The sequence below is a fragment of the Amycolatopsis sp. NPDC104775 genome (assembly GCF_055583325.1).
In genome coordinates this window covers 306,317-357,653 of record NZ_JBVJOE010000004.1, presented here as the reverse complement: position 1 = coordinate 357,653, position 51,337 = coordinate 306,317, and the positions used below count along the sequence as shown (strand labels likewise).

Here is a 51,337-nt window from a genome sequence, read left to right as displayed (position 1 = left end):
CACCTGCCGCCGCCCGCGCCGCACACCACGGCAGAGACGTCAACGCAACCAGGCACACCGCTTCACCGCCTCTGCCACCACCCGCGCCGCACACCACAGCGGAGATGTCAACGCAACCGGTCGAGCCGTTCCGCCGCTGCCTTCGCTTCGGTGCGCAGCCGGGCCATGATCGAGGCCGCCGGCCCGTCGCTGGCGAGCGGGTAGGTCTGCCCGGCCCACAGCGACATCGCCTCCGGATCGCCTGCTTTGGCGGCCGCCGCGCGGACTGGTTTGCTCAGGTGGTGCAGTTGCGGGTACGCGGCGGGCGCGTCGGCGGAGAGGTCGCTCAGGACGCGGTTCACCATGCCCCGCGCCGGGCGTCCGCTGAACGCGCGTGTGAAGGCCGTCGTCCGGCCGGCTTCGGCGAGCGCGCGGCGCTGGGTGTCGCCGGTGCCCGCTTCGGTCGCGAGCAGGAAAGCGGTGCCCAGCTGTGCTGCCGACGCGCCGGCGGCCAGCACCGCCGCGACATCGGCGCCGTTGACCAGTCCCCCGGCCGCGATCAACGGCAGGCTCGTGCGCGCGCCGAGCAACCGCAGCAGCGCGAGCAGGCCGTACTCCGCTCCGCCAGCCGGGTTGCCCGGGTCGTCGGTGAACAGGCCGCGGTGCCCGCCGGCTTCGAAGCCCTGCACGACCAGTGCGTCGGCTCCGCGCGCGGCGGCGAGGTCAGCCTCCTCCGGGTTCGTGACGGTGACCGCGACCTTGCCGCCCGCTTCGTGGATCCGCTGCACCTCGGCGGACGTCGGCGCGCCGAAGGTGAACGACACCACCGGAACCCGGTGCCGCACGACGAGGTCGAGCTTCGCCGGGTAATCGTCGTCGTCCCAGACGGCGTCGCCGAGTTCGACGCCGTAGCGCACGGCTTCGGCGAGCAACCGTTCGCGGTGCGCGCCGAGGTCGGCCACCGACCGGCCGCCGGGGACGAACAGGTTGACGCCGAACCGGCCACCGGTGAGGTCGACGGTATGCGCGATCCGGGCGTCCAGCGTCTCCGGGCTGAGGTAGCCCGCGGCGAGGAAACCGAACCCGCCCGCGGCCGTGACGGCTCCGACCAGCTGCGGAGTAGTCGGGCCGCCCGCCATCGGAGCCACGATCACCGGGAACTCGAGATCATCGAACATGCCCCCGAGCCTAGTGCCGGACCGGAAATGCGCCGGGCCGCCGCCGCGTTGCAGACGAGCATGACGGCAACCCTGGAACAGCTCCGCGCGCTGACCGTGGAAGAGCACGGCCTCGCCACCGTGGCCACGACCCGCGCCGACGGCACCGTGCACGCGTCCGTGGTGAACGCGGGCGTCCTGGACGACCCGGTGACCGGCAAGCCGAGCGTCGGCTTCGTCGCCGCGGGCGGCGCGCGCAAGCTCGTGCTGCTGCGCCGCAACGGCCACGCGACCGTGACGTTCCGCCGCGGCTGGCGCTGGCTCTCGGTGACCGGCCCGGTCCGCCTGATCGGCCCGGACGACTCCGACCCGGCCTTCCCCGCCGACGGCCTCCCGCCCCTGCTGCGCGACGTGTTCCGCGCCGCCACCGGCACCCACGACGACTGGGCGGAGTACGACCGGGTGATGGCCGCCGAACGCCGGGCCGCGGTGTTCGTGGAGGTGGGCAAGATCGTCGGGAACGGCTGAGCGAACCGCCCGCCGGGCCGACGGGAACGGCTGAACGAACCGCCTGCCGCACCGTCGAGAACGGCTGAGCAAACCGCCTGCCGCGACGTTCCAGGGTCCCCAGCCGGGTCCGGTCAGCTCATTCCTGCCACCAGCGCGGCCGTTCCCAGCGCTGGGGACGGCCAAGCGACCATTCCCCCGCCAGACACGCCGCCGAGCACCGGTGGCGAGGATGACGTTCGTCGTGCCCAGATGCTCAGCGCCCACTCCGGCACCGCAGCCTTCGCAGAGACGGAAAGACCAGCGCCGACCAATCCCCAGCCACGTCGCCACGCAACGCCGCGCCAGAGAACGCGGAGCCGAAAAACTGCAGCTCAGGCAAGGCAATCGGCCACCGCTCCCACCACGAACCCGCACCTAGTCACGCCGCCGAGGCAGGCTGCCTGGACCCGAGGACCGTCACCAACCGCTGCCCCGCCGCCATACCGAGTGAGCGTCACCGCCAAACACCACGGCACGGCATCCGCATGGACCACGAAGCGCCGCCGATCTCGGACCATCCCTCGCGACCCACGTAACCGAACATCGCACCGCCGCAGTAGATCGCCAGGGCCGCCCGAAGTCGCCAATCACCTCTCAGGCCAGCGAATCACCCCGCGCCACAGCCCTCGCGAACGTCACGGGAAGCACCGCCAGACCACGCCGTCAAACACTCGCACGAGAACATCCGCAGCGATCGCCTGAACCGCTAACCCGTCACCGGCCCTGTCCTGTCAAACCACCACCTCCACTCCACCGGGCCTGAAACGACTCACTGTCCATTCAGGACCGCCTCCAACCTCACTCGAACCGGAAACGGCCGAGCCGTCTCGAATGTCTCGCCGCCGCTCACTTCCGCGACCTGCCGATAACCGCCTCCCTCGACCATCTCGAATGCCGTCAGTGAAAGCGCGACCGGATCGACCACCCAGTAATCCGGCACGCCCATCCGCTCGTAAACCGCTTTCTTGGTAACGCGATCGTGGATCCCGGTGCTCGACGACACCACCTCGACAACGAGCAGCGGCGGCACCGGCAGATCGGCGTCCGTGAAATCCTCCGCTCGCCCCACCACCACATCCGGCCGCAGTTCGACCCACTCCCCGGACCGCACCGCGAACGGCCCGCCGACCACGTCCATCCCGGGAGGGCAACCCGATTCCAGCAACCCGTAGAGCCGGAATACCCAGCGCTGGTGCCGCAACCCCGGCGCGGGGCTGACGTACAGCACGCCGTCGATGAGTTCGTGCCGCCGTCCGGCTTCCGGGATCGCGGCGAGATCCCGCACCGTCATCGGTTGTGTACCTGAAGGCCAGCCGGTGAGTGTCATGAGCGCGTCCTTTCCGTCGCACCCAAGGACACCAGCCACCACCGACAAAAAACGGCGGCCCCGGAAACCCGGAGCCGCCGTTCACCCGAAGGTGGACTACTTCTTGTTCTTCCCGTTGTCCTCAGTGGACAGTGCCGCGACGAAAGCCTCCTGCGGCACCTCCACCCGGCCGACGGTCTTCATCCGCTTCTTGCCTTCCTTCTGCTTCTCCAACAGTTTCCGCTTCCGCGAGATGTCGCCGCCGTAGCACTTCGCCAGCACGTCCTTGCGGATGGCGCGGATCGTTTCGCGGGCGATGATCCGCGAGCCGATCGCGGCCTGGATCGGCACCTCGAACTGCTGGCGCGGGATCAGCTCGCGCAGGCGCGTCGCCATGCGGTTTCCATAGGTGTACGCGGCGTCCTTGTGCACGATCGCGGAGAACGCGTCCACCGTCTCGCCCTGCAGCAGGATGTCGACCTTCACCAGGTCCGCCACCTGCTCGCCGGACTCCTCGTAGTCCAGCGAAGCGTAGCCGCGCGTGCGCGATTTCAGCGTGTCGAAGAAGTCGAAGATGATCTCCGCGAGCGGGATCGTGTACCGCAGCTCGACGCGGTCCTCGGACAGGTAGTCCATGCCCAGCAGCGTGCCGCGCTTCGCCTGGCACAGCTCCATGATCGTGCCGACGAACTCCGACGGCGCCAGGATGCTCACCTTCGAAACCGGCTCGTGCACCTCGGAGATCTTGAGCCCGGTCGGCCAGTCCGACGGGTTCGTGACGACGATCTCGCTGCGGTCTTCCAGCACCACGCGGTAGACCACGTTCGGAGCGGTGGAAATCAAGTCCAGGCCGAATTCGCGCTCCAGCCGGTCCCGGGTGATCTCCAGGTGCAGCAGGCCGAGGAAGCCGCAGCGGAAGCCGAAGCCCAGCGCGACCGACGTTTCCGGCTCATACGTCAGCGCGGCGTCGTTGAGCTGCAGCTTCTCCAGCGCCTCGCGCAGCTCCGGGTAGTCCGAACCGTCCACCGGGTACAGGCCGGAGAACACCATCGGCTTCGGGTCGCGGTACCCGGCCAGCGGCTCCTTCGCGCCGTTGCGCTCGGACGTCACGGTGTCGCCGACCTTCGACTGCCGCACGTCCTTCACGCCGGTGATCAGGTAGCCGACCTCGCCGACGCCGAGTCCCTTGCTGGCCTTCGGCTCCGGCGAGATGATCCCGACCTCGAGCAGTTCGTGCGTCGCGCCGGTGGACATCATCTTGATCTTCTCGCGCGGCGTGATCCTGCCGTCCACCACGCGGATGTAGGTGACGACGCCGCGGTAGGTGTCGTAGACCGAGTCGAAGATCATCGCGCGGGCGGGCGCGTCCGCGTCGCCCACCGGCGGCGGGACCTGGCGCACGCATTCGTCCAGCAGCTCGGTCACGCCCATGCCGGTCTTCGCCGACACGCGCAGCACGTCCGAGGGCTCGCAGCCGATGATGTGCGCGATCTCCGCCGCGTACTTCTCCGGGTCCGCCGAGGGCAGGTCGATCTTGTTCAGCACCGGGATGATGTGCAGGTCGTTCTCGAGCGCGAGATACAGGTTCGCGAGCGTCTGCGCCTCGATCCCCTGCGCGGCGTCGACCAGCAGGATCGCGCCCTCGCACGCCTCGAGCGCGCGCGAGACCTCGTAGGTGAAGTCCACGTGGCCGGGCGTGTCGATCAGGTGCAGCACGTGGTCCTTGCCGTCCACCTGCCACGGCAGCCGGACGTTCTGGGCCTTGATCGTGATGCCGCGTTCCCGCTCGATGTCCATGCGGTCGAGGTACTGCGCGCGCATGGCCCGCTCCTCGACGACGCCGGTGAGCTGTAGCATCCGGTCCGCCAGCGTCGACTTGCCGTGGTCGATGTGGGCGATGATGCAGAAGTTGCGGATCAACTCCGGCGGCGTGAAGGTGGTGTCGGCGAACGTCTTGGGCGCTGTCACTCGGGCTGTCCTCGGGATGGTGGGGGATGTCCGTACCCCATCGTCCCATGGACCTCCGGGTGCGGGTGGGGGTCATCCCCGATGCGGCCCCGCGCGTCTCGTGATGACCTCGAAGCATGACCACTTCATCCTCCCCCTCGCCGCCCGGTCCCGGCGTCCTCGACGCCGCCCTCGACCGGGCCTTCGGCCATCCGAGCGGCCTGCTGGGCAGGCTCGGCGGCAAGCTGATGGCGGTCGGCAACGCCACGACCGAGCACCGGATCGTCGACCTGGCCCGGCTCGAACCCGACGAGACCGTGCTCGTCATCGGCCCCGGACCAGGCGTCGGCCTCGACGCGGCGAGCAAACTCGCCGGCGAGGTGATCGGCGTCGAGCCCTCCCCGGAGATGCGCAATCTCTGCACGGACCGCTGCGGCGACCGCGCCGAGGTGCGCGCGGGCGACGCGGCCCACACCGGCTGCGCGGACGCGTCCGCGGATGTCGTGCTGACCGTCAACAACGTCCAGCTCTGGGAAGATCGCGCGGCGAGCTTCGCCGAACTGTTCCGGGTGCTGCGGCCAGGCGGACGGCTGCTGCTGTCGGCGCACGAGAAATGGCTTCCGGTATCGCGGCACGAGCTGGCCGACGAAGCCGCCGCCGCGGGATTCACCGACCTGCAGACCTGGACCTGGGACCCGCCGGGGTTCGCCGCGCTCGCCGCCCAGCTGCGGGCCGTGAAACCGGGCTAGCGCTGGTCGCGGCGCAACGGGTGGTCCTCCGGGACCTCGACGAGGACGATCCGCAGCCCGTCCGGGTCGGCGATCCACGCCTCGTCGGTGCCCCACGGCTCGCGACGGGCCTCCCGCACCGGCTCGACCCCGCGTCCGGCCAGTTCGGCCAGGGTCGCCGGGAGATCGCGGACCTGCAGGAACAGATTGACGTCCGGACCGGGCCCGGCCTCGCCCGTCCCGACCACCTCGATCGAGCCCCCGCCGGCGAAAAACCGCGTGCCGCCAGGGAATTCGCGCTCGATCGCGAGACCGAGGACGTCGCGGTAGAACGCGGTGGACACCTCGTGGTCGCGGGGGTGGATCAGCACCCGGCTGCTCAGTACGTGCATGCGTCTTGCCTACCTGAGCCGCTCAGGAGACCGCAATCGCGGCGATCCCGGCCAGCACCACCAGTGATCCGGCGAGCCTGCGGACCGCGTTGCGCTCGCGGAGCACGAGCCAGGCGGCGACCCCGCCGAAGACGATCGACAGCTCGCGCGCCGGAGCGACGAGACTGACCGGCGCGATCCGCAGGGCGTAGAGGACCAGCAAGTAGCTGGCCGGCGAGGCGAGCCCGACGATCAGCACCTCGCGCCGGTGATCGCGCCACAGCCGTTTGATCTCGGACCGGCCGCGGACGGCGGTCGGCGCGAGCAGGATGCTCTGGCCGATCGCGCCGCCGCCGAAGTAGACGAGCGGAGGCACGCCGAGCGACGTGACCGAGTGCGCGTCCCAGAGCGTGTAAGCCGCGATGACCACGCCGGTGGCGACGCCGTAGAAAACCCCGGCGCGGCGAGCTCGGCCGTCGCCGGTGCTGCCGCCGAGGCTGATCACCAGTACGCCAGCGACAACAAGAAAGGCCCCGATCAGCCCGAGCACGCCGGGCCGTTCGCCCAGGACCAGGACCGCCACGAGCACCGACACCAGCGGTCCGGTGCCGCGGGCCAGCGGGTAGACGATCGACAGGTCGCCGACCTCGTAGCCCCGCTGCAGCACGGTCCCGTACGCCACGTGCAGGACCGCGGTGCCCGCGGCGGCGAGCAGCCAAGTCCACTGTGGACGTTCCGGTTCGACGGCCAGCGCGACCGCGATCACCGGGAGCATCGCCGCCGCGGAAACCGTGTAGTACAGCCAGACGAACCGCGGGCCGCCGGAAACCCGTTTGGCGGCGAGGTTCCACACGGCGTGCACGACCGCGGCGACGAGGACCATGGCGAGGGCAGTGGTGTTCATCCGGACCCTTTCAGGTTTTCGGCGCACGCCGAAGACCGGGTCCTCCAGGCTTTTGTCCCGTCAGATGAACGGCAGGGCCTTTTCCCGCCGAAGGTGCCGCTCGGACCAGACCCGCCCGCCCTCGTTGTCTTCGCGACCCGCGCTGCGGGACCACGGGCAGGCGACGGAACCCTAGGCACTACCAGAGCCCACCGTAACCGAGCCGGAGCCGGGATGCCGCGCGATTGCCGGCTCCGGGGCCCGCGCCGGGGCCGCGAGCAGGGCTGTTAAGATTTTCGACTGTTGCCGTGCGGCATTCCGTCAGGGAGGAAACCCGGCTGATCCCTCGGGGTCGGCCTGGAGCCACGCGAACGCGGCAGCGACCTTCACCGAGTGAAAGAGGAACGCCTCCATGGCCAACATCAAGTCGCAGGTCAAGCGCATCACGACGAACGAGAAGGCGCGGCAGCGCAACCTGGCGATCCGGTCCTCGGTGAAGACCGCGATCCGCAAGTTCCGCGAGGCCGCCGAAGCAGGTGACAAGGACAAGGCCCTCGAACTGCAGCGCGACGCCGCTCGCAAGCTCGACAAGGCCGTCACCAAGGGCGTCATCCACGCCAACCAGGCCGCGAACAAGAAGTCGGCTCTCGCGAAGCGCGCGAACCAGCTCTGAGCGCAGTCTTTCGAGAAGGCCCGGCGGCTTCGGCTGCCGGGCCTTTTCCGTGCCTTGCGCAGTTGTGCCCGCTGGCCAGCGGGGACGGCCCCGGTTGAGGCGTCCCCTCGCTTGACGTCAGCGATCTCCGCTCGCCAGCGACGGCCTTGGTTGAGGCGATCCCCTTGCCGGGGCGTCAGCGATCTCCACTCGCCAGCGACGACGGCCGCGGTCGATGCCTCCCCCTCGCCGGGGCGGGCGTCAGCGGTCTCCCTTGGCCGCGACCACGTCGAGGACCGCGCGCTGCAGGGCGTAGTTCGCATCCGCCGCCGCGCCCTTGACCTCGGCGTTCAGCCGCGCGACGACCCGCATCGCGGTCGCCAGGCCGTCCTGGCCCCAGCCGCGGGACTGGCCCTGCGCCTTGCGGATCTTCCACGGCGGCATGCCCAGTTCGCCCGCCATCTGGTTCGGGTTGCCGCGTCCGGCCGCGGACACGCGGGCGATCGTGCGGACCGCGTCGGCGAGCGCGTCGGCCACGAGGACGTGCGGAACGCCCAGCTGCATCGCCCATTGCAGCGATTCCATCGCGGCGGCCCGGTCCCCCGCGACAGCCTTCTCCGCGACCGCGAAGCCGGTCACGTCGGCGCGGCCGGTGTGGTAGCGGCGGACCGCCTGCTCGTCGACGACTCCCCCGGTGTCGGCGACCAGCTGCGTCGCCGCCGAGGACAGTTCGCGCAAATCCGAGCCGACCGAGTCGAGCAGCGCCATCAGGCCCCCGGCGTCGATCTTGCCGCCCACCCGGCGAACCTCGTTGCGGACGAACGCCTCGCGCTCGGCGGGTTTGGTGAGCTTCGGGCATTCAGTGATTTCCGCGCCCGCTTTTTTCAACGCGCCCGGCAGCGCCTTGGCGGCCTTGCTCCGCCCGCCGCCGCTGTGCACGACCACGAGGACGATGCCGTCGGCCGGCGCCTTCGCGTACGCCAGCACCGCGTCGGACAGCTCCTGCGAGATGTCCTGCGCCGACTCCAGCACGATCACGCGCCCCTCGGCGAACAAAGACGGGCTGACCAGCTCGGCCAGCAGGGGGGGTGTGAGATCGGACACCCGCGTCCGCGTGAGGTCGGCCGTCGGGTCCGCGGCCTTGGCCGCGTCGAGGGAAGCTCGCACAGCCCGTTCGATGAGCAGTTCTTCCTCGCCCGTGACGAGGTGCAGCGGCGCGGGTGCGGTGGTCACCCGGCCATCTTCTCACCCGGCCGCCTTGCCGTCCGCTCCGGTGATGTGGGCCGCCTCCGTGGCACGAGGTGATCGCGATGTCGTACGGTGTAGCCGAGGACGCGCCCCCGGCGCTCCGACAACCGAATACCGCTCATCCAGAGGGGCAGAGGGAACGGCCCGACGAAGCCCCGGCAACCGGCGTACAGCCTGTCATCCCGCGATCGCGGGGTAGCTGACGACCACGGTGCCAATTCCGGCCCGCTTCGGCGGGGCAGATGAGGAAAGGAACCTCGCGATGACTGCAGCCCTCACCGCCACCTCCGCCAACAAGACGCTCGACCTCGGTCCGGCCGTCGAACTGGTGTCGAAGGAAGAAGGGCACCGGCAGCCGCTCGCTCCGGAATTCGTCTCCGCCGAAGACTTCTCGCCGCTCGAGGTCGCCTACGACTTCGGCCGCGTCCGCCGCGAGGACATCGAGGCGGGGCCGCGCAACATCTGGCGCTACAAGAAACTCCTTCCCGTCCCCTCGACCGTCGAGGAGACCCCGAACACCGAACCGGGCTGCACCCGGCTCGTGCGCGCCGACCGGCTCGCCAAGGAGCTCGGCCTCAAGAGCCTGTGGGTCAAGGACGACACCGGCAACCCGACGCACTCGTTCAAGGACCGCGTGGTCGCCGTCGCGCTCGCGGCCGCCCGCGAGTTCGGCTTCGAGGTCCTCGCGTGTCCCTCGACCGGCAACCTGGCCAACGCGACCGCCGCCGCGGCGGCTCGCGCGGGCTGGAGGTCGGTCGTGCTGATCCCGAAGAGCCTCGAGCGCGCGAAGATCCTCACCACCGCGGTCTACGACGGCGACCTGATCGCCGTCGACGGCAACTACGACGACGTGAACCGGCTCGCCACCGAACTGGCCGCCGAGCACCCGAAGTGGGCGTTCGTCAACGTCAACGTCCGCCCCTACTACTCCGAGGGCTCGAAGACGCTCGCCTACGAGGTCGCCGAGCAGCTCGGCTGGCGCCTCCCCGAGCAGATCGTCGTGCCGATCGCCTCCGGTTCCCAGCTCACCAAGGTGGACAAGGGTTTCCGCGAACTGGGCCAGCTCGGTCTCGTGGACGCCAGCCCGTACAAGGTGTTCGGCGCGCAGGCCACTGGCTGCTCGCCGGTTTCCACCGCGTACCGCAACGGCCACGACGTGGTCCAGCCGGTGAAGCCGGACACCATCGCCCGCTCGCTCGCGATCGGCAACCCGGCCGACGGCCCGTACGTGCTCGACGTGGTCAACCGCACCGGCGGCGCGATCGAGGACGTCACCGACGAAGAGGTCGTCGAAGGCATCCGGCTGCTCGCGCGCACCGAAGGCATCTTCACCGAGACCGCGGGCGGCGTCACCGTGGCGACCGCGAAGAAGCTCGTCGAGACCGGCAAGCTCGACCCGGAAGCCGAAACCGTCCTCCTCATCACCGGCGACGGCCTCAAGACCCTCGACGCGGTCGAGAACCACATCGGCCCGAAGGCCACCGTGCCGCCGTCCGCCGAAGCAGTCGCCAAGGCGCTCGGCTACTGACGCACCGGCCCGGGGTCCGCTGCCCTACCGCGGCGGACCCCGCGGCTCGCCCCGGCGCGCGATCGCGGGTCCGCTCCCGCCGGGCAGGACGGCGGTGTCCCCGTCCTCGTCGGTCCGGGTGACCAGTGCTCCCATCGTGCCGAGAACGTCCACTGTGGACTTGCTCGGGTGTCCGTATCCGTTGCCCGCGCCGACACTGATCAGCGCCGTGCGCGGTCGTACCGCCGCGAGAAACTGCGGCAGCGAATACCTCGATCCGTGATGCGGCACTTTCAGGACGTCCGCCCGCAGGTCGACGCCCTCGGCCAGCAGATCCGCCTGCGCGGCCAGTTCCACGTCCCCAGTCAGCAAAACCCGGCCAGCCGAGGTTTCGGCGCGCAGCACCACCGAACTGTTGTTGATCATCGTGCCGTCCTGCAACGCCGGTGCGCGAGTGGTGGCGTAGCGCGGACCGAGCACCTCCAGCGACAGCCCCGGCCATTCCAGCCGTTGACCCTCGCTCAGCTGCGCCAACGGCACGCCACGACGCTGCGCCTCGCCGGAAACCGACTGCCACGCCCACGCGGGCGCCCGCCCCGGCCCTACCGCGATCGCACCGACGGCCCGTCCGTCGAACACCGAGGCGAGACCGCCGATGTGGTCCGCGTGCAGGTGGCTCAGCACGAGCAACGGCACCCGTTCGACGCCCAGCCTGCGCAGGCATTCGTCGACCGGCCCTGGTTCCGGCCCGGTGTCGACGACCACGGCGCGGCCCGGCTCGGCGGTGGCCAAGACGACCGCATCTCCTTGTCCGACATCGCATTCCACCATCGCCCAGCCGTCCGGCGGCCAGCCAGGCGCCAGGACTTTGGCTGGCACGACCGTCAGCAGCACGACGACAAGTCCGATCGCCACCAGCAGCCGGAGCCGCCGAAATCGTGCGGCTACCACGACAACGACCAGCAAGGCCGCCGCGCACAAGCCGCCCCACCAGCCACCCGGCCAGGACAGCACCGCACCAGGCGCTCTCGCACCATGCCGGGCGACGGTGATCAGCCATCGTGCTTCCGGATCTGCCATATGGATCAGCACCTGTCCCGCGCCTGCCCACCACGGCCCGACGACTGTCGTGAGCACGCCCAGCACAGTGACCGGCGCGACCACTGGTGCCGCAAGGACATTGGTGACGACTGAGACCAGGCTTACCGTCCCCGCCATACCGGCGATGACTGGAGCGGTGACCACGAAGGCGGCCAGCGGCACGGCGAGACCTTCGGCGTAGCCGGGCGGAACTCCCCTTCGGGTCAACGAATCCGCCCAGCGCGGCGCGAGCAGAACCAGGCCCGCCGTCGCCAGCACCGAGAGCGCGAAGCCGAAATTTCCCGCCATCGTCGGATCCCACGCCACCAGCACGCACACCGCGAACGCCAAGGCGGGCAACGCCGAGCCACGCCGTCCGAGGGCCAGCGCGAGCAACCCGATGCCGCCCATGACGCCAGCACGCACCACGCTGGGCTCGGGTCCCACCAGGACGAGGAATCCCGCCAGGCAGGCTCCGGCCGCCGTTGCGGACGACCTCGGACCCGCTCGGACCAATCGGCACAGCAACAGGACGGCTCCGCCGATGATGACGAGATTCCCGCCGCTCACCGCCATCAAGTGAGTGAGCCCGGAAGCCTTGAACTCGCCCTCGACCCGTTGCGGCAACGCACTCGTATCGCCCAGCACCAGTCCGGGCAAGAGACCCGCTGGTTCCTCCGGCAGGACCGCGCACAGTGAATGCAAGCTGTTGCGCAGGGCCCCGGCGGCCTGTTGCCACCACGGTGCTCGCCCGATGTCGGCTGGTGCGGAACGGACGGAGAGCACCGCGGCGGTCAGCTCGCCGCCGCGCGCGGGCAGGAGGCGGCCGGAGGTCGTTGCTTCCTGGCCGGGCAGCAAGCCGCTCCATCCCGCGACCGGTGCCAGCAACAGCACCCGGCCAGTCGATTCGACCCGCCGACCGTCCACTGTGGCCATGGTGACTCGAGCAGGAATGGCCACGGATCGCGTGCCTGCCTGCTGATCGGCGTAGCCAGCTTGGTGAATCGGCCGCGGGCGCTCGCTGATTTCCACCCGGAGCGTCGCTGTGCCGCCGCGTGCGGCAGCGGCACCCAGCGGGTCGGATGCCGCGTCGTGAATGCGCAGAGCAGTCGGCACCGCGGCGACGAGCCCCGCTAGTAGCAGCGCTCCCCCGACACCTACATATTGGGAACGGCCCCGCGCTAGAAGCACTGCGCCGCCGATGACCGCTGCGGTGCCGAGCACGGTCGCGACCCACCAGCCGAGTTGCAGTCCGGCGAGAGTGGCCGCCCATCCGGCGACCGCAGCGGGGACGAGGCGGAAATCGTGGTCACGCCGCGGCTTTTCCTCGGTGTCCAGTTTCATCCGACAGTCACCTGCTCGCGGAGCTTCTCGAATTTGCTCTGACCGATTCCGTCGACGTCGCGGAGTTGTTCGACGCTGGAGAATCCGCCGTGCTGGGTGCGCCAGTCGGTGATGCGCCGAGCGGTGACCTCGCCGACGCCCGGGAGGCTGTCGAGTTGTTCGGCGGTCGCGGAGTTGAGGTCGATTTTGCTGGCCGCGGCTCCTGATCCGGCCGGTGCCGCCGGGGCGGCGGGGACGCCGACTGCCAGTTGCTCGCCGTCGGTGAGTTTGCGGGCCAGGTTCAGTGCGGTCAGGTCGACGCCGGGGTCGGTGCCGCCGGCCGCGCGGAGGGCGTCGGCGACGCGGGAACCCGGCGGCACGGTGACGAGCCCTGGCGAACGCACGTGGCCGATCACGCTGACGACCAGGTTTTCGGTGGCTTTCGACGCGTGCGGCACTTGCGCCCGGGCGGCCGGGAGCGGCGGGGCGATCTCGGCGGCGGGTGCGCGGCCGAAGATCGCCAGGCCTCCGGCTATGACAGCGGTGGCTGCCAGCAAGGCCAGGGCGAAGATCATTCCCCGGCGGCCCAGGAAGCCAGGCAGGCCAGTCGGGCCAGGGAGCCAGCGGCGTGCCAGCCGGTGTCCGGTGTGTTCAGGCAGCCAGCCGCGGACGAGTTTTCCGCCGGGCAATGGGCTTTCCGGCGGCTGTGGATTGTCGGCGAGTGCGGACAGTCGGAGTTTCCGGCCCGGTGGCCGCATAAGTGGCGCGGAGCTGGACGGCGAGCCGTCCGCGGCGGCTGCCGGATGGCGGTCCAGGAGCGGTGAGCTGTCGGCAATTGCAGACACACCCGTCGTGGGTGCGTGCGGCAAGCCGGATGCCGGGCCGCCGGGGTCCGCCAGCAGCTGGCTCTCGGTGCTTGCCAGCGATCGATCCTCCTCGCGGCGGCTGCGCCCGAACCGGCCCACGGGCAGCCAGCGGCGCACCGGCCCGCTGCCGGGTCCGGCGGCGTGCGGGACCGCGGCCAGCTGGTCGGCCAGCCAGGTGAGCCTGACGTTGACGGGAGTGCCCTGGTCTCGGGCGGACTGCTCGAACACACGATCGACGCTAGGCGTCGGCCGGTCCGGCGGCGAGAGGGTTCCGCGCGATCTGTGGACAACCCGCCCCTTGGGGACAACTCGGCCGTCGCCGCGGGCGACGCGCCGGAAACTGTCGGGGTGCGCGGTCATACTGGCGGGTTCGGCCGCTGGAACCGGTGCGCGAAAAGCGTTCGCGGCCGCCGCGGTCATCCGCTAGACCTGGCAGTCAGCCGTCGAACGGAGCTTGCGCACCTGTGAACCACACCGACCTGACCTTGCGTCCGATCACCGGGGCCGAAGAACTCGATCTCTTCTGCCAGCTCGCCTACGCCCTCGACCACGAACTCGCCGACGACCTCGCCACCGGCCGTCGCAGGCCGGACTGGATGTGGGTCGCGCTCCGCGGCGGCGAACTCGTCGCCAGGGCCGCATGGTGGGGCCGGGCCGAGGAACCGGTCCCGTTCCTGCTGGACTTTTTCGATCTCGAGGACGCGGCCGTCGGCGCGCGGCTGCTCCGGACCGCGATGGCGGAGATCCTGCCCGCAGGCACTCGACCTCCGGTCTACCACCGGATAGTCCCCGTTGAGTGGCGCGAAAAAGCTGAGACCCGAAGCGTGGTCGAAGACCGGATGACCGCGCTGCGCCAGACCGGCGCCCACCTGCTCGCGGAGCGGCTGCGTTTCGAATGGCGGCCAGGGACACCGGGCGCCCCGCCTCGAAAACGGCTGCTCTTCCGGAAGATCCGCGACGAGGACGAGATCCTCGACCTCATGACCCGGGTCCTGGACGGGACGCTCGACGCGCACAGTCGCGCCGACCTGACCCGGATGTCCGCCCGCGAAGCGGCGATCCGGCATTACGAGGACGAACTGGCGCACTACCGCAGTCCCCGCGAATGGTGGCGAGTCGCCACGCTGCCCGACGGCGAGCCGGTCGGGTTCGTCACTCCGGCCCGCAACGACTACAACCCGATCATCGGGTATCTCGCGGTCCTGCCCGAGCATCGCGGCACCGGCTACATCGACGAAATTCTCGCCGAGGGCACCAGAATCCTTGTCGAACAAGATGTTCCGCGCATCCGGGCGGCGACGGACCTCGGCAATGTCCCCATGGCGAACGCGTTCCGGCGCGCCGGGTACGTCAATTTCGAGCGCACGATCACGATGGCTTGGCCGTGATCCGCATGGAGCCCGGGGAACTCGCGGTCGCCCACGTCACCGAGCTTGCGACCGGCGGGCCGGCGGATCCGTCGTGGCGGGTCACGCTGCATTTCCACCCGGACCGGCTCGTCAACGGGGTACCGATCCTGGAACGCATGGCTCGAGACGGCCGGTATCGCTCGCAGTTCGAGACCGGGGTCAGCAACGGCGGGCTGACCGCCCACCCCGGAGGAGACCGCTGGCGCTGGGAAAGCCGGTTGTTCGCTGGTGCCTACGACGGGGCCGCGCCGACGCACCGGCCGAAATACGGATCGCTGAATTTTCGCGGCCGGAAGACCGGCGGTTCGCCGAGATTCGGCTCTGCGTATCTGCGACTGGCCCGGCACACGATGTCCCGCGCCACTTTCACCTATCCGGACAGCGTCTTCGAGCCGACGTCTTTCGGCGTCGAGAAGCGGCTGTCCGACCTGGTCGCGATCGCCGAAGCAGACAGCAGAGACCTGCTGGACGACTACATCGAGGCGCAGGTGCACGGAGTGGTGGACCTGGCCCGGGACGTCGAAGCTCTGGTTCTCGATCCCTCTTACCGGGGAACGGAAATCGAGGCAGCAGCCCGGAAACTGGGCGAAGTCGAATGGCACGAGGGGTTCTGCCTCGCCACTGAAGAACTGCTCCAGCACTCCGATTACCGCGGCCCCGAGTTCACCGCGCTCGGCGCCGAACTCGCCGAGGACGGACGCCTCGATCCCCGGATACTCGGAAACGCCACTGGCCACGACGAGCAAGACCTCAAACGGGTCTGGCATCTGCTCGCGCGGTTCGGCAACCAGGAACTCAGCTAGCGCGCTGCACGACCACGCCGAGCACGCCAGGGCCAGTGTGCGCGCCGATGACCGCGCCGATCTCCGACACCACGCATCCCCCGGCGCACCCCGGGATCGCTTCCTCCAGCCGGTTCGCCAATTCGACGGCGCGCTCCGGAGAGGCGAGATGGTGCACCGCCAATTCGACCGGTCCGGTGCCCGCCGCCTGCACGGACAACTCGACCAAACGGCTGATCGCCCGGTTCATCGTGCGCACTTTCTCCAGCGGCAGGATCCGGCCGTCGGACATGTGCAGCACCGGTTTCACCGCGAGCGCGGTGCCGAACAAGGCCGCCGCCGAACCGATCCGGCCGCCGCGCCGCAGGTGTTCCAGCGTCTCGACCACGAACAGCGTGGACGACCGTTCAGCCGCTTCCGCCGCAACCGCTTCGACCTCGGCGGGACCGGCTCCGGACTCAGCGGCGGCCGCGGCGTGCAAGGCGGCGAACCCCAAACCCATCGCTGTGGTGCGGGAATCGACGACGCGGACCCGATCCGAGCCGACTTCCTCCGCAGCCAGAACGGCGGCTTCCCAGGTGCCGGACAGCTCGCTCGACAGGTGCACCGAGACGACCGCGTCCGCGCCCGCGTCGAGCGCGGCCCGGAATTCCGCGGCGAACTCGGCCGGCGTGGGCCGGGAAGTCGTGACGATTTTGCGCTCCCCCAGCGCTTCCGCGAGCGCGGCGGGCCCCATTTCGACGCCGTCGAGGGAGCACACACCTTCCACGAGGACGTGCAGGGGCACCACCCGCACCGAGTGCCGCTCGGCGAAGCCTTCGGGCAGGTGCGCGGTGGAGTCCGTGACCACGGCGACCGACACGTCGTCAGCCTACGTTGCCGGAGCCTAGGTGCGGGGCGACAAGCTTCGCCATCGCAGTGCCGACAGCTTCGTGTCCGGCCCATCCCCAGTGCATGCCGTCGGGATTTCCCGCGCCGCTCAAGACATGTTCGCCAACCACGCCGGGCGTGTCGAACAACGGCACTTCGCGGCGCGCGGCCCACGAAGCGAGCGCAGCGGCCGCTTCAGCGCGCCCCGTGTGTACGCGCCCGTACGCATCAGCGCGGTGTACCGAAGGCAGCATTCCGAAAATAGGCAACTCAGGCCGCAACGCACGCAACGCTTCGACGGACTGGTCCAGATAGCTCACGCTCAGCCGCGCGGGAAGCACGCGAGGACGTCCGCGCATCACGACAGACAACCGTGGCTGCGCCGCGAGATAGGCACCGCGCACGACGCGACGCACGCCGTCGGGGCGAAGGTAGCGAAGTCCCTGACGCAAATAGGTCGGCAGCGGCGACGGCAGTGTGTCCATGTGGCCGACAGCGAGCACGACAGCGTCGACGCGGCGCAGATCCGCCCACACGCGCGGGTCGCCGGTGAGAGACCACCACAGGTCGCGCGCGGTCCAGCCGATGCCCGCGACAAGATCGGCTTTTCCGGACAGCGCGTTCGCGGCGACGTTCGGCCACAGGCGCGGATCGTCGGCCGCACAGGGGCCTTCGGGGCCGTGGAAACAGAGTGAATCGCCGAAGACGAGCAGCTGCGGGCTCATCGAATCAGCCGGTGATGCCCGCGTTGTACGCGTGCAGCCGCCACTTCCCGTCGCGATGGCCGAGGTCGACCCAGTGGCAGTTCATGATCCCGCCGAGCGACGGCCAGACCTCGACCGGAAGGCCGAGCAGCTTCGCGGTCAGTGCGAGGATCAGCCCGCCGTGCGAGGCGAGCAGGACCGATTCCCCGGCGTCGGAGTTCGGCTGCATGAGGTCGTCGACCACCTCGGCGGCGCGTTCGGCGACCTCGACCCGGGATTCGCCGCCGGGCGGGGCCCACGCGGCGTTGGCGCGCCACAGCTCGCGGTCTCCGGGATAGCTCTCGTCGACCTCGGCCCCGGTCAGGCCCTGCCACTCGCCAAGGTGTGTCTCGCGCAGCCGCTTGTCGATCTGCAGCGGCACGCCGATCGCCTCGGTGAGCACCGTCGCGGTGTCGGTGGCGCGGCGCAGGTCGGAGGCGATCACCAGGTCCGGTGCGAACCGCGCGAGCGCGGGCACGGCGAAGCGCGCCTGGTTCCAGCCGACCGGGGTCAGCGCCGAATCGAGGTGTCCCTGCATGCGGCCGGCGGCGTTGTAGTCCGTCTCGCCGTGCCGCCAGAGCAGCAGCCGCCGCGGGCTCACGCCTCCGGGCCGTCCGCGTCGTCGCTGTCGGTGGCGGGGACCGTGGCCAGCCCTTCGACCTCGATCCGCGGGCAGTCCTTCCACAGCCGCTCGAGACCGTAGAACGAGCGCTCGTCCGCGTGCTGGACGTGCACGACGACGTCGACGTAGTCGAGCAGCACCCAGCGGCCCTCGCGCGCGCCCTCGCGCCGGACAGGCTTGTGCCCTTCCAGGCGGAGCTTCTCCTCCACGTTGTCGACGATCGCGCCGACCTGCCGCTCGTTCGCGGCGGACGCGATCACGAACGCGTCGGTGATCACGAGCTGCTCGGACACGTCCAGTACGACCACGTCGCTGGCCAGCTTGTCCGCCGCCGCGTGCGCGGCCGCCACCGCCAGGTCCCGTGCCTCGGACGTCGCTGCCACAGTGCTCCTTCAGATTCGGGGTACGCCCGGACGAGGGTACCTGGTCAGGCCTCGGCGTCCTTGCGGTAGAGGTCCTTCTTGGCGATGTAGCGCACAACGCCGTCGGGCACGAGGTACCAGACCGGCTCCCCGCGCTCGACGCGTTCGCGGCAGCCGGTGGACGAGATCGACATGGCGGTGACCTCGACCAGGCTGACCTTGCCGCTGGGCAGATGGTGCGAATTGAGCCGGTAGCCCGGCCGGGTGACGCCGATGAAATGCGCGAAGTCGAACAGCTCGTCGGCCTTGTGCCAGGTGAGGATCTGCTCGAGGGCGTCGGCCCCGGTGATGAAGAACAGCTCGTCGTCCGGGTACTCCTCGTGCAGGTCCCGCAGCGTGTCGACGGTGTAGGTCTGGCCGCCGCGGTCGATGTCGACCCGGCTCACCGAGAAGACCGGGTTGGACGCGGTGGCGATGACCGTCATCAGGTAGCGGTCCTCGGCGCGGGTGACCCGGCGGCCGGACTTCTGCCACGGCTGCCCGGTCGGCACGAAGATGACCTCGTCGAGCGCGAACCTCGACTGGACCTCGCTGGCCGCGACGAGGTGGCCGTGGTGCACGGGGTCGAAGGTGCCGCCCATGACCCCGATCCGGCGTGGTGACATAGCCGGTGAGCCTATACGCGCGGGCGCGCGAGGGCTCCCTCTCGCGGCTGCGACCTAGGTTACTGTTGTGACTTGAGTCACATAACTCTGCGTTTTCGGCTGGAAACTGTCCGTTCGCGCCCGGGCGGCTCCGGGATTGTCGGGGGCATGGGGTAGACCGGGAGGCGTGGACACCACCGAAGCTTTGCGGACCCGCGCCGAGGCCCTGCTCCGCGCGCTCGCCGGAGACAACGCAGCCCTCCGAGAGGACCAGTGGACCGCCATCGAGGCACTGGTCGCGCACCACCGGCGCGCGCTCGTCGTGCAGCGCACCGGCTGGGGAAAGTCGGCTGTCTACTTCCTGGCCACGGCGCTGCTGCGGGAACAGGGAGCGGGCCCGACGGTCATCGTGTCGCCGCTGCTCGCCCTGATGCGCAACCAGATCTCCGCCGCCGCGCGTGCGGGGATCCACGCGGCGACGATCAACTCGGCGAACGCGCAGGAGTGGGACCAGGTCCAGGCGTCGGTGGCCGCGGGCGAGGTGGACGTGCTGCTGGTCAGCCCGGAACGGCTGAACAATCCGGATTTCCGTGACAGCGTGCTGCCGAAGCTCACCGCCGGAGCCGGCCTGCTGGTGGTGGACGAGGCGCACTGCATTTCCGACTGGGGCCACGACTTCCGGCCGGACTACCGGCGGCTGCGCACGCTGCTGGGCGACCTGCCGGAAGGCGTTCCGGTGCTGGCCACCACCGCGACCGCGAACGACCGGGTGGCCACAGACGTCGCCGAGCAGCTCGGCATCGGCGGCGAGACGGACACGCTCGTGCTGCGCGGTCCACTCGACCGGGAAAGCCTGCGGCTGGCCGTGGCCGAGCTGCCGAGCGACGAAGCGCGGCTGGCCTGGCTCGCCGAGCACCTTGCCGAGCTGCCGGGGTCAGGCATCATCTACACGCTCACCGTCGCCGCCGCGCACGACGTCACCGCGCTGTTGTCCGACCGCGGGTATCCGGTGGCCGCCTACACCGGGAAGACCGATCCGGCCGACCGCCAGGCCGCGGAGGACGACCTGCTGGCGAACCGGGTCAAGGCGCTCGTGGCGACATCGGCGCTCGGCATGGGATTCGACAAGCCGGACCTCGGGTTCGTGGTGCACCTGGGCGCGCCGTCGTCGCCGATCGCCTACTACCAGCAGGTCGGCCGTGCCGGTCGAGGCGTCGAGCGGGCCGAGGTGGTGCTTCTTCCCGGGCGGGAGGACAAGGCGATCTGGGCTTACTTCGGGTCGCTGGCGTTCCCGGACGAGCTGCGCGTCACGCAGGTACTCAACGCGCTCGCGTACTCCGACCGTCCACTTTCGACAGCCGCGCTGGAGCCGTCGGTCGAGCTTTCCCGCTCGCGGCTGGAGATGGTGCTGAAAGTGCTCGATGTGGACGGTGCGGTGCGCCGGGTGCGCGGCGGCTGGGAAAGCACCGGGCAGCCGTGGGAGTACGACCGGGAACGGTACGAACGCGTCAGCGTCGCACGGGCGGCCGAACAGGAGGCGATGCTCGGGTACATCCGTACCGCCGGATGCCGGATGGAGTACCTGCGGCGGCAGCTCGACGACCCGGAAGCAGCGCCGTGCGGCCGGTGCGACAACTGCACCGGGGAGCACTGGAGCACGTCGGTGTCCGAGGAAATCGCTGGTGCGACGCGGGAACGGCTGGACCGGCCCGGGGTCGAGGTGGCACCGCGCAAACAGTGGCCGAGCGGGATGAAAGGGCTCGACGTGCCGCTGTCGGGCCGGATCAAGACGGAGGAGCAGGCCGAGCCAGGACAGGTGCTGGGCCGGCTCACTGACGTGGGCTGGGGCGGCCGGCTGCGCGAACTGCTCGGCCCGGGCGCGGCGGACACCGAGGTCCCCGACTCGGTTTTCGACGCGTGCGTGAAGGTGCTCGCCGGATGGCAATGGGCGCAACGCCCGGTGGCGGTAGTGGCGATCCCTTCGGCAACCCGGCCGCAACTGGTGGACAGCCTCGCGCTGCGGCTGTCGGCGATCGGCCGCCTGGACTACCTGGGAGAGCTGGCGTCGGCCGGGCCGCCGCCGCGGCAGGCGAACAGCGCACAACGGCTGGCCGATCTGTGGCGGAGGCTGAGCCTGCCGGAGGACGTGGCGGCGAGCGTCGCGCAGACTCGGGGGCCGGTGCTGCTGGTGGACGATCTGATCGACACCGGCTGGACGATGACGCTGGCGGCTCGGCTGCTGCGCAAGGCCGGGGCGGAGGGGGTGTTGCCGTTCGCGTTGGCCACCACTGCTTGAGGGGCGCTGGGCCTGGGGTGCTGGGCGGGCTGGGCTGAGCAGGGCAGGTCTGGCCGGGCAGGGCTGGCTGGGCTGGGCTGGGCTGGGCTGGGCTGGGCTGGGGCAGCTTGGGCGGCTAGGTGGGCCGCTGCTTGGGCGGCCGAGGCTTCGACTGGCGGTGGCCGAGCAGAGGGCTGGCTGGGCTGGAGCGGCTTGGGTGGCCGGGAGCTGCAGTTGGCGGGGCGGCTGCGGCCGCCGATCAGTGAGCGCACAGGGCCGGATCGGCGCAGACGGAGCGCCTTGGCGAGAGCCGGGGCCGGGTGGATCCAAGCTGATCTGGCCTGATCGCCGCATCAGTGATGCCCTGCGGAACCGGCGCGGCGAGGCAACCGGCGCATGCCGCGCGACGACGGGGTGCCGCACGAACGAAGCGGGGCGGGGCGGGGCGGGGCGGGGCGGGGCGGGGACGAGCATCGGCCAAGCAGCCCGGCGCGGCCAGCCTCAGCCGGAGCGGGTCGCGTGCGCGTCCGCGCCGCTACGCGGTCTTCGCCCGGTCTCCATCCGGCGACGATCCGCACCGCCACACAACCTGCACGCAACGACCGCTCGCCCCCACCGCAGCCCGGCCATGCTGACGCCCAGCCACCGCACAACCACCACCCGCCCGCAGCCACCGGACACCACCCGCCCACGCTGCCGCACACCGCCCACCCAGACTGTGCGCACGCTCCGCGTGCGAGAACACCCACACCGCACAGCACCCACCTACGCTGCCGCCCAGCGCCCGCTCGTGCCCACGCGGTCTCCGCGCGGCGACCACCCGCGTCGCCGCACAACCCCGGCGACAGCCACCCCGACGCGACTTGCAGACCGCCATCCCCACCACCTCTCGCATCCCCACCGGGAAACCACCCCGGAACCCGCGCGATCCCCCTGCAGCGAAAGGCAATCCCGCGTCACAGACCGCAGTGGGACAAGCACCAACTGCCATCCTTGGGAGGGATCTACCGATCTCGGGGCGTTTCTGGCAAAGTCCCGTTCCACCCGTGCGGACGTGTGGAGGTTGCCGATGGCCGGTCCTACGACCGAAGGCGTCGCCCGGCATCGGTTGCCGGTGCGGAGGTTGTTCGCGGCCAGTGCGGGCAACGCGCTCGAGTGGTTCGACTGGACGATCTATGCGACCTTCAGCATCTACTTCGCCGGCGCGTTCTTCCCTCCTGGCAACGAAACGCTCGCCCTCATCAACACGTTCGCCACGTACGCGCTGGCGTTCTTCTTCCGGCCGCTCGGCGGCGTGCTGCTGGGACGGTTCGCCGACGTGCACGGGCGCAAGCCCGCCATGCTGCTCACCATTTCGCTGATGGCGGGCGGGTCGGTCGCGATCGGGGTGCTGCCCACGTTCGCGCAGGTCGGGTGGCTGGCTCCGATTCTCCTGCTGCTCGCGCGGATCGCGCAGGGGCTTTCGCTCGGCGGCGAGGTGTCCAACGCGTCGGCGTACCTCGGCGAGGTCGCGCCCAAGGAACGGCGGGGGCGGTACTCCTCGTTCTTCTACATCTCCACCGGGTCCGCGGTGCTGCTCGCGACGGTGCTCGGGTTCGTGCTCGCCCGCACGATGGACAAGGCGCACCTCACCTCGTTCGGCTGGCGGATTCCGTTCCTGCTCGGCGGGGTGCTCGGACTGGTCGGGCTGTGGCTGCGGCGCAGTCTCGCGGAAACCGAGCTGTACCACGAGAAAAAGGAAACCGCGCGACAGGTGCGGCGGCCACTGCTCACCACGCTCACCCGGCATCCGCGGGCGGTCGGGCAGCTCATCGGGCTCTCGATGCTCAATACGCTGTGCTACTACACCTTTTTCAGCGCCCTCCCGTCGTTCGCGGTCAAGGGGCGCGGCGCGAACGATGTCGACACCTTCCTCGCGCTTTCCGTGGCGACTGCCCTTTTCGTTCTCCTCCAGTACCCGATGGGCGCGCTCACCGACCGCTACGGGCGGCGGCCTCAGCTGCTCGTCTGGTCCGCGGCGACCGCGCTGGTGATCGTGCCGCTGTCCTACCTCGTGCGGCCCGGGCTCGGGAATCTGCTCGTCGTGTTCTGTGTCGGGCTCGCGCTCTACACCGCGATGACCTCGCTCGCCCCGGCGATCATGAGCGAGCTCTTCCCCACCGAGCTCCGCGGGCTCGGCATCGGCGCTTGGTACAACCTGACCGTCGCGGTGTTCGGCGGGACCGCGCCGCTCGTGCTCAGCGCGCTGTCCGCGGCGGGCGCGGCCACCGCTTTCTTCTGGTACGTCGCAGGCGGGGCGGCGATCGCGTTCGTCGTGATCCTCCGGATGCCCGAAACGAACGGCAGCGAACTGCGGTGAACCCGCTCGCGCGAGGTCGGTAGGCTTCACCGATCGACTACGCGAAGGAGGGACACCGTGCGCAAGCCCGAGGTTAGTGAGGAACTGGCCCGACGCGTGGTGGCCGCGCTCCGCCGCGCGTTCGACGTCGACCTCGACCCGTCCGCGGCGCTCGTCGCGGTGTCCACTCGCGACGGTGTCGACTACCAGTGCAACCTGGCGATGAGCCTCGGCAAACGGCTCGGGAAACCGCCGCGCGAGGTCGCGGCCGGGATCGTCGAGAACCTGGAGCTAGACGGCGTCGCCGAGAAACCCGAGATCGCCGGGCCCGGCTTCCTGAACTTCGTGCTGCGCCGCGAATGGCTGGAGCAGCGCGTCGCCGAGCAAGCCCAAGACGACCGGCTCGGCGTTCCCGAAGCCGAGCAGCCGCGCCGGGTCGCGCTCGACTACAGCAGTCCCAACGTCGCCAAGGAAATGCACGTCGGGCACGTGCGTTCCACCGTGATCGGCGACGCGATCAGCAGGCTGCTGCGCTTCGTCGGGCACGAAGTGCTGCCGCACAACCATCTCGGCGACTGGGGCACGCCGTTCGGCATGCTCATCGAGCACCATCTCGACGAACCGTCCGGGGACCGCAGCGACCTCAACGCGTTCTACCAGGCCGCGCGCCGGAAGTTCGACGCCGACGAGGCTTTCGCGACCCGTTCCCGCGAGCGCGTCGTGAAACTCCAGGGCGGCGACCCGGAGACGCTCGCCTTCTGGCAGGAACTCGTCGACGAGTCGACCCGGCATTTCAACGCGGCCTACCGCAAGCTCGGCATCACCCTCACCGACGACGACATCTACGGCGAAAGCTTCTACAACCCGTACCTGGGCGATGTCGTCGACGAACTCGAAGCCGACGGGCTCACCGAGATCAGCGACGGCGCGGTCTGCGTGTTCCCCGAAGGCTTCACCAACCGCGAAGGCGACCGGCTCCCGCTGATCGTCCGCAAGCGAGACGGCGGCTACGGCTACGCGGCCACGGATCTCGCGACCATCCGGTACTGGACCGCCGAACGCGGCGCGACCGATCTGCTGTACGTCGTCGGCACCCCGCAGGCGCAGCACTTCGCGATGATCTTCGCGGTGGCCCGCGCGGCCGGCTGGCTCGACGGTGTGCACGCCGAGCACATCGGCTTCGGCTCAATCCTCGGTGCGGACGGCAAGGTCATGCGCACGCGCGCCGGCGAGACGATCAAGCTCGCCAGCCTGCTCGACGAAGCGGTGGCGCAGGCCGCGGAAGTCGTTGCCGAGCGCAGTGAACTCAGCAAGGAAGAACAGCAGGAAGTCGCGCGCGCAGTCGGAATCGGCGCGGTGAAGTACGCCGACCTTTCCAGCGACCGCGAGCGCGACTACGTGTTCGACTGGGACCGCATGCTCGCCAAGGACGGCAACACGTCCGTCTACCTGCAGTATGCGCACGCGCGGATCGAGTCGATCCTCGCCAAGGCCGGAGACAAGGTTGGGGACACTGACAAGGACGCTCCGGTCCTGCTGAAAGAACCAGCGGAACGCGCGCTCGCGCTGACGCTGCTGCGGTTCAGCGAAGCGATCAGCGCGGCGACGTCCGCGTACGCGCCGCACAAGCTGTGTACGTACCTGTACGACACCGCAGTCACGTTCTCGCGCTTCTACGAACAGTGCCCGGTGCTGACCGCGGAAACGCCGGAGCTGCGCGCTTCGCGGGTACAGCTGGCGACGCTCACGTCGCGCACGCTCGTGCAGGGCTTGGCGTTGCTCGGCATCGAGGCCCCGAACCGTCTCTGAGCCACCGTCCGAGGTGGACGAGCGTCGTCAGCGTGGCGGCGGCGCGCAGGCGTAAATCAGCGCGGGACCGGTCCCCAACGGCTTCATTAGTTTCGGGCGCGAGAGAGGGGAGAATCTCGTGTCCCGCGATGATGCTGACTACGCCCGTGCGCTCGCGCTGGTCGACGACGCGCTTTCCCGGCTGCGCGGCCCGATCCGCCGCGAGCGGCTGCGGCTGCGCTGGGAGCGGTGGCGCAGGCGTCCGTACTACCGTTTCGAACCGGACGGCAAGAAACCGCAGCTGGTACACCTGGCCGGGCTCCGCGTCACTCCTTTGTGGACGACCGGGGTCACCGACGTCGACGCGCGTTATCCGGTGACCGCGCGCCGCCGGTTTACTGTCGGGTGGCGCTGGCTCGTGCGGCACGACTACGACGAGTTCCGCGTGCCGATCTCGCTCGTCGCCGACGCGAGCGGCCAGGCCGTGCTGATCGCGCCGGGCGGCCGGGCGTTCGCCGCGGACGAGACCGGCTGGCAAACGCTGGCCGCTCTTCTGTACACGGAGTACGCCATGCCGCCGGGCGGGCGCTGGTACAGCGCGGGCTGACCTCAGCCGCGCAGCTTCCGCCGCAGCGAAAGTCCTGCCCCGAGCGCGGCCATCGACGCGCGCATCGCCCCGCGGCTGAATCGGCTCGCCGTCACGAACTGCTCGGCGCTGCGCAGGGAACCACGCACCTGCCGGTACGCGTACTTCCGCATCTGCCGCTCGTAGTCGGCGACCGCGGCAGTTACGTCGCCGCCGCGGGAAAGGTTGCGGCACAACACTTGTGCGTCGCGCAGGGCGATGTTCGCGCCGATGCCGCGGAACGGCGTCATGCTGTGCACGGCGTCGCCGAGCAGGGTGACCGGGCCGGTCTCCCACGAGCGGGCGGGCACCGACGTGCGGATCGGCAGCATGGCCACCGTGGCGTCTGGCGAGTCCCGCACCAGCTGGCTGAACGCCGGATGCCAGTCGCGCATACGGTCCAGCATCAGCGAACGGAGTGCGGGAGCGTCCAGCTCGGCGAGGTCGGCCGGGAAGCGCTCGGCTTTCGCGCCGTAGGACCACATCACGTAGCTGCTGGTGTTGTCGAACAGCACCGGGTCGACGGCCGCGGTCTCGTCGTTCGCCGACGCCGCCGGAAACTCGTGCGGTGCGGTGAACATCCCGCAGCCCGGCGGAGGCAGCACGAGCGTCGGGGCTGTCGCCAGCCGCCGCGGAAGCTGGGCGCGGGCTTCTTCGGTCAACGGGAATTTGCCGATGACAGTGCGGATTCCGGTGTCCACTCGCTTCGCGTGCGGCAATAGCTGCCCACGAACCCGGGAGCTCGCCCCGTCCGCGCCGACGACCAGATCCGCCTCGGCGGTGGCGCCGTCGGCGAAGTGCAGGACGACGCCCTTGCCGTCAGTCTCGTAACGCACGAATTCCTTGTCGTACCACAGAATCCCGTCCAGTCCGGACGACAGCACCTGGTGCAGCGAGATCCGGCTGACCGAATGATGCGCGGCGGCCGGGTCAGCATTGGGAGGAGCGTCGAAGGTCGCCAGCTCGCGCATCTGCTCGGTGACGAAACCGAACGTGTCCCCGGCGACTCCCGTGGTGGCCAGAAACTGGTCCCACGCCTCCGGCGGAAGGCACTCGTGCAGCGCGGCGGACCCCATCGGCGCGATGTGCACGCGGTAGCCCTGCAGACGTTCGGTGCGCGTGCGGCTTCGCTCGTACACCGCCACCTCGACTCCGGCTCGCGCCAAGCCGTGCGCCAGGCACAACCCCCCGGTGCCGCCGCCCACTACCGCCACCTTGATCTTCTTCACGGTCATTCCCCTCTCGGTCGCTCACGTCCATAATTATCCAGACGGATGATTGTGTCAACCAAGAGGATGACTAATGCGTCGGTTAGGCTGCCCGGGTGCCCGAACCGACTCCGCGCCGCGCCCCGCGCTCCGGTGAGCGTCAGCGCGATGCCGAACGCACGAAGGCCCGCATCTTCGAGGCGGCGAAGGCCGAGTTCGGCAGCAAGGGGTACGCGGCCGCGCGGGTCAGCGACATCGCGCAACGCGCGGGCGTGAACAAACAGCTGATCTCGTACTACTTCGGCGGCAAGGAAGGCCTGTACGTCAAGGTCGCGAGCGAACCGTTCTCCGGGTTCGCCGCGATGACCACGCCGGAGCGGCCGCTCGCCGACGTGCTCGCGGACTTCGCCAAGGGCGGGCTCGCCGATCAGGACCAGGCGCGGTTGTTCCTGCGGGAGAACATGGCCGACGGCACCCCGAACGAGGCGGGGGCGGAGTCGCAGCGCGAGTTCCTACGGGGGCAGCTCGAGTACATGCGGGCGCGGCAGGAAGCGGGCGATTTCCCGGCCGATGTGGACCCGAAGATATTGCTGCTGATGCTGATGGCAGCGGCCAGCGCGCCGATGTCGCTGCCCCGGGTCGCGGAAGCGCTCACCGGGGAGGACCCGTCGTCAGAGTCCTTTGTGGAGTATTACGCGGAACAGCTCGCCCGCGTCGCGAGGCATCTGGCGGGTTCTTAGCGGCGCAACGGAACGAGGTCGTCTGCGTGCACGACCTCGCGCCGGTGTTCCACCGGCACCTCGTGACTCGACCGGCCGATCAACGCGGGCAGCTCCCCCGCGTCGAACCCGACCACGCCGCGGGCCACCGGAACGTCCGCCGAATCCACCAGATCGACCACGTCGCCGGCCTCGAACTCCCCCTCCAGCCCGGTGATCCCGGCCGCCAGCAGCGACCGGCGGCGCAGGATCGCGCGCACCGCTCCGTCGTCGAGGCGGAGGCGGCCGGACGTGTCGGCGGCGTACCCGAGCCAGAACCGGCGGGCGGACAGCCGGGTGTCGGCGGGCGCGAACGCGGTGCCGACGTCGGCCGCGCGCAACGCTTGCCCGGCGTCGGCGGCAGCGGCCAGCAGCACCGGGATTCCGGCCCCGGCCGCGGTGCGCGCCGCGGAAAGCTTCGAGACCATGCCGCCGGTGCCCAGCCCCGAGGACGACATCCCGACCGCGATGCCCTCCACATCGGACTCGCCGCGCACCTCGGTGATCTTGCGGGTCGCGCCGTCGCGCGGGTCGCCGTCGTACAGACCGTCCACATCGGACAGCAGGACCAGCGCGTCGGCGCCGACGAGGTGGGCCACGAGCGCGGCCAGCCGGTCGTTGTCGCCGAAGCGGATCTCTTGCGTGGCAACGGTGTCGTTCTCGTTCACGACCGGCACCGCGCCGAGCGCGAGCAGCCGCGAGAACGTGCGCTGGGCGTTGCGGTAATGCGAGCGGCGGACGACATCGTCCGAAGTGAGCAGCACCTGGCCGACGGTCAGCGAGTAGCGGCCGAACGATTCCGCGTACGCGTGCGCCAGAGCGAGCTGCCCGACACTCGCCGCGGCCTGCTGCGTGGCCAGGTCACGCGGACGCTTGCCCAGCTTCAACGGCGCGAGCCCGGCGCCGATCGCACCCGAGGACACGAGCACGATCTGCGCGTCGCGGGAAACGCGGTCCGCGATGGCGTCGACCAGGGCGTCGAGCCGCGAGACGTCGAGCCCGCTGCCCGCGGTGGTCAGCGCCGAGGAACCGACCTTGACGACCAGGCGCCGGGCTTCCGCGATCTCCTGCCGCGTACCGCTCACCGGTCGTGCTCCGCCTGTTCCTCGTCCTCCCACACGTCGTCCAGTTCGGCGTCGACGGACGGGCTCTCCTCGTCGAGCCGCTCTTCGCCTGGCTCGTCCTCTTCGCCGGTGCCGTCGCGGCGGATCCGGCGGGCTTCCTTGCGCTCGGCCGCGCCGACGCGGTCGTTGCGCTCCAGCCGGACGTCCGTGCCGCGGCCCGAAAGATGCACCGCGACGCCCGGGGTGGAGGGCTGCCATTCGAACTGGATGTCGCCGATGGTGACCGGACTTCCCGGCCGCGCGCCGTTCTTCGCCAGCGCTTCCTCGACGCCGAGCCGGTTGAGCCGGTCCGCGAGGTAGCCGACGGCCTCGTCGTTGGCGAAGTTCGTCTGCCGGATCCAGCGCTCCGGGCGCGAACCGCGGACGATGAACCCGCCTTCTTCCTCCGGATCGCGCTCGACGGTGAACCCGCTGTCGTCGATCGCGAGCGGGTGCAGCACGATCTTCTCCGGCTCCAGCACCGGCTGCGCCTCGCGGTAGGCCTCGACGACCTCCGCCAGCGCGAAGCTCAGCTCCTTCAATCCCTTCCGCGACGCGGTGGACACCTCGAACACGCGCAGCCCGCGCGCCTCCAGCTCAGGGCGCACGAACTCGGCCAGCTCGGCCGCTTCCGGGATGTCGATCTTGTTCAGCACCACCACGCGCGGGCGTTCCTCGAGCTTGCCGCCCAGCCCCGGCGTGTAGCGGGCGAGTTCCTCCTCGAGAGCGTCCACATCGGACAGCGGATCGCGGCCCGGCTCCAGCGTCGCGCAGTCGACCACGTGCACCAGCACGGCGCAGCGTTCGATGTGGCGCAGGAAATCGAGGCCGAGGCCGCGGCCCTCGGAGGCACCCGGGATCAGGCCCGGCACGTCGGCCATCGTGAACACCGACGAACCGGCGGTGATCACGCCGAGGTTCGGCACCAGCGTGGTGAACGGGTAGTCGGCGATCTTCGGCTTCGCCGCGGACAGCACGGAGATCAGCGACGACTTGCCCGCGGACGGGAAGCCGAGCAGGCCGACGTCGGCGACCGAACGCAGCTCCAGCACGAGGTTGCGGCTTTCGCCGGGCTCGCCGAGCAACGCGAATCCGGGAGCCTTGCGGGCCCTCGACGCGAGCGCGGCGTTGCCGAGCCCGCCGCGGCCGCCCTGCGCGGCGATGAACCGGGTGCCGGGGGTGGTGAGGTCCGCGACGAGTTCGCCGTCCTCGGTGAACACCACGGTGCCCGGCGGGACCTTCATCTCCAGGCCTTCGCCCTGGGCGCCGTTGCGGTTGCTGCCCATGCCCATTTTGCCGTTGCCGGCGCGGGCGTGCGGGCGGAAGTGGAAGTCGAGGAGGGTGTGCACGTTGGCGTCGACGACGAGGGTGACGTCACCGCCGTTGCCGCCGTTGCCGCCGTCCGGGCCGCCGAGCGGCTTGAACTTTTCGCGGTGCACCGAGGCACAGCCGTTTCCCCCGTCGCCGGCGGTCAGATGGATGACCGCGCGGTCCACGAACCGGGACGCCATGGAATTGCCTCACTTCACCTGAAAGCCATAAGAAACAAAAACGGTGCGGACCACGCTGGGTCTGCCAGCGGCCGCACCGTGGGGGTCCGGGGGCTCGGGCCCCCGGGTGATATGTAACGAGCGACGTGGTCCGCGTATTCCGCGGACACACGTCGCCCGTAAAACGCTCGTTACGCTTCTACCGGCACGATGTTGACCGTCTTGCGGCCGCGCTTCGAGCCGAACTCGACCGCACCGGCGGCGAGCGCGAACAGCGTGTCGTCGCCGCCGCGGCCGACGTTCACGCCGGGGTGGAACTTGGTGCCACGCTGGCGGATCAGGATCTCGCCCGCGTTCACCTCCTGGCCGCCGAAGCGCTTCACGCCCAGTCGCTGGGCGTTGGAATCACGACCGTTGCGGGAGCTGGACGCACCCTTCTTGTGAGCCATCGCTCAAGCCCCTTCTTGGAAAGTTTCTGTACCGAAAGATCCGGAGAACTACTTGGAGATGCCGGTAACCTCGACGCGGGTCAGCTTCTGCCGGTGACCCTGGCGCTTGTGGTAGCCGGTCTTGTTCTTGAACTTGTGGATCCGGATCTTCGGACCCTTGGTCTGCTCGACGACCTTGCCGGTGACCGAGACCTTCGCCAACGCGTCGGCGTCCGTGGTGACCTCGCCACCGTCCACGAACAGCACGGCGGGGAAGGTGTGCTCGGTGCCCGGCTCGCCCTCGAGCTTCTCGACCTCGACGACGTCGCCAACGGCAACCTTGTACTGCTTGCCGCCGGTCTTGACGATCGCGTACGCCGACACGGATGTCTCCTGCATTACTCGACAATGGGTTAGGGGGCTGACGCGGCCGGCCCGCCGGAAGGCGGTCCAGGTGCTCGCGCAAGCGGCTCATGCTTGCGATGAGCCGTACTACAGGTTACGGGAGGCCCCGGGCGCTGCTGCACCCGGGGTACCCGTGGTGGATCAGCTCTGGTCCGAAGCCTTCACCGGAGGCCCTGCCGGACGCGAAGCGGCGCGGCGCGGACGGCGCCGGGTGCTGCGCACGGCCGGGGCCGGAACGTCGACCTCGGGTTCTTCTCCCGCGTCCGCCTCGGCGGTCTCGGGCTGCCGGTTCTCCGCCTCCGGCGCGGCCTGGGCGGTCGCGGGCTCCGGCTGCTGGGCTTCGGGCTGCGAGACGGCGGCCGGAGCCTCCGTCTTGTCCTCGGCCTTCTCCGGCGCGGCGGCCTGCTCAGGCTGCTTGACCGTTTCCTGCTCCGCCGGCTTCCCGGAATCGGTGTCCGGCGAGCCTTCCGGAGCGTGGTGCTCGTGCTTCGCCTTGGACGCGTTGGCCATGGCCTGCACCGCCGACACCACCGACTCGCGCTGCACCGGGTTCGGGGCCGCGGCGGCCTGCTCCGGCTTGGGCTCGTGGTGCTGCTCCTCGCCCTTGCCGCGGCCGCGGGACCGCCGCGAGCTCTTGGTGTCGCCGCCGTGGTTGTGGCCGTTGTGCCCGTTGCCGCCGTTGTGCCCGTTGCCGCCGCCCGAGACGCGCTGCGGTTCGGTGGACACGACGACGCCGCGGCCCTTGCAGTGCTCGCACGGCGTGGAGAACGCCTCGAGCAGCCCGGTGCCGATCTTCTTGCGGGTCATCTGCACGAGGCCCAGCGACGTGACTTCGGCCACCTGGTGGCGCGTGCGGTCGCGGCCGAGGCATTCGGTCAGCCTGCGCAGCACGAGCTCGCGGTTGGACTCGAGCACCATGTCGATGAAGTCGATGACGATGATGCCGCCGATGTCGCGCAGCCGCAGCTGGCGGACGATCTCCTCTGCCGACTCCAGGTTGTTGCGGGTCACCGTCTCCTCGAGGTTGCCGCCCGAGCCGGTGAACTTGCCGGTGTTGACGTCGATCACGGTCATCGCCTCGGTGCGGTCGATGACCAGGTAGCCGCCCGAGGGCAGCCAGACCTTGCGGTCGAGCGCCTTCGTGATCTGCTCGTCGATCCGGTGGTCGGCGAACACGTCGCCGGTGCCGGTGTAGCGCTTGAGCCGGTCGGCCAGGTCGGGCGCGACGTGCCGGACGTAGTCGTTGATGGTGTCCCAGGGCCGGTTGCCCTGGATCTCCAGCGTGGCGAAGTCCTCGGTGAAGAGATCGCGCACGACCTTGACCAGCAGGTCCGGCTCTTCGTAGAGCATGGTCGGCGCGTTGCCCTTCTTGCCGGACGCGGCGGCGGCCTTCTCCTTGATGACGTCCCACTGCGCCTTGAGCCGGTCGACGTCGCGGCCCAATTCCTCCTCGCCGATGCCCTCCGACGCGGTGCGGATGATGACGCCCGCGTCCTCCGGGACGATCCGCTTGAGGATGTCCTTGAGCCGGCGGCGCTCGTTCTCCGGCAGCTTGCGGGAGATGCCGGTGGCCCCGCCCGCGGGGACGTAGACGAGGAAGCGGCCGGGCAGCGAGATCTGCGTGGTGAGCCGGGCGCCCTTGTGCCCGACCGGGTCCTTGGTGACCTGCACCAGGACGCTGTCGCCGGTGGAGAGCGCCTGCTCGATCTTGCGCGCCTTGCCCTCCAGCCCGGCCGAATCCCAGTCGACCTCGCCGGCGTAGAGCACCGCGTTGCGGCCGCGGCCGATGTCGATGAACGCCGCCTCCATGCTGGGCAGCACGTTCTGGACGCGGCCAAGGTAGACGTTGCCGACGATCGAGCCGGTGCCCGACGACGTCAGGAAGTGCTCGACCAGCACGCCGTCCTCGAGCACGGCGATCTGCGTCGAGTCGCCCTTCTCGGCGACGACCATGGTGCGCTCGACCGATTCGCGGCGGGCCAGGAACTCGGCCTCGGACAGGATCGGGGCGCGGCGACGGCCCGCCTCGCGGCCGTCGCGGCGGCGCTGGCGCTTGGCCTCCAGCCGCGTGGAGCCGCGAACGCTGCGCACCTCGTCGCGCGCCGGGCGCTCGGTCTCGGCGGCCTTGGCCTGGCGGACGTGGGTGACGGTGTTCGGCGGGTCGTCGGTGCCGGTCGTCTCGGCCCCGTCGTCGTCCCCGCCCTTGCGACGGCGGCGACGGCGACGGCGCTTGGTGCCGCTGTCGGACTCGGCGTCGTCGTCGGAGTCGGACTCGGCTTCGCCAGCCTCGTCCGGCTTCTCGGTCTTGTCCTTGGTGTCTTTGGCGTCCTTGACCTGCGCGGCCTGCGAGTCTTCGGAGGTTTCGTCGTCGTTCTCGGACTGGGCCTCGTCGCCGCCCTTGCCCCGGCCGCGGCCGCGACGTCCGCGACGGCGCCGGCGACGGCCGCCCGCGTCGTCGCTGTCGTCGTCGGACCGCTCGTCGCGGGCTTCGCCGGAGGTGTCTTCCTCGGCGGTTTCGTCGGTACGGGCGGGACGTTCCGCCTGCTCGGGAGCCTCGCCGACGCCGAAAACCGGCTCCGGCTTGGAACGCGCCGGCTGCGCGGGCTCGGGCGGCAGGAAGACCGGCGACGGCGCGGCGAAGACGGGCACGTGCACCGGGCCGCGGGCCGGGGTGGCCTGCTCGGTTTCCTGCTGTTCGGCCGGGATCGCGGGGGCGACGGCCCGGCGGGCGCGCCGGGTGCGGCCGCGGGCGGGCTTTTCGCTTTCCGGCTCGGCGGCTTCCGCGGAGAACGGGCGGGCCGGGGCGCTGGTTTCGCCGGTCTCGTCCGAGGCGGCGGCCTGCTCGGCAGCGGCTTCCGGAGCAGCGGTTTCCGCGGCGGCGGTCTCCGGCGCGGCTTCCGGGGTGCCGGGCTCGTGCGCGGCGGTTTCCTCAGCGGTCTGGGCGGGCTCGTCGTCCTGGGCTCCGGCGACCGGCTGGCCGCCGGTCTCCGGGGCGGGCGCGGCGGCGGGCGCGGCCGCTTCGGCGGTCTCGCCGGGTTCGGCGGCCTCAGCAGTCTCGCCTGATTCGACGGCTGCTTCGGCGGTTTCGCCGGAGGCCTCCGCGTCGAGGATCACCGCGACGCGGTGCGCGACCTCCTTGGTCACGCTCGACTGGGCGCTGCGAGGGCTCTCCCCCAGCTCGGCGAGCTTGCCGAGCAGGTCGCGGCTGCTCAGGCCGAGCAGCTTGGCCAGCGCGTGCACGCGGATGCGCGGCGGCAGTTCCCCCAGCCTGCTGGTCGTGGGTGCGACGGTATTCCCGCCGGCCTGATCGGCGGGTGTGTCCGCGTTCGACATGTGTCTCCTCCGCCCCCGGGCGCGTCAGCCGGTTCGCACCGGTGGTGACGCGGCCGCGCAGGGGCCCTTTCTGTTCCGTGCCCGCCGTGGTGGTGACCAGCGGCGGGAATCCTGCTGGCAGCCGTGCGGTCCGCCGGGTCGGCGGCCGCTCGGTTCCTGGTCTGCTCGGCGGGGTGCCGGCCTGCTCGCGACCCCCGGGCCACCCGCCACGACATCGACCTTGGCCCGGCCTCCCGGGGGCGACGCGCGTGGTGCCGGTCCGGCACTCCTCCGGGCCGCTCACGACGCGGGCGGGATGCCCGTCGGCGCAGCGGCCAACGCGAGTATCCCACACCCGGGGGGACACCCGGTGTAGTCGGTGTCCCGCGGCAGGCGCCCGGGCGTGCCGCGATCATGCACCCGGGCGAACTTCCGCGCTTCGCTTGTCGCGCCGGGCCCGGGGTGGTTAGCGTGCGGGCTCGGGCGCTCGCGCGGGCGCCCGGCAGAGCCCCGCGCGCGGTGGGAGGTCCGGTGTCTGTGCTGGCGCGGCCGCTGCGGGCGGCCGTGTGCTCCCTCCTGGTCCTCGCCGGATGCGCCGCGGTGTCCCCCGCCGCGTCCGCGAGTCCGGGATGCGCCTCGGGCGTGCGGGCGGTGCGCTACGTCGTCGCGTTCGACCCCGGTACCCCGGAATCTTCCGCCCGCCAGCAGACGGCCGCGGCCTGCGGGCAGCTCGCCGGCTACTACCCGCAGATTTCCGTGGCGGTCGTCACGTCGGCCGACCAGGCGTTCGCCGACCGGCTCGGCCCGGAGCGGACGTTCAGCGCGCAAGCCACCCGGACGGCCGCCGAACAGCCGGGAGCCGCCGCCCAGCCCGCGCGGGCCGCGCTCCCGCTCAGCGATCCGGCCCGGGTGCCCTCCGCGGACCTGTCCGCCCGGCAATGGGACATGAACCTGATCGGAGCCCCGGCCGCGCACCAGGTCACCGGCGGCAGCCGCTCGGTGGTCGTCGGCGTGCTGGACTCCGGCGTCGACCCGAAGCATCCCGACCTCGCCGCCGCGATCGACCCGGACGATTCGGCGGGCTGCCTCACCGGCGTCGCGGACCCGAGCCCGGCCGCGTGGCAGCCGACGACCTCGGCGCACGGCACGCACGTCGCGGGCATCATCGCCGCGGCCGACGACGGCAAGGGCGTCACCGGGGTCGCGCCGGGCGTGCGGATCGCTTCGGTGAAGGTCATCAACGACCGCGGCTACGCCGATCCCGAGGCCGCGGTCTGCGGGATCATGTGGTCGGCGGCCCGGCGGCTGCCGATCGCCAACAGCAGCTGGTTCGTGAACCCGTGGTCTCTGTCCTGCGTGCGCGGCAACGACCGCGGCGTGGTGCACGAGGTGCTGGCGCGGGCCGTCGAGTACGCGACTTCCCACGGCACGCTGAACGTCGCCGCCGCCACCAACGAGGCGGTCGGCCTCACGCCGTCGGCCCGCTCGGGTTCGCCGTCCGCCGCCGGGAAGTGCGAGGCGCTGCCCGCCGGTCTGCGGGAAGTGGTGACCGCGTCGGCGATCAGCGCGGACCGGGTGAAGGCGGGCTACAGCTCGTACGGGCTCGGTGTGGTCGACGTCACGGCCCCGGGCGGCGACGACGACCGGTGCGTGGTGTCGACCGTGCCGGGCGGCTACGCGCCGATGTGCGGGACGTCGATGGCCGCGCCGCACGTCGCCGGGGTGCTGGCGCTGCTCAAGTCGATGCACCCGGCGTGGTCGGCCGCCGAACTGCGCCGCGCGCTGGACTCCCGCGCGATGCCGATGCCGTGCCCGGACACCTACGACCTGACCGGCGACGGCGTCCAGGACGCCTACTGCTCCGGTTACGACGGATACAACGGCTTCTACGGCCACGGGCTCGTCGACGCCCGGTCCGCGGTCGCGCCCGCGCGGGCCGGACTGCCCAGCCCGGCCCGCTGAGCCTCGCCCTCACGTCAGCAGCAGTTTCGCGATCCTCCTTGTCGCGCCCCAGATCCCGATCCCGGCGAGCACCAGCAGGTACGCCAGGTTGCCGAGCATGCTCCAGGAGAAGATGCCGGTCGAGAGCCCGCGCATCAGCTCGATCCCGTGGTAGAGCGGGAAGCAGCGGACCAGCCACTGCAGCGCCTCCGGGTAGACCGTGATCGGGAAGAACGTGGTGGAGAACAGGAACATCGGCATCAGGACGAGCTGGATGTAGTCGAACTGCGACGTCGATTTCAGGAAGCTGACGAGCGCGATGCTGATGGCCGCGAACGCGAACGAAACGAGCAGCGCGGCGGGCAGGAGCAGCAGCGCCCACCACGACGTGAGCAGGCCCATGACGCCGGTGACCGCCAGGAACGCGACCGAGTAGAGGCCGCCGCGCATCATCGCCCACGCGATCTCGCCGAGCGCGACGTCGAGCGGGCCGACCGGGGTGGCCAGCATCGCGTCGTACGTCTTGGCGTAGCGCAGTTTGAAGAACAGGTTGTACGTGCACTCGAAGACCGCGCCGTTCATCGCCGACGACGCCAGCAGCGCGGGAGCGACGAACGCGACGTAGCTCATCGGCCGCCCGTCCGGCCCCGCCACGGTGGTGACCAGCTTGCCGAATCCGACCTGGAACGCGAGCAGGTAGAACAGCGGCTCGAGCGCGCCGGACACGAGGATCGTCCACGACCGGCCGTAAACGGTCAGCGCGCGTTCGATCAAGGCGCTCGCGCGGCCGCTGTACATGCCCGCGGGCAGCACGCGGAGCAGAATTCCGCGCCGCTGCGGGAGAATCGGGGCGCTTCGCAGGTCGGTCATCACGCCACCAGCCTTCGATAGAAGCCGCGGTGCGCGATCGCCCAGCCGATCGCGACCAGCGCGGCCAGGTACGCGAGATGCCCGAGCACCGGGAGCGGCTCGCGCCCGCCGAGCGTGGCGGCGCGGGAGAGCTCGGTGCCGTGCCACAGCGGGGAAATCCACGCCAGCCAGCGCAGGTAGAGCGGCAGCTGGGTGATGGGGAAGAACGTGCCGGAGAACAGGGTCATCGGGATGACGACGAAGCGGAAGATCAGCCCGAACCGCTGTCCCTCGTCGAAAGTCCACGCCGCCAGCGCGGCTATCAGCGATCCGCAGGCGAGCCCGGTCAGGACGCCGACGAGGATCACCAGCAGTGCTCCCGCGTTGGCCCACGCGCCGAACAGCCACGCTATGAGCGCGTATACCGCGCCGGAAAGCGCCAGCCGCAGAATGGTCCAGATCTGGTGCCCGCCGAGGACCTGGCCCGGGGACACCGGAGTCGCGGTGACGGCGAGATAGTCCTTCTGCCATTTGAATCCGCTGAGCACGGGATAACTCGACTCGCTGACCCCTTGTTGCGCCGCGCCCGCCACGAGCAGCGCCGGGGCGACGTACATCAGGTACGACACGCCGCCGGTCGCCGGACCGGCTTGCACCTGCGAGCCGAAGCCGAGCCCCATCGCGGCCAGGAACAGCACCGGTTGCAGGCCGGTGGAGTAGAGCGTGCTGAGCCAGTGCCTGCGGTACCAGGTCCAGTAGCCCTCGACGCGCAGCCAGGCGCCGTGGAAGCGGCCGACCACGCGGCCGGTGGCGGGAGTGCTCATCAGTCCACCAGCGTCCGGCCGGTGAGGCGGAGGAAGACGTCCTCCAGGGAACTGCGCCGCACCAGGCTCGACAACGGGCGCAGACCGCGCTCGTGCGCGCGTTCGAGGGTGGCCTCGCCGGTCATCGTGTACAGCAGCACCCGGTCCGGGAGCACCTCGACGCGTTCGGCCAGCCCGTCGAGCCGGTCGGCCGCGCCCTGCTGCTCCCCCGGCGCGAACCGCAGCTCGACCACTTCGCGGGTGGAATGCCGGGCGATCAGGTCGGCGGGCGAGCCTTCCGCGGCGATCCGGCCGCCGTCCATGACGACGAGCCGGTCGCACAGCTGCTCGGCTTCATCCATGTAATGCGTGGTGATGATGAGCGTGGTGCCGCGGGCTTTGAGCCGGAAAAGCCGGTCCCACAACAGATGCCGCGCCTGCGGGTCGAGCCCGGTGGTCGGTTCGTCGAGCAGCAGCAGCTCCGGGTCGTTGACCAGGGAGCGGGCGATGGTGAGCCGCCGCTTCATGCCGCCGGACAGCGAATCGACCGGTTTCTCGGCGCGGTCGGACAGCTGCGCGAACTCCATCAGCTCGACCGCCTTGCGCCGGACGTGCGCGCGGGAAAGGCCGAAGTAGCGGCCGTAGACGTGCAGGTTCTGCCGGACGGTCAGCTCCACGTCGAGGTTGTCCTCCTGCGGCACCACGCCCAGGCGCGCGCGGATCCGCGGCCCGTCGACGTCCGGGTCCATGCCGAGGACGCGCAGATCGCCGTCGCTGCGCGGGGACACGCACGCGATCATCCGCATCGTCGACGACTTCCCGGCGCCGTTGGGCCCGAGGAAGCCGAACGCCTCCCCTCGCCGCACCTCGACGTCGACGCCGCGGACAGCCTCGAATTCTCCGAACCGTTTGACCAGCGCCTTCGCTTGCACGAGCGCGGGTTCCGTTGCCGACTCTCCCACGAGGAACGACAGTAGAGGGAGGGACCGACAATTCTCGACCGGTTTCCCGGGGGGCGGCGTACGGCATCCGGGTGGATCAGCGGGCCGGGCGCTCGAATCGCCGCTTCGTTCGACGGCATCCTGCCCGGCGACACCGGCCAACCAAAGACAGGCGGGGCGACCCGAAGACCGCCCCGCCTATCACCACCAAACCCGGCTCAGCGCACCGTCACCGGCACCGAGCGGGTCACCCCGTTCACCGTCACCGAAATCTCCGCCGTGCCCGGGCGCAGTCCCCGCACCGTCCCAGTGGCCGGGTCGAGCGAAACCACGTCCCACGGGGCAGGCGGCCAGCTGCCGACGTGGACCCCGCGACCGCCCCACGCGGCGCTCACTGGGTAGGCCACCGGAACCGACCGGCCCTCCTGCGTCACCACGGCGGTCACCTTCCCGGTTCCGCCCCACGAAAGAGTGCCCGGGCCGGTCACCGTCAGCTCGTCGACGTTCGGGCGCGTTTCGAATCGCACCGGCTGGCTGCGGTCGGAAGGGTCGACCCGCACCAGGGTCCAGCCGACGAAACCGCCGTCGCCGGGGGCCGCGGCGGGAGTCTTGCCGGAGTTGCCGTTCACCAGATACGGCACGCCGTCCGTGCGCGACAGGCCGAACACCCCGGCGTGCGAAGCCAGCGAAGCGGCCGGTTTCCCGGATTTCTCTTCGAAACCGGTCAGCCACGTCTGCAGCAACGCGGCTTCCTTCCGGTCGCCCAGCTGCGAATTGCCGGTCGGGCTCGGGTCCTTCACCGGATGATGCATCGCGACGACCACGCCCCGCACCGAACGGTCTTGGGCGGCGTTGTCGAGGGCCTCGCGCATCATGCGCACCTGGTCGAATCCGCCCGCGCGCAGCGAGCCGCGCGAGGAATCCATCAGGATCAGCCGCACGCCGTGGACGTCGACCACGCGGTGCGTTTCCCCGAAGGCGGCCTGGAAGTTCTTCAACCCGTCACCGGCCTCGGCTTCGTGGTTGCCGGGGACGTAGTACCAGGGGACGCGGCCGTCCAGTTCCTCCGTGATGATCTTGCGGGCCAGCACGAAGTCCGGCGCGGTGCCGCGGTCCACGAAGTCGCCGTTGATCAGGACGAGATCCGGTTTCGCGGCGACGGCCTCGCGCAACGCCCGGCGTGCTTGGGCGACCAGCGGGCCGTCCGGGGCGTCGGCGGTGAACTGGGCGTCGCTGACGACCGCGATCTTCAAGCCGCCCTTGCCGAGCGTGCCGTTGGCGACGAGCGCCGGGTCGGGAACGGCCGGATCGCGCGGCACCGTCGTGGTCGGCGCGACCTCGAAGGTGAGGTCGTTGAAGACCAGCTTGCCCTCGTATTGCTTGCCTGCCGCGGTTTCCACGGCGTAGAACTTGGTGAGCCGCTGGCCGTCCGGCAATCCGGCGGGCACCGCGGCGGTCACGTAGCGCCAGCCGGTCCAGGTGACGCTCAGCGAAAGGTCCACAATGGACGCCGTGTTGGCTCCGTCGCGGAGTTCCGCGCGGATCCAGGCTCCCTTGCCGTCGCCGTTGATCCACATGCCGATCTTCTGCGTGCCTGCCGGAACCGGGATCGGATTGGCGGCGTTGACATACGCGGCGCGGGTAGCGGTGGTTCCGGTGAGCCGGTAGTCGAGCGCGAGGCCCTTGCCGCCGTTGCGTCCGTCCGCCGACGACAGCGCGGCGCCGACCACCGCCGGGTACACGGTCGCGGACCAGCCCTCCGGACCGGCCAGCGGAGCCGCGACCCGGGCTTCGGTGCCCACCGAAGCCGCCAAATGCATGATCTGCCCGCCCGCGTGCACGGTGACCGCGGTAGCCCCGGAAGCGGTCTTCGCGGTGACTGCGAACCCCTTGCCCGACGGCTCGATCTTCACCACAGCGGGGTCGTATTCGAGCTTCACGTCCGATGGTTCGATCCAGGTGCCGTAACCGTCCGCGTCGTAGCCGTAGACCTGGAACTCGCCGCGCGCGTCGGCACCGGACAGCGCGACCTGCTTGGTGCTCGCGCCGAGGCGGACCGGCTTGCCCAGCACGGTCAGCTTCGTGCGGCCGCTCACGAAGTTCTGGTGCGCGGTGACAGTCACGTCGGCTCGCACGTCCGGGTGCAGGAAATCGGGCTGCGCGGTGAAAACGTTCTTCGTGACAGTGCCGCGGAACGGGTTCGACGTGGTCCAGAACGGTTTGGCCGCCACTGCGGCACCGGTCTCGTCGTGGCCGTTCGGCACAAGCGCGCGGCTCAGGCCGGACAGCACTCGGGTCGAGTTGTCGCCCTCCTGCGCGGGGGCGGGTGCGAAGCCGGCCAGCCGTCCGCTGCCGGGTACCGTCGCGATTCCGATGCCGTTGGGCACCAAGCGTTCCCCGCCGTCCGAAGGCGAGTTTCGCACCGACGGAGCGGCTTCTCCCTCGCCGCGGGCGAGCAGCGTCGACGAGCCGCCGCCGTCGAGGTTGATCGCGTCGTAGGCGCCGAGCCGCTTGAGCTGCCGGGCCATTTCCAGCTCGGTCATCCCGCGGCTGTCGGCCTGACGGCCGTCCACCGTGACGAGCCACATCCGCTTGCCGTCAACGGAAAAACCGACGCCGGTGCGCGGGGCGAGGGTGACGTCGTCGAGTTGCTGGAGCTGTCCGTCTTTCAGCAGCGTCTTGTTCCCGCCGACCGCGACCGCGATCTTGCCCGCGTCGGTCCGCGGCGCGTACGAAACGCCAACGCGGTCGCCGACGTGCAGCGCCGACAACGCATCCGCACCAGCTTCACGGCCGAGCAACAGCGTGCTGCCAGCCGGAATCGGGCCGTCCGCGGGCTTCGGCCGCACCTGCGTCACGACGCCGTCGCGGATCTCGACCTCGACGACCCGCTGCGCACCGGCGACCGACGTCGCGCGCGCCGAAGCGCCCCAGAGCGGGGTGTAGACGCCGAGAGCGTCGTTGCCGAGCACCGGGCTGTTGAAGTTCGTGGCCGGGACGGCTCGGCCGTCCGGCAGAGTGACCGACGCTTCGAGGAAGATGTCGGCCAGTTTCGCGCGCCCCTGCTCGGTGATCGCCGCGGTGGTGTTGTGCCCCGAGGCGGGCGCGTTGTGCAGCTCGCCGTTGTCGATGCCGACGCCGAGCGGCGCACCGGAGGCGTTGATGTCGAAGAAATCGCCGTTGACACCCGCGACCGCTCCGGCGCGAGCGACCTGCTGAGACAGCGGGGTGCGCGCGGACACGGTGCCGGGGCTGAGGTAAGTCGGCTTCAAGACCTTGCTGGTGAGGTCGACGCTCAGCGCGTCGCCGCGGATCCAGCCCTTCGGGTCGAAGCGGTCGAACTGGGTGAGGTTCAGACCAGGCGCCACCGCGTTGGTGGCACTGCTGGTTTCGAGGCCGTCGTCGGCGGCGGGGGCCGCGGCGACCGCCGGAGCCTCCCGGGCCGAGGAGAAAACGGACGCGCTCTCGACCGGCGGCGAGCCGAGCGGAGCGGAGAGCGGGTCGGCCTGCGCCGGTGTAGCGAACGACAGCGCCAGCAGGGCGCTGAGCAGCACGGATCTTGATCTTTTCACCAGATACCCCACGATCGCGAAAATGGCTCAGACCAGCCAAAGCCATCGGCGCGACCGCCGGAAGTCCCCGCGGTGAACGGGACCTGAATGGCGCAGGATTATCCGCTCAGGGGGTCATGCGCGCGGCCAGGAACTCCTTCGCGACGGCCTCGTCGCCAGCGATCCGCGGCTGGATGTCGGTGCGCTTCCACAGCAGCAACAGCAAATCCCGCGCGGGCGCCGCGACGGTCGCCACCGCTTCGCCCTCGCCCAGCTCGGGTGGTTCGCCGGGCACGACGGTCCACGCGTGCCCGGTGTCGGTGGTGCGCAAAGTGATCGGCGCGGCCAGCGGAACCTCGTGCTTCCAGCGCGCGACTCGCGGCAGCATGGTGCCGAGAACCTCGAGAACGCCGTCGGCGGCGACCACCGGGTCGAGCTGCGCCGTCCCGCCACGAGCCGCGAACAGATCGACCAGATGCACGGCGGTCTCGTGCACCTGACGGCGGAACCAGAACGCTTTCGTCTTCTCCGCGGCGCCGAAAATCCAGCACGAAGCGGCGGGATCGGCGTCTTCCAGCGCGGCGAGCAGCTCGGCCGCGCTCTCGGCGTACCAGCGCGCGAGATCGCCGCTCGGCGAGACGTCGAATTCCTGCTTGCTCAGCTCACCGGTGCGGACGATCCCGGCGGCCCACCGGTGCACGTTGCCGAGATGCGTGACGAGGTCGCGCTTGGTCCAATCGCCGCAGTACGGGACCGGGTTGTCGAGGTCTCCCGGCGCTTCCGCGGCGAACGCCTCGGTGAGCGAGCGGAGGTGCGGAAGGTAGTCGCGGGGCGGCAGCGGCAGAGCAGTCACCGGTGGAGGCTAACCGATCCGCTGGGTTTCGAGCACCGGCAATAACCGCAGTGCTTCCTCGGCGGTCGCCCGCGGACCAGCGGCTGGGCGTCTTGCGGGACGGATGTGGTCCTGTGCGTCGTCGGCGGCAGCCGGGGCCGGGAAAGCACGAACGCCGGGCCGGAACCGAAGTCCCTGCCCGGCGTTCGCGAAGTTCAGTGCCGGTTCAGCGGCGGATCAGCCGGATCACAGGTCCGGGAACCACAGCTTGAGCTCGCGCTCGGCCGACTCCGGCGAGTCCGAGCCGTGCACCAGGTTGTACTGGGTCTCCAGCGCGAAGTCGCCGCGCAGGGTGCCCGGGGTGGCCTTCTCGACCGGGTCGGTGCCGCCGGCCAGCTGGCGGAACGCGGCGATCGCGCGCGGGCCCTCGACGGCGATCGCGACGAGCGGACCGGACGTGATGAACTCCAGCAGGTCGCCGAAGAACGGGCGCTCCTTGTGCTCCGCGTAGTGCTCCTCGGCGACGGAGCGCTCGACGGTGCGCAGTTCCAGCGCGGCCAGCTTCAGGCCCTTGCGCTCGATGCGCGAGACGACCTCGCCGACGAGGCCGCGCGCGACGCCATCGGGCTTGACGAGGACCAGCGTGCGTTCAGTCACGACGGTATTTCTCCTTGTGCGGATTCGTGTTATTCGGCGGTGAGCCTATCCGACGCCCCGGCCGGGCCGGTCAGCGACGCTGCGGCTCCAGCGTCTTCGACCACAGCGAGGCCCCGGTCGCGTCGCGCAGGTCGACCGTCAGCGTCCCGCTCGCACCGTCCACATTCACCTCGCCGAAATGCTGGAAACCTTGCACCGGCGAGGAATTCGGCACCGGCGGGGCGTGCACGAACACCGCTTCCGGGCCGAACGTCGGGTCGAGTTTGTTCGGGCCGAAGGCTCCGGCGTTGAGCGGTCCGGACACGAACTCCCAGAACGGGTCGAAGTCCTGGAACGCGGCGCGCTCGGGCGAATAATGGTGCGCGGCGGTGTAGTGCACGTCGGCGGTCAGCCACACGACATTGCGCACGCGGTGGCGCGAGATCTGCCGCAGCACCCAGGCCAGTTCGGTCTCGCGTCCGCCGGGCGCGCCGGGCAGGCCGTTGGCGACCGCCTCGATGTCCTTGCCGTCCGGCACGACCAGGCCGATCGGCATGTCCGCCTGGACGATCTTCCAGGTCGCGGTGCTGCGCCGCAGCGCGTCGGCCAGCCAGCGGGCCTGCGCCTCGCCGAGGATGTGGCCGGGCTTGGTCTGGTCCGAGGTGTTGGCGTCGCGGTAGGTGCGCATGTCGAGCACGAACACCTCGACCCGGCTGCCGTAGCGGAAATTGCGGTACACCCGGCCGTCGACGGCCTGGCGGCGGTCGATCGGATGCCATTCGTGGAATGCCTGGAACGCGCGCTGGGCGAGGACGTCGGCCCGTTTTTCGGTGTATTCGGGGCGGTCGTTGAGGATTTCGCCGGGGTACCAGTTATTGACTACTTCATGGTCATCCCACTGGACATAAGCGGGCACCTCCGCGGCGAACCGGCGGAAATGGGCGTCGAGCCGGTTGTACGCGTGCTGGCCGCGGTATTCGTCGAGGGTTTCGGCGACCTTCGACTTTTCCGGCGTCACGACGTTGTGCCAGGTGCCCGCGCCGCCGGGCAGCGTGACGGTTTCGGTGAGCGGGCCGTCGGCGTACACCGTGTCCCCGCTGTGCAGGAAGAGGTCCGGACGGCGGTCGGCCATCGCGGAGAAGATCGTCATGCCGCCCAGCGCCGGGTTGATGCCGTAGTTCTGGCCGACGACGTCGCCGCTCCACAGGATCCGGGTGTTCGCGCGGCCGATCGGCGCCGTGGCGAAGCGGCCGGCGACCGGTTCGCTCGCGCTGCGGCCGTCGAGGTCCACCGCGGTCACGCGGTAGTGGTACTCGGTGCCCGGGGCCAGCCCGGCGACGCGCACCTTGCCGGTGCCGCCGGTGGCGGGCGTGACGAACGGGCCGGGCACCCGGCGGGCGTGCCGGAACGACGGGTCGCGCGCGATCTCGACCGTCAGCCGCGCCGGGCGGTCGGCCCGCGACCACACGATGCCGGAGCCGGTGGTCACGTCCCCGGACGCGACGCCGTGGGCGAGGACCGGGCGGTCGCGGCGGACGAGCGGGGCGGCCGTGGCGGAACCGGGCAGCAGCAGCCCGCCTGCCGCGGCGAGCGCGGGGACGGCGATCCCGGCTTTGAGCACGGAGCGCCGGGAAGGGGTCGTTTCGGTCATGGCGGTCGTTCTATCCGGCGACCACGGCCACGCGGCCAACTCGGGCTGACCGCCGGGTGAACGGCTCACTCGTCAGGAGGAAGCTCACAGCCGGACGTCACGCTCGGTGCGCTTCCCGAACCATCTCGTGCTCGCAGGGGCTTTCGCTGGAGGACAGCGGACGCTCCACGAACCCGTGCCGCTGATACAAGGCCAGCGCGTGCTCGTTGCCGCCCGCGACGCGCAACATCAGTTCGCCCGCGCCGCGCCCTTCGCTCCAGCGCACCACGGCCCGGACGAGCGCGTCCCCGACTCCCTTGCCGCGCGCCGAGGGAGCGACCCACATCGACATCAGCTCGGCTCGGTCGCCGCGTTCGGAGAGGTGCCCGCTGACCATTCCCGCCGGTACGCCGTCGAGATCGGCCAGCACGTTGAGCGAAACGTCGCGCAGCCGGGCCCGCCAGCGCGGTTCGGCGTCGCCTTCGCCTTGCCAGTCGGCGAGTTTCGAGCTGAATGCCCCCGGGTCTTCGCGCAGCGCCGCCAGCCGGAGGTCGCGCCACTCCGCCCAGTCGTCCCCGCTCAGCTCGCGCACCACGATCACACTTGCACCGTCGCCGTGGCGGCCGGGTCGTTACAGCGGAATAGGGTGAAACCATGCGCATCGACCGGCTCGACCACCTCGTCCTGACTGTCGCCGACCTCGGCGCGACGGTCGATTTCTACACCCGTGTCCTCGGCATGACCGAGGTGACGTTCGGGTCCGGCCGTAAGGCGCTGGCGTTCGGAGCCAGCAAGATCAACCTGCACGAGGCCGGACGCGAGTTCGAGCCCAAGGCGGAGCGGCCGACGCCGGGCAGCGCGGACCTGTGCCTGATCACCGCCGATTCGCTGGAGCAGGTCGTGCGAGACCTGGCCGAGCACGGGGTGCCGATCGAGGAAGGCCCAGTCGACCGCACCGGCGCGACCGGGCCGATCCGCAGCGTCTACTTCCGCGACCCGGACCGGAACCTGATCGAGGTCAGCGTCTACCGCTGAGCCGCACCTCGCGGGAGTACACCGGAGCGGTGCCTGGTTCCGGAAAGCATTCGAGGAGCAGGTCGCCGCGGAGGTCGTCGAGTTCGTCCGGCGCTTCCTCGATCAGAGCGCCGGCCCAGGCCTCGAGCGATCCGGTTTTCAGCACGTCGTCCGGGACCCGGCTGAACTCGCCCGGCCCCATCGGCATCCAGCCCGGATCGCCGTCCGTCCGGAACGACAGCCGCCACCAGTACGGCTGCCAATAACGCCCTGGGCTCAAGCCTGCGGCTGCTGCTGGCTCGGCAGCGTCCCGGCGGCCATCCGCCGCGCGACGTCCCGGCGCAGCCAGAGGAACCACAGGAACGCGGCCAGGAAGATGATGCCGATGATCGCGATGGCGGGCTGGGTGACCCCGATCCCGATGATCGCCAGCTGCAGCAGCAGGATCACCGGCACCGCCCAGACGTGCTTGAGCATGCCGCACAGCACGATCAGCACCACGGCCAGCGCGATGACCGTCCAGCCGGTGAAGCTGGTGATGCCGCCGCCGAGCTTGGCGACGACCGGCAGCGCCAGCGCGACGGTGATCGCTTCCATGATCAGCGTGCCCGCCATGACGCCGCGGAAGCCCTTCATCGGGTCTTTCGCGGGCGGCTTGACCGGCGTGACCGGCGTATCGGGCGTTTCCGGGGTCTCGCTCACGCTGGCTCCTTCCCGAACAGCGTGCGCGCGTCGCCCGCGGTGACCACTGATCCGGTCACCAGCACGCCGCCGCCCGCGAGCGGTTCCTCCGGGTCGTCGTTCTGCTCCACGAGGCCGATCGCGGTCTCGATCGCGGTCTCCAGGTCGCCTTCGGCCAGCACGCGGTCCTCGCCGAAGATCGACGCGGCCAGCTCGGCCAGGTCCTCGACCGGCAGCGACCGCGGCGACGAGCTGCGCGTGACCACGACGTCGGAGACCACCGGCTCCAGCGCGTCCAGGATGCCGCGCGCGTCCTTGCCGGACAGCACGCCGACGACCGCGACGAGCCGGCGGAAGTTGAACTCGTCGGTGATCGTCGCGGCGAGCGCCCGCGCGCCCATCGGGTTGTGCGCGGCGTCGACCAGCACCGCCGGGGCGGCCCGCACGCGTTCGAGCCTGCCCGGGTTCTCGACCTCGGCGAACGCCTCGCGCACCGCCTCGACCACGAGCTGTTTGTCTTTGCCCGCCCCGAAAAACGCCTCGACCGCGGCCAGCGCGAGCGCCGCGTTCGCCGCCTGGTGCGCGCCGTGCAGCGGCAGGAAGATCTCGTCGTAGACGCCGCCGAGGCCCTGCAGTTTCAGCAGCTGCCCGCCGACCGCGACCTCGCGTTCGAGCACCCCGAACTCGCTGCCCGCGCGCGCCACCGCGGCGTCGACCTCGACCGTGCGCTTGAGCAGGACGTTCAGCACCTCGGGGTCCTGCTCGCCGATCACCGCGACCGACCCGGGCTTGATGATCCCGGCCTTCTCCGCGGCCGCGTCGACCGCGGCCGGGCCGAGGTATTCGGTGTGGTCCAGCCCGATCGGCGTGATGACCGCGACCTGGGCGTCGGCCACGTTCGTCGCGTCCCACGCACCGCCCATGCCCGCCTCGACCACCGCGGCCTCGACCGGCGCGTCGGAGAACGCCGCGAACGCCATCCCGGTGAGCACCTCGAACTTGCTCATCGGCACGCCGTCCTCGCTGGCGCCGTCCACCATCGCCACGTACGGCGCGATGTCCTGGTACAGCTCGGCGTAGCGGGCGGCGGAGACCGGGCGGCCGTCGAGCGCGATCCGCTCGGTGACGAGTTGCAGATGCGGGCTGGTGTAGCGGCCCGAGCGCAAGCCCATGCGGGTCAGCAGCGAATCGACCATCCGGGCGACCGAGCCCTTGCCGTTGGTGCCCGCGACGTGCACCACCGGGTAGCCGCGGTTCGGCTCGCCGAGCAGCGTCATCAGCGCCTGGATCCGGGCGAGCGACGGTTCGAGCTTGGTCTCCGGCCAGCGCTGGTTCAGCTCGGCCTCGGCGGCCATCAGATCGCGGCGGGCCTCGGGGCCGTTCTCGTCGCCGAATTCGGCGGGCGCGCCCTCGTCGTCGAGTTCGTGCAGCTCGGCGCCCTCTTCGGGGCGGAGGTCGGGGACCGGGCCGAGCGCCAGGTTGTCGCCGAGCTGGCCGATGCCGCCGATCCCGCCGCGCGCTCCGCCGCCGACGGTGTAGGCCGCGTCCGGCGCGTCGAGGTCCGGCTCCAGCTCGTCGCCGTCCTCGTCCTCGCTGTGCGCCAGCGCGCCCAGTTCGTCGACCCCCGCGAAACTGTCCGGATCGGCGAGATCCGGCCGCCGGATCTCCTCGGGCTCGTCACCGCGCGGCACTCGTGCACTCCTTGAAGTCGCTCTCCCGGCGCGGTCGCGCGACCGGGAAGACCAGGCGAAAGGTTCGGCCTGGCACACCGTCGAGCGTACCCGGGGCCACCTCGCGCCCGACGGCCCCGGGGCGTCGGCGCGATCACGCCCTCGGCGATCCGTGGCAAGGTCGGCGCATGCCCTTCGACCACAACCACCACTATCACCCGGCACTGCTGCGGCTCCTGCCGCCCGGCCCCGGCCGCGCCCTGGACGTCGGCTGCGGCGACGGCCGGTTCGCCCGCAAGCTGGCCGCCGCCGGAATGACCGTCGAAGGCATCGACACCTCGGCCGACATGGTCACGCGAGCAGCCGCCGCCGGTTCGCCCGGACCAGGCACAGTGGAATACCGCCGCGCGGACGTGACAACCGAACCGCTGGACCTCGACGCGTACGCCTACATCTCCTGCCTGGCCTCCCTGCACCACGTCCCGTTCGAAACCGTCACGAGACTGCGCGACGCCCTCGCCCCCGGCGGCGTGCTCGCGGTGCTCGGCTGTGCCCGCCCCAGCCGTCCGGCCGACTACGCCCGAGAACTCGTCGCCGCGCCCGCGAACGCACTGGCCCGGCTTGTCGTCTTCGCCGGAGACCAGCTCAACGGCGGCCCGGACCCGGTCGCCAAGGCCCCGGTGCACATGAAATTCCCGCCGCTGAACGACGTCCGCCGGGACGCCGCCCGCCTGCTTCCCGGCAGCACCGTCCGCCCGCTCGTCTTCTGGCGGTACCTGCTGACCTGGCGGAAACCCGCGGATCACCCCGCAGCCGGGTGAAACTCGCCCCGACCACCCGATCGGCGGAGAGCGCTCGCGCCGCCGGTGCCGAAAGGTAAAGCGGGTCGACCGCTAGGGAGGACGGGTTTCGCATGCGCATCATCCGAATCGTGCTGGCCGCAATCGCGGCAGTCGCACTGCTTCTGTCGACGGCAGCGGCCGCGAGCGCCGCGCCCCGGCACTACCGCCACTACGTCGCCTTGGGCGACTCGTACACGTCCGGGCCGCTCATCCCGCTGCCGAGGCTGGATCCGTTCGGCTGCTTCCGCTCGACGTCCAACTACCCGTCGCTGGTCGCGGCTTCGCTGGACGTGGACCGCTTCACAGACGTCAGCTGCGGCGGCGCGGACACGTCCCACATGACGAACCCGCAAAACGTCCCGCTCGGCCAGAACGCCCCGCAGTTCTCCGCCCTGCGCCCGGACACCGACCTGGTGACCGTCGGCATCGGCGGCAACGATTCGGGCCTGTTCGGCAAACTCGTCGACACCTGCCCGCCCCTGCGCAGCTCGGACCCGACCGGCAACCCGTGCCAGCAGCACTTCACCGTCGACGGCGTGGACACGATCAAGGCCCTGCTCCCGAAGACGCAAGCCAGCATCCAGCAAGTACTGGCCGGAATCCACGCCCGCTCACCGCACGCGAAGGTGCTGGCAATCGGCTACCCGCGCATTGCCCCCGTGACGGGCTACTGCCCCGACGTCCTGCCCTTCGCGAACGGCGACTACGCCTGGCTCTCCAGCGTCGAAGAAGCCCTGAACAAAGCAGTAAGCAACGCGGTAGCCGCGGACGGCCAGTCGTCCTATGTGGACACCTACACCCCGTCCCTTGGCCACGACGCCTGCAAAGCCCCCGGCGTCGCCTGGATCAACGGCAAAGACCTGAACCTCCTGGCCGCCGCCCCCTACCACCCCCTGTACGCCGGAATGGCAGGCGAAGCAAAGGTAATCCGCCAGCAACTCCGCTAAGTCGCCCCAATCGTCCGTGAGGGGAACCCTGAGGGAATCACATTCCCTCAGGGTTCCCCTCACGTCCCTAAACCGCCACCCCCACACCCCACCAGCAAAAAGGCATCCACACTCCCCCGCACCCCGATACGAAGCCAAAAATGCGGGCGGGGGGGGGGGGGGGGGGGGGGGGGGGGGGGGGGGGGGGGGGGGGAGGGAGGGGGGCGCCTAACAACGCAGCCAGGCGGTCTAACGAACACCAG

At 70.6% G+C, this 51,337-nt stretch carries 45 protein-coding genes and 1 riboswitch; of the genes, 15 read left to right on the top strand and 30 right to left on the bottom strand.

The genetic code is table 11. The annotated features are described in order from the left end of the window. Positions 1–107 precede the first annotated feature (107 nt). Positions 108–1,157 carry an NAD(P)H-dependent flavin oxidoreductase gene (locus ACZ63D_RS20105; RefSeq protein WP_465355827.1) on the bottom strand — a complete coding sequence of 350 codons (1,050 nt, stop codon included), beginning with the start codon at positions 1,155–1,157 and terminating at the stop codon, positions 108–110. 60 nt (positions 1,158–1,217) lie between these two features. Here ACZ63D_RS20105 and ACZ63D_RS20100 point away from each other — a divergent pair, with 60 nt between their 5' ends. Beyond that, positions 1,218–1,664, top strand: coding sequence for a pyridoxamine 5'-phosphate oxidase family protein (locus tag ACZ63D_RS20100; protein WP_465356298.1), 447 nt, complete (start codon positions 1,218–1,220; stop codon positions 1,662–1,664). A 790-nt stretch (positions 1,665–2,454) separates the two neighbouring features. Here the strand turns inward: ACZ63D_RS20100 and ACZ63D_RS20095 are convergent. Together ACZ63D_RS20095 and lepA are read right to left on the bottom strand one after the other, a co-directional pair. Beyond that, entirely contained in the window at positions 2,455–2,976 is a 522-nt protein-coding gene (locus ACZ63D_RS20095; protein ID WP_465355826.1) for a Uma2 family endonuclease, read from the bottom strand. Between the two features lie 132 nt (positions 2,977–3,108). Further along, positions 3,109–4,959 (bottom strand): translation elongation factor 4, encoded by a 1,851-nt coding sequence (lepA, locus tag ACZ63D_RS20090; RefSeq protein ID WP_465355825.1) that lies wholly within the window; start codon positions 4,957–4,959, stop codon positions 3,109–3,111. A gap of 116 nt (positions 4,960–5,075) precedes the next feature. Between lepA and ACZ63D_RS20085 the strand changes: the two genes are divergently transcribed. Beyond that, entirely contained in the window at positions 5,076–5,687 is a 612-nt protein-coding gene (locus tag ACZ63D_RS20085) for a class I SAM-dependent methyltransferase (RefSeq protein ID WP_465355824.1), read from the top strand. Here the strand turns inward: ACZ63D_RS20085 and ACZ63D_RS20080 are convergent. Next, the gene (locus ACZ63D_RS20080; protein ID WP_465355823.1) at positions 5,684–6,058 is read right to left on the bottom strand and encodes a VOC family protein; all 375 of its coding nucleotides are present in this window, start codon (positions 6,056–6,058) and stop codon (positions 5,684–5,686) included. The genes ACZ63D_RS20085 and ACZ63D_RS20080 overlap by 4 nt on opposite strands. Before the next feature lie 22 nt (positions 6,059–6,080). Beyond that, positions 6,081–6,941 carry a DMT family transporter gene (locus ACZ63D_RS20075; protein ID WP_465355822.1) on the bottom strand — a complete coding sequence of 287 codons (861 nt, stop codon included), beginning with the start codon at positions 6,939–6,941 and terminating at the stop codon, positions 6,081–6,083. A gap of 391 nt (positions 6,942–7,332) precedes the next feature. On the opposite strand from ACZ63D_RS20075, the gene rpsT reads away from it, so the two are divergent. Beyond that, entirely contained in the window at positions 7,333–7,593 is a 261-nt protein-coding gene (rpsT, locus tag ACZ63D_RS20070; RefSeq protein ID WP_009081037.1) for a 30S ribosomal protein S20, read from the top strand. 240 nt (positions 7,594–7,833) lie between these two features. On the opposite strand, the gene holA is transcribed toward rpsT, so the two are convergent. Continuing rightward, complete coding sequence (holA, locus tag ACZ63D_RS20065) at positions 7,834–8,805, bottom strand: DNA polymerase III subunit delta (RefSeq protein ID WP_465355821.1); 972 nt, start codon at positions 8,803–8,805, stop codon at positions 7,834–7,836. A gap of 130 nt (positions 8,806–8,935) precedes the next feature. Beyond that, positions 8,936–9,069: riboswitch (SAM riboswitch) on the top strand. A gap of 13 nt (positions 9,070–9,082) precedes the next feature. On the opposite strand from holA, the gene thrC reads away from it, so the two are divergent. Further along, on the top strand, positions 9,083–10,348 hold the full coding sequence (thrC, locus tag ACZ63D_RS20060) for a threonine synthase (RefSeq protein WP_465355820.1): 1,266 nt from the start codon (positions 9,083–9,085) through the stop codon (positions 10,346–10,348). Positions 10,349–10,372: 24 nt separating this feature from the next. Here thrC and ACZ63D_RS20055 read toward each other — a convergent pair whose 3' ends face one another. Continuing rightward, entirely contained in the window at positions 10,373–12,751 is a 2,379-nt protein-coding gene (locus tag ACZ63D_RS20055) for a ComEC/Rec2 family competence protein (protein WP_465355819.1), read from the bottom strand. Continuing rightward, complete coding sequence (locus tag ACZ63D_RS20050) at positions 12,748–13,824, bottom strand: ComEA family DNA-binding protein (protein ID WP_465355818.1); 1,077 nt, start codon at positions 13,822–13,824, stop codon at positions 12,748–12,750. Before ACZ63D_RS20050 ends, ACZ63D_RS20055 begins: the two co-directional genes overlap by 4 nt. A gap of 236 nt (positions 13,825–14,060) precedes the next feature. Here ACZ63D_RS20050 and ACZ63D_RS20045 point away from each other — a divergent pair, with 236 nt between their 5' ends. Continuing rightward, positions 14,061–14,984: a GNAT family N-acetyltransferase gene (locus tag ACZ63D_RS20045; RefSeq protein WP_465355817.1), complete on the top strand. Its 924-nt coding sequence runs from the start codon at positions 14,061–14,063 to the stop codon at positions 14,982–14,984. Between the two features lie 5 nt (positions 14,985–14,989). Beyond that, complete coding sequence (locus ACZ63D_RS20040) at positions 14,990–15,808, top strand: DUF3626 domain-containing protein (RefSeq protein ID WP_465356297.1); 819 nt, start codon at positions 14,990–14,992, stop codon at positions 15,806–15,808. Here the strand turns inward: ACZ63D_RS20040 and ACZ63D_RS20035 are convergent. The 5 genes from ACZ63D_RS20035 to nadD are packed head-to-tail and all read right to left on the bottom strand — an operon-like array spanning position 15,801 to position 19,049. Beyond that, positions 15,801–16,649, bottom strand: a complete 849-nt coding sequence (locus ACZ63D_RS20035) for a DegV family protein (RefSeq protein ID WP_465355816.1) — start codon at positions 16,647–16,649, stop codon at positions 15,801–15,803. The genes ACZ63D_RS20040 and ACZ63D_RS20035 overlap by 8 nt on opposite strands. A 4-nt stretch (positions 16,650–16,653) precedes the next feature. Beyond that, entirely contained in the window at positions 16,654–17,382 is a 729-nt protein-coding gene (octT, locus tag ACZ63D_RS20030) for a diglucosylglycerate octanoyltransferase (protein WP_465355815.1), read from the bottom strand. A gap of 4 nt (positions 17,383–17,386) precedes the next feature. Continuing rightward, complete coding sequence (locus ACZ63D_RS20025; RefSeq protein ID WP_465355814.1) at positions 17,387–18,001, bottom strand: histidine phosphatase family protein; 615 nt, start codon at positions 17,999–18,001, stop codon at positions 17,387–17,389. Then, entirely contained in the window at positions 17,998–18,405 is a 408-nt protein-coding gene (gene rsfS / locus ACZ63D_RS20020) for a ribosome silencing factor (protein WP_465355813.1), read from the bottom strand. The genes ACZ63D_RS20025 and rsfS overlap by 4 nt, the downstream gene beginning before the upstream one ends. Before the next feature lie 44 nt (positions 18,406–18,449). Next, complete coding sequence (gene nadD / locus ACZ63D_RS20015) at positions 18,450–19,049, bottom strand: nicotinate-nucleotide adenylyltransferase (protein WP_078870493.1); 600 nt, start codon at positions 19,047–19,049, stop codon at positions 18,450–18,452. Positions 19,050–19,215: 166 nt separating this feature from the next. Between nadD and ACZ63D_RS20010 the strand changes: the two genes are divergently transcribed. The 4 genes from ACZ63D_RS20010 (at position 19,216) to ACZ63D_RS19995 (ending at position 26,036) form a co-directional block, all read left to right on the top strand. Next, a complete protein-coding gene (locus ACZ63D_RS20010) occupies positions 19,216–21,324 on the top strand; it encodes a RecQ family ATP-dependent DNA helicase (protein ID WP_465355812.1) in 2,109 nt (702 codons plus the stop codon). Positions 21,325–22,372: 1,048 nt separating this feature from the next. Continuing rightward, positions 22,373–23,662, top strand: a complete 1,290-nt coding sequence (locus ACZ63D_RS20005; protein WP_465355811.1) for an MFS transporter — start codon at positions 22,373–22,375, stop codon at positions 23,660–23,662. A gap of 57 nt (positions 23,663–23,719) precedes the next feature. Then, complete coding sequence (gene argS, locus ACZ63D_RS20000; RefSeq protein WP_465355810.1) at positions 23,720–25,450, top strand: arginine--tRNA ligase; 1,731 nt, start codon at positions 23,720–23,722, stop codon at positions 25,448–25,450. Between the two features lie 118 nt (positions 25,451–25,568). Continuing rightward, positions 25,569–26,036, top strand: a complete 468-nt coding sequence (locus ACZ63D_RS19995) for a hypothetical protein (RefSeq protein ID WP_465355809.1) — start codon at positions 25,569–25,571, stop codon at positions 26,034–26,036. A 2-nt stretch (positions 26,037–26,038) separates the two neighbouring features. Here the strand turns inward: ACZ63D_RS19995 and ACZ63D_RS19990 are convergent, their stop codons facing one another. After that, the gene (locus ACZ63D_RS19990) at positions 26,039–27,289 is read right to left on the bottom strand and encodes an FAD-dependent oxidoreductase (RefSeq protein ID WP_465355808.1); all 1,251 of its coding nucleotides are present in this window, start codon (positions 27,287–27,289) and stop codon (positions 26,039–26,041) included. 89 nt (positions 27,290–27,378) lie between these two features. Between ACZ63D_RS19990 and ACZ63D_RS19985 the strand changes: the two genes are divergently transcribed. Then, a complete protein-coding gene (locus ACZ63D_RS19985; protein ID WP_465355807.1) occupies positions 27,379–28,002 on the top strand; it encodes a TetR/AcrR family transcriptional regulator in 624 nt (207 codons plus the stop codon). Here the strand turns inward: ACZ63D_RS19985 and proB are convergent. From proB to ACZ63D_RS19960, 5 genes are all read right to left on the bottom strand, one after another. Continuing rightward, positions 27,999–29,105: a glutamate 5-kinase gene (proB, locus tag ACZ63D_RS19980; RefSeq protein WP_465355806.1), complete on the bottom strand. Its 1,107-nt coding sequence runs from the start codon at positions 29,103–29,105 to the stop codon at positions 27,999–28,001. The genes ACZ63D_RS19985 and proB overlap by 4 nt on opposite strands. Then, positions 29,102–30,634 carry a GTPase ObgE gene (obgE, locus tag ACZ63D_RS19975; RefSeq protein ID WP_465355805.1) on the bottom strand — a complete coding sequence of 511 codons (1,533 nt, stop codon included), beginning with the start codon at positions 30,632–30,634 and terminating at the stop codon, positions 29,102–29,104. The genes proB and obgE overlap by 4 nt, the downstream gene beginning before the upstream one ends. Before the next feature lie 170 nt (positions 30,635–30,804). Next, positions 30,805–31,062: a 50S ribosomal protein L27 gene (gene rpmA / locus ACZ63D_RS19970; protein WP_009081082.1), complete on the bottom strand. Its 258-nt coding sequence runs from the start codon at positions 31,060–31,062 to the stop codon at positions 30,805–30,807. Between the two features lie 48 nt (positions 31,063–31,110). Next, positions 31,111–31,425, bottom strand: a complete 315-nt coding sequence (gene rplU, locus ACZ63D_RS19965) for a 50S ribosomal protein L21 (RefSeq protein WP_009081084.1) — start codon at positions 31,423–31,425, stop codon at positions 31,111–31,113. A gap of 162 nt (positions 31,426–31,587) precedes the next feature. Further along, positions 31,588–34,779 carry a translation initiation factor IF-2 N-terminal domain-containing protein gene (locus tag ACZ63D_RS19960; RefSeq protein ID WP_465355804.1) on the bottom strand — a complete coding sequence of 1,064 codons (3,192 nt, stop codon included), beginning with the start codon at positions 34,777–34,779 and terminating at the stop codon, positions 31,588–31,590. A gap of 510 nt (positions 34,780–35,289) precedes the next feature. Between ACZ63D_RS19960 and ACZ63D_RS19955 the strand changes: the two genes are divergently transcribed. Beyond that, entirely contained in the window at positions 35,290–36,720 is a 1,431-nt protein-coding gene (locus ACZ63D_RS19955; protein WP_465355803.1) for a S8 family peptidase, read from the top strand. A gap of 9 nt (positions 36,721–36,729) precedes the next feature. Here ACZ63D_RS19955 and ACZ63D_RS19950 read toward each other — a convergent pair whose 3' ends face one another. The 8 genes from ACZ63D_RS19950 to ACZ63D_RS19915 form a co-directional block, all read right to left on the bottom strand. Beyond that, positions 36,730–37,569, bottom strand: coding sequence for an ABC transporter permease (locus tag ACZ63D_RS19950; protein WP_465355802.1), 840 nt, complete (start codon positions 37,567–37,569; stop codon positions 36,730–36,732). Next, positions 37,569–38,372 carry an ABC transporter permease gene (locus tag ACZ63D_RS19945; protein WP_465355801.1) on the bottom strand — a complete coding sequence of 268 codons (804 nt, stop codon included), beginning with the start codon at positions 38,370–38,372 and terminating at the stop codon, positions 37,569–37,571. The genes ACZ63D_RS19950 and ACZ63D_RS19945 overlap by 1 nt, the downstream gene beginning before the upstream one ends. After that, entirely contained in the window at positions 38,372–39,313 is a 942-nt protein-coding gene (locus tag ACZ63D_RS19940) for an ABC transporter ATP-binding protein (protein ID WP_465355800.1), read from the bottom strand. The genes ACZ63D_RS19945 and ACZ63D_RS19940 overlap by 1 nt, the downstream gene beginning before the upstream one ends. A 197-nt stretch (positions 39,314–39,510) precedes the next feature. Further along, positions 39,511–42,846: a phosphodiester glycosidase family protein gene (locus ACZ63D_RS19935; RefSeq protein ID WP_465355799.1), complete on the bottom strand. Its 3,336-nt coding sequence runs from the start codon at positions 42,844–42,846 to the stop codon at positions 39,511–39,513. 124 nt (positions 42,847–42,970) lie between these two features. Then, positions 42,971–43,696 carry a maleylpyruvate isomerase family mycothiol-dependent enzyme gene (locus tag ACZ63D_RS19930; protein WP_465355798.1) on the bottom strand — a complete coding sequence of 242 codons (726 nt, stop codon included), beginning with the start codon at positions 43,694–43,696 and terminating at the stop codon, positions 42,971–42,973. 225 nt (positions 43,697–43,921) lie between these two features. Next, positions 43,922–44,332, bottom strand: a complete 411-nt coding sequence (ndk, locus tag ACZ63D_RS19925; RefSeq protein ID WP_009081097.1) for a nucleoside-diphosphate kinase — start codon at positions 44,330–44,332, stop codon at positions 43,922–43,924. Between the two features lie 70 nt (positions 44,333–44,402). Further along, on the bottom strand, positions 44,403–45,962 hold the full coding sequence (locus ACZ63D_RS19920; RefSeq protein WP_465355797.1) for an alkaline phosphatase D family protein: 1,560 nt from the start codon (positions 45,960–45,962) through the stop codon (positions 44,403–44,405). A gap of 97 nt (positions 45,963–46,059) precedes the next feature. Continuing rightward, positions 46,060–46,542 carry a GNAT family N-acetyltransferase gene (locus ACZ63D_RS19915; protein WP_465355796.1) on the bottom strand — a complete coding sequence of 161 codons (483 nt, stop codon included), beginning with the start codon at positions 46,540–46,542 and terminating at the stop codon, positions 46,060–46,062. Positions 46,543–46,595: 53 nt separating this feature from the next. Here ACZ63D_RS19915 and ACZ63D_RS19910 point away from each other — a divergent pair, with 53 nt between their 5' ends. After that, positions 46,596–46,976 (top strand): VOC family protein, encoded by a 381-nt coding sequence (locus ACZ63D_RS19910; protein ID WP_465355795.1) that lies wholly within the window; start codon positions 46,596–46,598, stop codon positions 46,974–46,976. On the opposite strand, the gene ACZ63D_RS19905 is transcribed toward ACZ63D_RS19910, so the two are convergent. The 3 genes from ACZ63D_RS19905 to folC all read right to left on the bottom strand — a co-directional run bounded on the left by ACZ63D_RS19905 (position 46,960) and on the right by folC (position 49,327). Continuing rightward, the gene (locus tag ACZ63D_RS19905) at positions 46,960–47,235 is read right to left on the bottom strand and encodes a hypothetical protein (RefSeq protein WP_465355794.1); all 276 of its coding nucleotides are present in this window, start codon (positions 47,233–47,235) and stop codon (positions 46,960–46,962) included. The two genes, ACZ63D_RS19910 and ACZ63D_RS19905, sit on opposite strands and share 17 nt — an antisense overlap. Continuing rightward, positions 47,232–47,591, bottom strand: coding sequence for a DUF4233 domain-containing protein (locus ACZ63D_RS19900; protein WP_465356296.1), 360 nt, complete (start codon positions 47,589–47,591; stop codon positions 47,232–47,234). Before ACZ63D_RS19900 ends, ACZ63D_RS19905 begins: the two co-directional genes overlap by 4 nt. Before the next feature lie 62 nt (positions 47,592–47,653). Continuing rightward, a complete protein-coding gene (folC, locus tag ACZ63D_RS19895) occupies positions 47,654–49,327 on the bottom strand; it encodes a bifunctional tetrahydrofolate synthase/dihydrofolate synthase (RefSeq protein ID WP_465355793.1) in 1,674 nt (557 codons plus the stop codon). Positions 49,328–49,494: 167 nt separating this feature from the next. Here folC and ACZ63D_RS19890 point away from each other — a divergent pair, with 167 nt between their 5' ends. Both ACZ63D_RS19890 and ACZ63D_RS19885 read left to right on the top strand, forming a co-directional pair. Then, the gene (locus ACZ63D_RS19890; RefSeq protein WP_465355792.1) at positions 49,495–50,127 is read left to right on the top strand and encodes a class I SAM-dependent methyltransferase; all 633 of its coding nucleotides are present in this window, start codon (positions 49,495–49,497) and stop codon (positions 50,125–50,127) included. A gap of 92 nt (positions 50,128–50,219) precedes the next feature. Next, positions 50,220–51,095, top strand: coding sequence for an SGNH/GDSL hydrolase family protein (locus tag ACZ63D_RS19885; protein WP_465355791.1), 876 nt, complete (start codon positions 50,220–50,222; stop codon positions 51,093–51,095). Positions 51,096–51,337 lie beyond the last annotated feature (242 nt).

Excerpts from the sequence above, each read along its gene's own strand:
- rpsT (WP_009081037.1), top strand. The coding sequence starts at position 7,333 with ATGGCCAACATCAAGTCGCAGGTCAAGCGCATCACGACGAACGAGAAG.
- ACZ63D_RS19890 (WP_465355792.1), top strand. The coding sequence starts at position 49,495 with ATGCCCTTCGACCACAACCACCACTATCACCCGGCACTGCTGCGGCTC.
- ACZ63D_RS19900 (WP_465356296.1), bottom strand. The coding sequence starts at position 47,591 with ATGAAGGGCTTCCGCGGCGTCATGGCGGGCACGCTGATCATGGAAGCG.
- ACZ63D_RS20075 (WP_465355822.1), bottom strand. The coding sequence starts at position 6,941 with ATGAACACCACTGCCCTCGCCATGGTCCTCGTCGCCGCGGTCGTGCAC.
- ACZ63D_RS20080 (WP_465355823.1), bottom strand. The coding sequence starts at position 6,058 with ATGCACGTACTGAGCAGCCGGGTGCTGATCCACCCCCGCGACCACGAG.
- ACZ63D_RS19950 (WP_465355802.1), bottom strand. The coding sequence starts at position 37,569 with ATGACCGACCTGCGAAGCGCCCCGATTCTCCCGCAGCGGCGCGGAATT.
- ACZ63D_RS19920 (WP_465355797.1), bottom strand. The coding sequence starts at position 45,962 with ATGACCGAAACGACCCCTTCCCGGCGCTCCGTGCTCAAAGCCGGGATC.
- ACZ63D_RS20095 (WP_465355826.1), bottom strand. The coding sequence starts at position 2,976 with ATGACGGTGCGGGATCTCGCCGCGATCCCGGAAGCCGGACGGCGGCAC.
- ACZ63D_RS20055 (WP_465355819.1), bottom strand. The coding sequence starts at position 12,751 with ATGAAACTGGACACCGAGGAAAAGCCGCGGCGTGACCACGATTTCCGC.
- ACZ63D_RS19910 (WP_465355795.1), top strand. The coding sequence starts at position 46,596 with ATGCGCATCGACCGGCTCGACCACCTCGTCCTGACTGTCGCCGACCTC.
- nadD (WP_078870493.1), bottom strand. The coding sequence starts at position 19,049 with ATGTCACCACGCCGGATCGGGGTCATGGGCGGCACCTTCGACCCCGTG.
- ACZ63D_RS20100 (WP_465356298.1), top strand. The coding sequence starts at position 1,218 with ATGACGGCAACCCTGGAACAGCTCCGCGCGCTGACCGTGGAAGAGCAC.
- ACZ63D_RS19945 (WP_465355801.1), bottom strand. The coding sequence starts at position 38,372 with ATGAGCACTCCCGCCACCGGCCGCGTGGTCGGCCGCTTCCACGGCGCC.
- octT (WP_465355815.1), bottom strand. The coding sequence starts at position 17,382 with ATGAGCCCGCAGCTGCTCGTCTTCGGCGATTCACTCTGTTTCCACGGC.
- ACZ63D_RS20040 (WP_465356297.1), top strand. The coding sequence starts at position 14,990 with ATGGAGCCCGGGGAACTCGCGGTCGCCCACGTCACCGAGCTTGCGACC.
- thrC (WP_465355820.1), top strand. The coding sequence starts at position 9,083 with ATGACTGCAGCCCTCACCGCCACCTCCGCCAACAAGACGCTCGACCTC.
- ACZ63D_RS19885 (WP_465355791.1), top strand. The coding sequence starts at position 50,220 with ATGCGCATCATCCGAATCGTGCTGGCCGCAATCGCGGCAGTCGCACTG.
- ACZ63D_RS19960 (WP_465355804.1), bottom strand. The coding sequence starts at position 34,779 with ATGTCGAACGCGGACACACCCGCCGATCAGGCCGGCGGGAATACCGTC.
- ACZ63D_RS20105 (WP_465355827.1), bottom strand. The coding sequence starts at position 1,157 with ATGTTCGATGATCTCGAGTTCCCGGTGATCGTGGCTCCGATGGCGGGC.
- ACZ63D_RS19990 (WP_465355808.1), bottom strand. The coding sequence starts at position 27,289 with ATGACCGTGAAGAAGATCAAGGTGGCGGTAGTGGGCGGCGGCACCGGG.
- obgE (WP_465355805.1), bottom strand. The coding sequence starts at position 30,634 with ATGGCGTCCCGGTTCGTGGACCGCGCGGTCATCCATCTGACCGCCGGC.
- ACZ63D_RS20005 (WP_465355811.1), top strand. The coding sequence starts at position 22,373 with ATGGCCGGTCCTACGACCGAAGGCGTCGCCCGGCATCGGTTGCCGGTG.
- rpmA (WP_009081082.1), bottom strand. The coding sequence starts at position 31,062 with ATGGCTCACAAGAAGGGTGCGTCCAGCTCCCGCAACGGTCGTGATTCC.
- ACZ63D_RS20085 (WP_465355824.1), top strand. The coding sequence starts at position 5,076 with ATGACCACTTCATCCTCCCCCTCGCCGCCCGGTCCCGGCGTCCTCGAC.